The organism is Rhodocyclus tenuis, from assembly GCF_014197755.1.
Classification (GTDB): domain Bacteria; phylum Pseudomonadota; class Gammaproteobacteria; order Burkholderiales; family Rhodocyclaceae; genus Rhodocyclus; species Rhodocyclus tenuis.
In genome coordinates this window covers 167,950-222,669 of sequence record NZ_JACIGE010000003.1, presented here as the reverse complement: position 1 = coordinate 222,669, position 54,720 = coordinate 167,950, and the positions used below count along the sequence as shown (strand labels likewise).

General features: G+C 65.2%; 58 protein-coding genes and 1 pseudogene (2 of these 59 cut by a window edge). 38 read left to right on the top strand and 21 right to left on the bottom strand.

What is annotated here, in order from left to right; translation table 11 throughout:
* Positions 1-395, bottom strand: the 5' portion of a protein-coding gene (locus tag GGD90_RS06150; RefSeq protein ID WP_153115374.1) for a methyl-accepting chemotaxis protein. The gene continues 877 nt to the left of window position 1, outside the view; the window shows 395 of its 1,272 coding nt (coding positions 1-395); it begins with the start codon at positions 393-395; its stop codon lies off the left edge, out of view.
* Positions 396-399: 4 nt separating this feature from the next.
* The gene (locus GGD90_RS06145) at positions 400-765 is read right to left on the bottom strand and encodes a response regulator (RefSeq protein WP_153115373.1); all 366 of its coding nucleotides are present in this window, start codon (positions 763-765) and stop codon (positions 400-402) included.
* Between the two features lie 347 nt (positions 766-1,112).
* Here GGD90_RS06145 and GGD90_RS06140 point away from each other — a divergent pair, with 347 nt between their 5' ends.
* The 14 genes from GGD90_RS06140 (at position 1,113) to GGD90_RS18300 (ending at position 14,374) form a co-directional block, all read left to right on the top strand.
* A complete protein-coding gene (locus GGD90_RS06140) occupies positions 1,113-2,417 on the top strand; it encodes an MATE family efflux transporter (RefSeq protein ID WP_228273639.1) in 1,305 nt (434 codons plus the stop codon).
* A 286-nt stretch (positions 2,418-2,703) separates the two neighbouring features.
* Positions 2,704-3,357 carry a DUF2889 domain-containing protein gene (locus GGD90_RS06135; RefSeq protein WP_153115371.1) on the top strand — a complete coding sequence of 218 codons (654 nt, stop codon included), beginning with the start codon at positions 2,704-2,706 and terminating at the stop codon, positions 3,355-3,357.
* A complete protein-coding gene (sucC, locus tag GGD90_RS06130) occupies positions 3,354-4,514 on the top strand; it encodes an ADP-forming succinate--CoA ligase subunit beta (RefSeq protein WP_153115370.1) in 1,161 nt (386 codons plus the stop codon). Before GGD90_RS06135 ends, sucC begins: the two co-directional genes overlap by 4 nt.
* 11 nt (positions 4,515-4,525) lie before the next feature.
* Positions 4,526-5,419, top strand: a complete 894-nt coding sequence (gene sucD / locus GGD90_RS06125; RefSeq protein WP_153115369.1) for a succinate--CoA ligase subunit alpha — start codon at positions 4,526-4,528, stop codon at positions 5,417-5,419.
* A 204-nt stretch (positions 5,420-5,623) separates the two neighbouring features.
* Complete coding sequence (locus GGD90_RS06120) at positions 5,624-6,325, top strand: TerC family protein (RefSeq protein WP_153115368.1); 702 nt, start codon at positions 5,624-5,626, stop codon at positions 6,323-6,325.
* 330 nt (positions 6,326-6,655) lie between these two features.
* On the top strand, positions 6,656-7,501 hold the full coding sequence (locus GGD90_RS06115; protein ID WP_153115367.1) for a Stp1/IreP family PP2C-type Ser/Thr phosphatase: 846 nt from the start codon (positions 6,656-6,658) through the stop codon (positions 7,499-7,501).
* Complete coding sequence (locus GGD90_RS06110; RefSeq protein ID WP_153115366.1) at positions 7,501-8,220, top strand: FHA domain-containing protein; 720 nt, start codon at positions 7,501-7,503, stop codon at positions 8,218-8,220. The genes GGD90_RS06115 and GGD90_RS06110 overlap by 1 nt, the downstream gene beginning before the upstream one ends.
* A gap of 16 nt (positions 8,221-8,236) precedes the next feature.
* Complete coding sequence (locus GGD90_RS06105; RefSeq protein WP_153115365.1) at positions 8,237-9,004, top strand: MBL fold metallo-hydrolase; 768 nt, start codon at positions 8,237-8,239, stop codon at positions 9,002-9,004.
* A gap of 264 nt (positions 9,005-9,268) precedes the next feature.
* A complete protein-coding gene (locus tag GGD90_RS18305; protein WP_153115364.1) occupies positions 9,269-9,454 on the top strand; it encodes a prepilin-type N-terminal cleavage/methylation domain-containing protein in 186 nt (61 codons plus the stop codon).
* A gap of 21 nt (positions 9,455-9,475) precedes the next feature.
* A complete protein-coding gene (locus GGD90_RS06095; RefSeq protein WP_153115363.1) occupies positions 9,476-9,898 on the top strand; it encodes a hypothetical protein in 423 nt (140 codons plus the stop codon).
* 70 nt (positions 9,899-9,968) lie between these two features.
* Positions 9,969-10,772, top strand: coding sequence for a hypothetical protein (locus tag GGD90_RS06090; protein WP_153115362.1), 804 nt, complete (start codon positions 9,969-9,971; stop codon positions 10,770-10,772).
* A 1-nt stretch (position 10,773) separates the two neighbouring features.
* Positions 10,774-11,628, top strand: coding sequence for a hypothetical protein (locus GGD90_RS06085; RefSeq protein WP_153115361.1), 855 nt, complete (start codon positions 10,774-10,776; stop codon positions 11,626-11,628).
* On the top strand, positions 11,567-12,589 hold the full coding sequence (locus GGD90_RS06080; RefSeq protein ID WP_228273638.1) for an ABC transporter ATP-binding protein: 1,023 nt from the start codon (positions 11,567-11,569) through the stop codon (positions 12,587-12,589). The genes GGD90_RS06085 and GGD90_RS06080 overlap by 62 nt, the downstream gene beginning before the upstream one ends.
* A 15-nt stretch (positions 12,590-12,604) precedes the next feature.
* A complete protein-coding gene (locus GGD90_RS18300) occupies positions 12,605-14,374 on the top strand; it encodes a phosphoethanolamine transferase (protein ID WP_184414977.1) in 1,770 nt (589 codons plus the stop codon).
* Between the two features lie 109 nt (positions 14,375-14,483).
* Here GGD90_RS18300 and GGD90_RS06070 read toward each other — a convergent pair whose 3' ends face one another.
* The 3 genes from GGD90_RS06070 to GGD90_RS06060 form a co-directional block, all read right to left on the bottom strand.
* Positions 14,484-15,005 (bottom strand): SixA phosphatase family protein, encoded by a 522-nt coding sequence (locus tag GGD90_RS06070; RefSeq protein ID WP_153115359.1) that lies wholly within the window; start codon positions 15,003-15,005, stop codon positions 14,484-14,486.
* Positions 15,006-15,093: 88 nt separating this feature from the next.
* A complete protein-coding gene (locus GGD90_RS06065) occupies positions 15,094-16,581 on the bottom strand; it encodes a CYTH and CHAD domain-containing protein (RefSeq protein ID WP_153115358.1) in 1,488 nt (495 codons plus the stop codon).
* Between the two features lie 49 nt (positions 16,582-16,630).
* Positions 16,631-17,323, bottom strand: coding sequence for a Crp/Fnr family transcriptional regulator (locus GGD90_RS06060; RefSeq protein WP_153115357.1), 693 nt, complete (start codon positions 17,321-17,323; stop codon positions 16,631-16,633).
* A gap of 175 nt (positions 17,324-17,498) precedes the next feature.
* Here GGD90_RS06060 and GGD90_RS06055 point away from each other — a divergent pair, with 175 nt between their 5' ends.
* The 11 genes and pseudogenes from GGD90_RS06055 to GGD90_RS06005 form a co-directional block, all read left to right on the top strand.
* Entirely contained in the window at positions 17,499-18,659 is a 1,161-nt protein-coding gene (locus tag GGD90_RS06055) for an efflux RND transporter periplasmic adaptor subunit (protein ID WP_153115356.1), read from the top strand.
* Entirely contained in the window at positions 18,656-19,363 is a 708-nt protein-coding gene (locus tag GGD90_RS06050) for an ABC transporter ATP-binding protein (protein ID WP_153115355.1), read from the top strand. The genes GGD90_RS06055 and GGD90_RS06050 overlap by 4 nt, the downstream gene beginning before the upstream one ends.
* Positions 19,364-19,468: 105 nt before the next feature.
* Entirely contained in the window at positions 19,469-20,623 is a 1,155-nt protein-coding gene (locus tag GGD90_RS06045) for an ABC transporter permease (protein WP_153115354.1), read from the top strand.
* Positions 20,623-21,801, top strand: coding sequence for an ABC transporter permease (locus GGD90_RS06040; RefSeq protein ID WP_153115353.1), 1,179 nt, complete (start codon positions 20,623-20,625; stop codon positions 21,799-21,801). The genes GGD90_RS06045 and GGD90_RS06040 overlap by 1 nt, the downstream gene beginning before the upstream one ends.
* 149 nt (positions 21,802-21,950) lie before the next feature.
* Positions 21,951-23,426 carry an NYN domain-containing protein gene (locus GGD90_RS06035; RefSeq protein ID WP_153115352.1) on the top strand — a complete coding sequence of 492 codons (1,476 nt, stop codon included), beginning with the start codon at positions 21,951-21,953 and terminating at the stop codon, positions 23,424-23,426.
* 243 nt (positions 23,427-23,669) lie between these two features.
* Entirely contained in the window at positions 23,670-24,362 is a 693-nt protein-coding gene (locus GGD90_RS06030) for a DUF4198 domain-containing protein (protein WP_184414975.1), read from the top strand.
* Positions 24,359-24,802: an ABC transporter permease gene (locus GGD90_RS06025; protein WP_153115350.1), complete on the top strand. Its 444-nt coding sequence runs from the start codon at positions 24,359-24,361 to the stop codon at positions 24,800-24,802. The genes GGD90_RS06030 and GGD90_RS06025 overlap by 4 nt, the downstream gene beginning before the upstream one ends.
* A complete protein-coding gene (locus GGD90_RS06020; RefSeq protein WP_153115349.1) occupies positions 24,799-25,782 on the top strand; it encodes a transporter in 984 nt (327 codons plus the stop codon). The genes GGD90_RS06025 and GGD90_RS06020 overlap by 4 nt, the downstream gene beginning before the upstream one ends.
* A 10-nt stretch (positions 25,783-25,792) precedes the next feature.
* Entirely contained in the window at positions 25,793-26,437 is a 645-nt protein-coding gene (locus GGD90_RS06015) for an energy-coupling factor ABC transporter permease (RefSeq protein WP_153115348.1), read from the top strand.
* The gene (locus tag GGD90_RS06010; RefSeq protein WP_221227668.1) at positions 26,422-26,985 is read left to right on the top strand and encodes a hypothetical protein; all 564 of its coding nucleotides are present in this window, start codon (positions 26,422-26,424) and stop codon (positions 26,983-26,985) included. The genes GGD90_RS06015 and GGD90_RS06010 overlap by 16 nt, the downstream gene beginning before the upstream one ends.
* Positions 26,986-27,037: 52 nt before the next feature.
* Positions 27,038-27,766 (top strand): annotated as a pseudogene (locus GGD90_RS06005) (energy-coupling factor ABC transporter ATP-binding protein); the annotation flags it as partial.
* A 119-nt stretch (positions 27,767-27,885) separates the two neighbouring features.
* Here GGD90_RS06005 and panD read toward each other — a convergent pair.
* The 8 genes from panD to hda form a co-directional block, all read right to left on the bottom strand.
* Positions 27,886-28,266, bottom strand: coding sequence for an aspartate 1-decarboxylase (panD, locus tag GGD90_RS06000; protein ID WP_153115346.1), 381 nt, complete (start codon positions 28,264-28,266; stop codon positions 27,886-27,888).
* A 150-nt stretch (positions 28,267-28,416) separates the two neighbouring features.
* Positions 28,417-29,265 (bottom strand): pantoate--beta-alanine ligase, encoded by an 849-nt coding sequence (gene panC / locus GGD90_RS05995; protein WP_153115345.1) that lies wholly within the window; start codon positions 29,263-29,265, stop codon positions 28,417-28,419.
* Between the two features lie 39 nt (positions 29,266-29,304).
* Positions 29,305-30,129 (bottom strand): 3-methyl-2-oxobutanoate hydroxymethyltransferase, encoded by an 825-nt coding sequence (gene panB, locus GGD90_RS05990; protein ID WP_153115344.1) that lies wholly within the window; start codon positions 30,127-30,129, stop codon positions 29,305-29,307.
* A gap of 108 nt (positions 30,130-30,237) precedes the next feature.
* Positions 30,238-30,585 (bottom strand): DMT family protein, encoded by a 348-nt coding sequence (locus GGD90_RS05985; RefSeq protein WP_228273637.1) that lies wholly within the window; start codon positions 30,583-30,585, stop codon positions 30,238-30,240.
* The gene (gene folK, locus GGD90_RS05980) at positions 30,582-31,103 is read right to left on the bottom strand and encodes a 2-amino-4-hydroxy-6-hydroxymethyldihydropteridine diphosphokinase (protein ID WP_153115343.1); all 522 of its coding nucleotides are present in this window, start codon (positions 31,101-31,103) and stop codon (positions 30,582-30,584) included. Before folK ends, GGD90_RS05985 begins: the two co-directional genes overlap by 4 nt.
* 172 nt (positions 31,104-31,275) lie before the next feature.
* Positions 31,276-32,664 carry a polynucleotide adenylyltransferase PcnB gene (gene pcnB, locus GGD90_RS05975; RefSeq protein ID WP_153115342.1) on the bottom strand — a complete coding sequence of 463 codons (1,389 nt, stop codon included), beginning with the start codon at positions 32,662-32,664 and terminating at the stop codon, positions 31,276-31,278.
* A gap of 26 nt (positions 32,665-32,690) precedes the next feature.
* On the bottom strand, positions 32,691-33,392 hold the full coding sequence (locus GGD90_RS05970; protein WP_153115341.1) for a histidinol-phosphatase: 702 nt from the start codon (positions 33,390-33,392) through the stop codon (positions 32,691-32,693).
* Positions 33,393-33,439: 47 nt separating this feature from the next.
* A complete protein-coding gene (gene hda, locus GGD90_RS05965; RefSeq protein ID WP_153115340.1) occupies positions 33,440-34,108 on the bottom strand; it encodes a DnaA regulatory inactivator Hda in 669 nt (222 codons plus the stop codon).
* 318 nt (positions 34,109-34,426) lie between these two features.
* Here hda and purM point away from each other — a divergent pair, with 318 nt between their 5' ends.
* Entirely contained in the window at positions 34,427-35,500 is a 1,074-nt protein-coding gene (purM, locus tag GGD90_RS05960; protein ID WP_153115339.1) for a phosphoribosylformylglycinamidine cyclo-ligase, read from the top strand.
* Positions 35,501-35,576: 76 nt separating this feature from the next.
* Here purM and GGD90_RS05955 read toward each other — a convergent pair whose 3' ends face one another.
* Genes GGD90_RS05955 through mutL form a run of 3 tightly spaced genes read right to left on the bottom strand, consistent with a single transcriptional unit; the run spans position 35,577 to position 38,904 of the window.
* Positions 35,577-35,843 carry a hypothetical protein gene (locus GGD90_RS05955; protein ID WP_153115338.1) on the bottom strand — a complete coding sequence of 89 codons (267 nt, stop codon included), beginning with the start codon at positions 35,841-35,843 and terminating at the stop codon, positions 35,577-35,579.
* Between the two features lie 32 nt (positions 35,844-35,875).
* On the bottom strand, positions 35,876-36,868 hold the full coding sequence (gene miaA, locus GGD90_RS05950) for a tRNA (adenosine(37)-N6)-dimethylallyltransferase MiaA (protein ID WP_153115337.1): 993 nt from the start codon (positions 36,866-36,868) through the stop codon (positions 35,876-35,878).
* Positions 36,865-38,904 carry a DNA mismatch repair endonuclease MutL gene (gene mutL / locus GGD90_RS05945; protein WP_221227676.1) on the bottom strand — a complete coding sequence of 680 codons (2,040 nt, stop codon included), beginning with the start codon at positions 38,902-38,904 and terminating at the stop codon, positions 36,865-36,867. Before mutL ends, miaA begins: the two co-directional genes overlap by 4 nt.
* A 187-nt stretch (positions 38,905-39,091) precedes the next feature.
* On the opposite strand from mutL, the gene GGD90_RS05940 reads away from it, so the two are divergent.
* The 7 genes from GGD90_RS05940 (at position 39,092) to GGD90_RS05910 (ending at position 45,473) form a co-directional block, all read left to right on the top strand.
* Positions 39,092-39,730, top strand: a complete 639-nt coding sequence (locus GGD90_RS05940; protein ID WP_153115335.1) for a DedA family protein — start codon at positions 39,092-39,094, stop codon at positions 39,728-39,730.
* A gap of 11 nt (positions 39,731-39,741) precedes the next feature.
* Positions 39,742-40,470: a hypothetical protein gene (locus tag GGD90_RS05935; protein WP_153115334.1), complete on the top strand. Its 729-nt coding sequence runs from the start codon at positions 39,742-39,744 to the stop codon at positions 40,468-40,470.
* On the top strand, positions 40,467-41,123 hold the full coding sequence (gene purN / locus GGD90_RS05930) for a phosphoribosylglycinamide formyltransferase (RefSeq protein WP_153115333.1): 657 nt from the start codon (positions 40,467-40,469) through the stop codon (positions 41,121-41,123). The genes GGD90_RS05935 and purN overlap by 4 nt, the downstream gene beginning before the upstream one ends.
* A gap of 1 nt (position 41,124) precedes the next feature.
* Complete coding sequence (locus GGD90_RS05925) at positions 41,125-42,132, top strand: DUF3108 domain-containing protein (protein ID WP_153115332.1); 1,008 nt, start codon at positions 41,125-41,127, stop codon at positions 42,130-42,132.
* 10 nt (positions 42,133-42,142) lie between these two features.
* The gene (locus GGD90_RS05920) at positions 42,143-43,399 is read left to right on the top strand and encodes an RsmB/NOP family class I SAM-dependent RNA methyltransferase (RefSeq protein ID WP_153115331.1); all 1,257 of its coding nucleotides are present in this window, start codon (positions 42,143-42,145) and stop codon (positions 43,397-43,399) included.
* A complete protein-coding gene (locus tag GGD90_RS05915) occupies positions 43,396-44,808 on the top strand; it encodes a mechanosensitive ion channel family protein (protein WP_153115330.1) in 1,413 nt (470 codons plus the stop codon). Before GGD90_RS05920 ends, GGD90_RS05915 begins: the two co-directional genes overlap by 4 nt.
* Before the next feature lie 398 nt (positions 44,809-45,206).
* Complete coding sequence (locus GGD90_RS05910) at positions 45,207-45,473, top strand: hypothetical protein (protein WP_153115329.1); 267 nt, start codon at positions 45,207-45,209, stop codon at positions 45,471-45,473.
* Between the two features lie 106 nt (positions 45,474-45,579).
* On the opposite strand, the gene GGD90_RS05905 is transcribed toward GGD90_RS05910, so the two are convergent.
* Positions 45,580-47,025, bottom strand: a complete 1,446-nt coding sequence (locus GGD90_RS05905) for an ATP-binding protein (protein ID WP_153115328.1) — start codon at positions 47,023-47,025, stop codon at positions 45,580-45,582.
* The gene (locus GGD90_RS05900) at positions 47,012-47,722 is read right to left on the bottom strand and encodes a winged helix-turn-helix domain-containing protein (RefSeq protein ID WP_153115327.1); all 711 of its coding nucleotides are present in this window, start codon (positions 47,720-47,722) and stop codon (positions 47,012-47,014) included. Before GGD90_RS05900 ends, GGD90_RS05905 begins: the two co-directional genes overlap by 14 nt.
* Positions 47,723-47,979: 257 nt before the next feature.
* Between GGD90_RS05900 and GGD90_RS05895 the strand changes: the two genes are divergently transcribed.
* Entirely contained in the window at positions 47,980-48,465 is a 486-nt protein-coding gene (locus GGD90_RS05895; protein ID WP_153115326.1) for a disulfide bond formation protein B, read from the top strand.
* A gap of 6 nt (positions 48,466-48,471) precedes the next feature.
* On the opposite strand, the gene dut is transcribed toward GGD90_RS05895, so the two are convergent.
* Together dut and coaBC are read right to left on the bottom strand one after the other, a co-directional pair.
* Positions 48,472-48,921, bottom strand: coding sequence for a dUTP diphosphatase (dut, locus tag GGD90_RS05890; protein WP_153115325.1), 450 nt, complete (start codon positions 48,919-48,921; stop codon positions 48,472-48,474).
* Entirely contained in the window at positions 48,921-50,108 is a 1,188-nt protein-coding gene (coaBC, locus tag GGD90_RS05885; RefSeq protein ID WP_153115324.1) for a bifunctional phosphopantothenoylcysteine decarboxylase/phosphopantothenate--cysteine ligase CoaBC, read from the bottom strand. Before coaBC ends, dut begins: the two co-directional genes overlap by 1 nt.
* A 62-nt stretch (positions 50,109-50,170) precedes the next feature.
* Between coaBC and radC the strand changes: the two genes are divergently transcribed.
* The 3 genes from radC to rpmG all read left to right on the top strand — a co-directional run bounded on the left by radC (position 50,171) and on the right by rpmG (position 51,401).
* Positions 50,171-50,848 carry a RadC family protein gene (gene radC / locus GGD90_RS05880; protein WP_153115323.1) on the top strand — a complete coding sequence of 226 codons (678 nt, stop codon included), beginning with the start codon at positions 50,171-50,173 and terminating at the stop codon, positions 50,846-50,848.
* A 141-nt stretch (positions 50,849-50,989) separates the two neighbouring features.
* Positions 50,990-51,223, top strand: coding sequence for a 50S ribosomal protein L28 (gene rpmB, locus GGD90_RS05875; RefSeq protein ID WP_153115322.1), 234 nt, complete (start codon positions 50,990-50,992; stop codon positions 51,221-51,223).
* A gap of 22 nt (positions 51,224-51,245) precedes the next feature.
* Positions 51,246-51,401 carry a 50S ribosomal protein L33 gene (gene rpmG, locus GGD90_RS05870; RefSeq protein WP_153115321.1) on the top strand — a complete coding sequence of 52 codons (156 nt, stop codon included), beginning with the start codon at positions 51,246-51,248 and terminating at the stop codon, positions 51,399-51,401.
* 145 nt (positions 51,402-51,546) lie between these two features.
* Here the strand turns inward: rpmG and aceK are convergent, their stop codons facing one another.
* Positions 51,547-53,334 carry a bifunctional isocitrate dehydrogenase kinase/phosphatase gene (gene aceK, locus GGD90_RS05865; protein ID WP_153115320.1) on the bottom strand — a complete coding sequence of 596 codons (1,788 nt, stop codon included), beginning with the start codon at positions 53,332-53,334 and terminating at the stop codon, positions 51,547-51,549.
* Positions 53,335-53,724: 390 nt separating this feature from the next.
* On the opposite strand from aceK, the gene icd reads away from it, so the two are divergent.
* Positions 53,725-54,720: the 5' portion of an NADP-dependent isocitrate dehydrogenase gene (gene icd, locus GGD90_RS05860; RefSeq protein ID WP_153115319.1), read on the top strand. The gene runs 237 nt beyond the window's last position; only the first 996 of its 1,233 coding nucleotides appear in the window; its start codon is at positions 53,725-53,727; the stop codon falls past the right edge of the window.

The following is a 54,720-nucleotide window of genomic DNA, read 5'->3' as shown; positions in this document are numbered from 1 at the left end:
GCGATCTGGTAGGCCGCCTGCTCGGTTTCCCTGACGATGTGGCGCAGTTGCTCGCGCAACACGCTGTTGAAGGCACGCACGCTTTCCAGTTCGCGTGCTACCTCGTCGCCGACCGCTTCGATGGCGTAGACCTTGGTGAGCGTCTCCTTGTCGCTGGTTGCCATGCCGAAAACGATGTCGTGGAACAGCGCGTAGGAGACGATGCGCTGCACGAGCAGGGCAACGACGACGGCGAGCATGGCGCCGATGGCCGCGCCGGCCGCATTGCTGAGACCAAGTTGTGGCAGCAGAACGTCGTGGAACCAGTGATGGCCGTAGAAAATACTCAGGCCGACAGCAGCGACGACGGCGCTTGAAACAAGCACCGAGCGGCGAGTGACCTGGCTCAGTTCCATGATGTCACCGGATAACGAGCTTGATCGTGTTGAGCAGCTCGTCGGCGGTTGCCGGTTTGACGATCCAGCCCGAGGCGCCGGCGGCTTTGGCCTCGAGTTTCTTCGCCTGCTGCGACTCGGTGGTGAGGAAGAGAATCGGCAGGAACTTGTAGGCGGGCAGTTTGCGTACTTCGCGGATCAGCTCGATGCCGTTCTTGCCGGGCATGTTGAGGTCGGTGATGAGCAGGTCAACCTTGACCCCGGCAGCGAACTTCTTCAACGCATCCTCGGCATTGGCAGCCTTTTCGGTGGCGTAGCCAGCCTTCGCCAGAATGTTGGAAATGCTCAGCAGAATGGTTGCCGAATCATCAACCAGAAACACGGTCTTCATTGCCAATCCTCTAAATTGTCCATTTTTTCGGACTATATAGCATTTACAGTAGAGGTAAGATGATTTCAGCAGCTTGTCATGCCGCATCCACCGGTCTTGACGGACCCCTTGCTTGCGGCTGTGGGATACCCGGCGACCCTGATGCGTTCCCGGTGCAGGCTATTTGACACGTCATCTTTTTCAGCACAGCGATGGCCCGATCGATGCGTCGAGTCTCGGGCAGCGACAGTTGGCTGCGGCGCTCAGCAAAATCAGTTAGTCTGCAGCCCGGCTCCTCCCGCTGCCCGCCAGCTCCCGTTCCCGTGCTCCTTCACCAGATCCGCCTGCTTGTTGCGCATGCCGTACCGATGCTGATTGCCCAGCTCGCCGGCATGACGATGATGATCATCGATACCGTCCTGCTCGGTCACTACGGCACCGAGGATCTGGCGGCGGTGGCGGTCGGTGGCGGCATCTATATTGCCATCATCTTCGCGTTGGCCGGCGTCGTTCAGGCGGTCGGGCCGGTCGTTGCGCAGCACTTTGGTGCGCGGCGTCTGAGCGAAATAGCGCCGGCTCTGCATCAGGCTTTCTGGTTGTCGCTGTCGCTGATGTTGCCGGGCATCCTGCTGCTGCTGCATCCCGATGCCTTGCTCTCGCTGTCGCCGATCGAGCCGGCAGTCGAGGCGAAGGTGCGTGCCTATCTGCTGATCCTCGCCTGCGGCTTGCCGGCGGTTCTCCTGCACCGCTGCTTCTACGCGTTCTGCAACGCGCTGGGTCAGCCACGGCCGCTGATGCTGATCAGTCTTGGCGCCGCCGGGCTGCATTGTCTGCTCGCCTGGCTGCTGGTCAGCGGACGCTGGGGCGGCGAGCCGCTCGGCGTGCTTGGCTGCGGCATCGCCAATGCCTGCGCCGGCTGGTTCACGCTGCTGTGTGGCCTGGCCTATCTGCGCCTGGCGCCGGCGCTGGGCGTGTACCGTCTGTTCGCGCACTTGCACATGCCAAAATTGTCCGCGCAGCGCGAGTTGCTGCGTCTCGGACTGCCGATGGGTTTTTCGAGTTTTGTCGAAATCTCGGCGTTTACCTTCATCGCGCTGTTCGTCGCGCAACTCGGTGCGGCGGCGGTTGCCGGTCACCGTATCGTCGCCAATCTGGCGGCGATTGCCTACATGTTGCCGCTGGCGCTGGCGATTGCCACGCTGGCGCAGGTGGGGCAGGCGGTCGGCGCGCGCGATGCACGCCGCGCGCGCGTTTCGATCGCCGCCGGCCTGCTGCTCGCCGGCGTGCTGTCGACCCTGCTTGGTCTGGCCTTGTGGCTGCTCGCCGAGCCGCTGGTCTTCGCTTACAGCAGCGACGTACGCGTGCAGGCGACGGCGCTCGGCCTGGTCGGCTGGATGGCGCTCTATCAGGTTTTCGACGCGGTGCAGACGATTGCCGCCTTCGCCTTGCGCGGTTACAAGATCACCTTCGCGCCGATGCTGGTGCATGTCGTTTCCTTCTGGGGCGTCGGTCTGGCCGGCGGCTGGTGGCTGGCTTTCAGGGCAGAAGATCCGCTCGGCGTCGCCGGTTTCTGGATTGCTTCGCTTGCCAGCCTTGTCCTCGCCGCGCTGCTGCTTGGCAGCATGTTGTGGCGTGCCGTGCGCCTGGCCAGGGCGGAGGCGGCGGCTGCCTGAATTCGGCCGCGAGCCGGGTCGGCGGCGCTGGCCAAGCACTTGCCGGGGCGCATGCCGGATGGGCATCTGCCGGCGTTTGCGGCGAAGAAATGCATAATTATGAATTCTTTACGCAAAAAAAATGCCGTGTGCTAGCATCTCGCGCTCGCCGGATTTGCCTGCCTCGCACGATGCGTCCTTGCTGCCAAGGCGCCGTCCCGGTTGCCGCTGATATTGTTTTCGGAACGGGCACTCGCCGCCGCCCTTGTTGTCATCACCGATCAGTCACTCATACCCGACAGATACGATGCCGCTGCCTCCCATTGCCTACGAGCGTACGCGCCAGCATGTGCGTCGCGTCGAGTTGTCGGGCTTCAAGCGCGGCGACGGACACTGGGACATCGAGGCGCGCATCGTCGACGTCAAGGACCACGACTACCACCTGTCGTCGGGGATGCGTCCGCAGGGTGAGCCGGTGCATGACATGAGCGTGCGCGTCACCATCGACCGCAAGATGAGCATCCTCGACGCCGTCGCGTGTTCCGATGCGACGCCGTATCCCGGATTATGCGAGAGCATCGCGCCGCATTACCGGCAACTGGTCGGGCTCAATCTCTTTCACGGTTTTCGCAAGGCGGTCAAGGACCTCTTTGGTGGCGTCCACGGCTGTTCGCACCTGAGCGAACTGCTCATGCACCTGCCGACGGCGGCGCTGCAGACCTTCGCCAGCGACATTCCCGATAACGACGACAGTGCGCACAAGCCCTATCAGCTCGACCGCTGCCATGCGCTCGACGCGCACGCCGAGGCGGTGCGTCGTTACTACCCGCGCTGGTACCGCGCTCCCCTCGCAGAGTCTGCGAGCGAGACGCCCCCTTTTACCAAACCGCTGTCTCCGGACGGTGAATTGAACGCTGGCAGCGCCGGCACCCCAAGCAACCCAGGCAAGGAAAACGCATGAAAATTCACGAATATCAGGGCAAGGAGCTCCTGAAAAAATTCGGCGTCGTCGTCCCCCGCGGGATCTTCTGTGCGACTGTCGATGATGCCGTTGCCGCCGCCGAAACGCTCGGCGGCAAGATCTGGGTGGTGAAAGCCCAGATCCACGCCGGTGGTCGTGGCAAGGGCGGCGGCGTCAAGCTGGCGCGCTCGCTCGCCGAAGTTCGTCAGGTCGCCGGCGAAATCCTTGGCATGCAACTGGTGACGCACCAGACCGGTCCCGAAGGGCAGAAGGTGCGCCGCCTGCTGGTCGAGGAAGGCGCCGACATCCGCAAGGAATACTACGTCGCCGCGCTGACCGACCGCGCCACGCAGAAGGTGGCGATGATGGCATCCTCCGAAGGCGGCATGGACATCGAGGAAGTCGCTCACGCGACGCCGGAAAAGATCATCACGGTCTTCATCGATCCGGCGCTCGGCGTCACCGACGCGCAGGCGCTGCAACTGGCCGATGGCATTGGCGTTCCCGCCGCTTCGCAGGCGCAGGCGATCGACACCTTCCGCAAGCTCTACGCCTGTTACATGGAAACCGACGCCTCGCTCGCCGAGATCAACCCGCTGATCCTCGAAGGTAATGGCACGATCAAGGCGCTCGACGCCAAGTTCAACTTCGATTCGAACGCGCTCTACCGTCACCCGGAAATCGTCGCTTATCGCGACCTCGACGAGGAAGACGCCGACGAGATCGAAGCATCGAAGTTCGGCCTCGCCTACATTTCGCTCGACGGCAACATCGGCTGTCTGGTCAACGGCGCCGGCCTGGCGATGGCGACGATGGACACGATCAAGCTGTTCGGTGCCGAACCCGCCAACTTCCTCGACGTCGGCGGTGGTGCGACGGCCGAGAAAGTCACCGAAGCTTTCAAGATCATGCTCAAGAACCCCAAGGTCAAGGGGATCCTGGTCAACATCTTCGGCGGCATCATGCGCTGCGACACGATTGCCAACGGTGTCGTCACCGCGGCGCGCGAAGTGCACCTCTCCGTTCCCCTGGTGGTGCGCATGAAGGGCACCAATGAGGATATCGGCAAGAAGATCCTCGCCGACTCGGGCTTGCCGATCATCACTGCCGACAGCATGGCCGAAGCCGCGACCAAGATCGTCGCTGCGGTCAAGTAAGGAGAGAACGAATGTCCATCCTGATCAATAAAGACACCAAGGTCATCACCCAGGGAATTACCGGCAAGACCGGCCAGTTCCACACCGAGAAGTGCCAGGAGTACGCCAACGGCAAGAACTGTTTCGTTGCCGGCGTGAATCCGAAGAAGGCCGGCGAATCGATCTTCGGCATTCCGATCTACGGCTCGGTCAAGGAAGCCGCCGCCGAGACCGGTGCTACCGTTTCGGTGATCTACGTGCCGCCCGCCGGCGCTGCCGACGCGATCTGGGAAGCGGTCGAAGCCGACCTCGATCTGGCGATCTGCATCACCGAAGGCATCCCGGTGCGCGACATGCTGATCGTGCGCAACCGCATGAAGGCCAAGGTCGCCGCCGGCGGCAAGGAAACGCTGCTGCTCGGCCCCAACTGCCCCGGCCTGATCACGCCCGACGAAATCAAGATCGGCATCATGCCCGGCCACATCCACCGCAAGGGCCGCATCGGCGTCGTCTCGCGCTCGGGAACGCTGACCTACGAAGCCGTCGGTCAGCTCACCGAAATCGGTCTTGGTCAGTCGTCGGCGGTCGGCATCGGCGGTGATCCGATCAACGGTCTCAAGCACATCGACGTGATGAAGATGTTCAACGACGATCCGGATACCGACGCGGTGATCATGATCGGCGAAATCGGCGGCCCCGACGAAGCCGAAGCCGCGCAGTGGTGCAAGGCCAACATGAAGAAGCCGGTGGTCGGCTTCATCGCCGGCGTCACCGCGCCGGCCGGCAAGCGCATGGGCCACGCCGGCGCGCTGATCTCGGGCGGCGCCGACACTGCCGACGCCAAGCTGGCGGTGATGGAGGAGTGCGGTTTCACGGTGACGCGCAATCCGTCGGAAATGGCGCGCCTGCTGAAGAGCCTGCTCTGATCCGGCGCCGCTCCGGCGGCAATGGCTGACGGACAAGGGCGGACTGAGGTCCGCCCTTTTTTGTCGGGTGCAGTACCGTCTATTGCCGGGGCCGACGGATTGCCGGATGCCCGGCAACGCCGCAGCGCGCTTCCCCTGTAGAATCGCGCCTCAACGAATTTTCATCCACAGCGGCGCTTCGGCGCCGCGCTCTGCGATCGCACCATGCCCGAAATGTTCAGCGCCCCCGGTTTCTGGGCGGCCGTGCTGCAAATCATCCTCATCGATATCGTCCTCTCCGGCGACAACGCGGTGGTGATCGCGCTCGCCTGTCGCAATTTGCCGCCCGAACAGCGCCGGCTCGGCGTGCTCTGGGGCGTCGCCGGTGCCGTCATCCTGCGTATAGCGCTGACCTTCTTCGCGGTCGGCCTGCTCGGCTTTCCCTGGCTGAAGATCGGTGGCGGTCTGTTGCTGCTGTGGATCGGCATCCAGCTGCTGCTGCCCGAAGATGAGGATGGGCACGACATCAAGCCGGCCAGCCATCTGCTCGGAGCCATCCGCACCATCATCGTCGCCGATTTCGTGATGAGCCTCGACAACGTCGTCGGCGTCGCCGCGGCGGCCAAGGGCGAATTCGTCCTGCTGCTGTTCGGGCTGGCGGTGAGCATTCCGCTGATCGTCTGGTCGAGCCAGCTGATCATGAAGCTGATGGAAAAGCACCCGTGGATCGTCATCGGCGGTGCCGGGCTGCTCGGCTGGGTTGCCGGCGAAATGATCGTTGCCGATTCGGTGTGGAAGGAATGGCTGGCGGCAACGGTGCCGCTGGCCGAACACGCCGTCCCCGCTGTCGGCGCCTTGCTGGTGGTCGGCGTCGGCCGCTGGCTGGGCAGCCGGAAAAGCGCGGAAAGCGACGTCAAGCTGCTTTGAGCGTTGCCCCGAGGGGCTGCCGTTCGGACGACTCGCTCCCGGAGATCACTCGCCACCGGTGCGCCCGATCGTCACCCGGCATCAATTTGACGGCCTTCGTTGCCGGCTGCAAAAATACGCGGCAGAGTGCTGACTCTTCTCTTGATTTTTCGCGGGCAAGGTGCGCCTCGTGATGCCTCTCGCCGTCATTGCTGTCGCTGCGCTACGTAATGCCCGCGACTACGCTGCCACCCGGCGCGATAGTGGAAAGGCGTTCGTTCGCCGTTTCGCCAACTCATCACCAATACGCAGTTCCGGCGGCTTTCTCTTGCGCCGCCGTCGAGGGCAATCGTGAGTCTCGCCGAAGCCCTTGAGTTTGCCACGGCGACCGACCGCGGGCGGGTGCGCGAGCACAACGAGGACGCAGTCTTCGCCAATCCGCACCTCGGGCTGGCGATTCTGGCCGATGGCATGGGCGGCTACAACGCCGGCGAAGTCGCCAGCGGCATGGCGACGACGCTGCTCGCCGCCGAACTGGAAGCCGCGCTTGCCGGCCGCTCGCCATCGGCGCCCGCGCACAGCGAACCCTCCGCCAGGCGTTGTCTGCGTTCCTGCGTCGAGTCGGTCAATGCTGCCATCCTTGCCGTGGCCAATAGTCAGAAGCAGTGCGCCGGCATGGGCACGACGCTGGTGGCGGCGCTGTTTTACGACGACCGGGTGGCCGTGGCGCATCTCGGCGATTCGCGTCTCTACCGCTTGCGCGGCGATCAGTTGCTCAGCCTGACTCGCGATCACTCCCCGTTGCAGGAGCAGCTGGATAGCGGTCTGCTGACGCTGGCAGAAGCGCGTCATTCGCAGCAGCGCAATCTGCTGACGCGGGCGCTCGGCGTCGATACCAGCGTTGACGTCGAGATTCACGAGCACGCGGTGGCGCCAGGCGACCTCTACCTTTTGTGCTCGGACGGCCTGACTGAAATGCTCGACGACACGCAGATCGGCCGGGTGTTGCAACTGCACGGCAGTCAGCCTGATCTGGCTGCCCGGCAATTGATTCGTATCGCCAATGACAATGGCGGACACGACAATGTTTCAGTCATACTTGTCGCCGTCAGACGTGGCTTTCCGGCGGCAGCCAACAGCTGGTGGTCGTCGTTTGCGGCCAGATTCAGACAGGACAGGCGAAGGGCAGGACGATAATGGCAAAGCTGATACTGAGCATGGATGGCCTGGTTCTCAAGGAAATCCCGCTCGACAAGGAACGCATGAGCATCGGCCGCAAGCCGCACAACGACATCCAGATCGACAATCTGGCGATCAGCGGCGAGCACGCCGCCGTGGTGACGATCCTCAACGATTCCTTTCTTGAAGACATGAACAGTACCAACGGCACGCTGGTCAATGGCCAGCCGATCAAGAAGCATTTCCTGAAGAACGGTGATGTCATCGAGCTCGGCAAGTACAAGCTCAAGTATCTGGCCGAAGCAGGCGCCGCCGATGCCGCCGATTTTGAGCGTTCGATGTTTACCCGGCCGGCCGCCGCGCGTCGCCCGCCTTCCGCAGCCGACTCGACCGCTGCGCAGCCTCTGCCGCCGCTCAATCCTGGTCTGGCTTCTCCTGCCGGTGCTGCTGCGAGGCAGCCACCGGCCGCAACGCTGCTTGCTGCCGTGAAACTGCTCAATGGCGCCAACGTCGGCCGTGAACTCGAATTGACCAAGGCCTTGACCACGCTCGGCCGGCCTGGCGTGCAGGTGGCGGTCATTTCGCGTCGCCCGCACGCGTATTTCATTGCGCACGCCGAAGGAACACAGTTCCCGCTGGTGAACGGGCGTGCCATCGGTGGTCAGGAGCATCCATTGCGCGACCATGATGTGCTCGAGATCGCCGGCATCCGGATGGAGTTTTTCCTCAAGGCATGAGGCGAGCGGAGCGCGCATGAAAGTCAGGGTTCTCGGCTGCAGCGGTGGCATCGGCGGGGCGCAGTTGCGCACGACATCGCTGCTCGTCGACCACGACATTCTGCTCGATGCCGGTACTGGCGTCTGCGAGCTGTCACTGGCCGAACTGACGGCCATAAACCACGTTTTTCTCACGCATGCGCATCTCGACCACATCGCCGCCTTGCCGCTGATGCTCGATTCGGTGGCCGACCTGCGCAGCCGGCCGCTGACCGTCCATGCCTGCGAAGCGACGCTGGAGAGCTTGCGCCAGCACATCTTCAACGGCGCGATCTGGCCGGATTTCTCGGAAATCCCCAGCCGCGAGCAGCCTTCCTTGCGTTTTCAGCCGGTGGCGGTCGGCGAGACCGTGCAGATCGGCGGGCGTCGCTTTACGCCCGTACCGGCCGATCACAGCGTGCCGGCTGTCGGCTACCACCTCGATTCCGGCGCCGGTAGTCTGGTTTTCACCGGCGACACAACGGTCAACGACGCGTTCTGGCCGGTCGTCAACCGCATTGCCAATCTGCGCTACCTGATCATCGAGACGGCGTTTCCCAGGCACGAGCAGGAACTGGCGACTGTCTCGAAACATCTCTCGCCGGCCACGCTGGCCGACGAGCTCGGCAAGCTCGAACGCGATGCCGAGATTTTCATAACGCACCTCAAGCCCGGGCAGTGCGCATTGACCATGGCCGAAATTGGCGAATGCGCGGGGCGGTTCAAACCGGAGTTTCTCGAGAACAATCAGATTCTCGAGTTCTGACGAGTTCTTGCTTCGCTGCGCCGGATCTGATTGTCCGGCGGGAATGCGCCGCCAGCCCTTCGGCAGCTCTGGGCAGCACGTCCTTCGGACGGCAAGATGGCGTCATGTGACGCAGATTGTCACTTGGCATGACGCAATCCGTCGCCGTTCGCCAGCAACTCGACGGTGGTAGCGGGGTTACAGCATGAATCCTGCATGGCACGGAACTTGATTGCATCAAGTCCAGCGGGTTATCCGTTGTTCCCATCAAAGGAGTTCAAGACCATGAAGAAAAAGCTGCAACAGGGCTTTACCCTGATCGAGCTGATGATCGTCGTCGCGATCATCGGCATCCTGGCCGCAATCGCGATTCCGCAGTTCTCCGAGTACACACGTAAGGGTGAGGACAAGGCGGCGCAGTCGGATACGCGTAATGTGCTTACGCAGTCCGTTGCTGCGTCGACCCAATAATTTTGGATATTGGAGAATCTCATGAAAAAAGTTGTTTATGCATCGATGCTTGCGGTTGGGGCTTTTCTTTCCTTTGGGGCTCAAGCAGTAACGATCTGTGATGCTGCAAAGCTTGGAGGCAAATCTGGCGCCGGTGTGGCTCCTGCATCGGGAACGGCGGGTACGAATTTCATGGTCAGAGCGATCACTCCAAATTGTTCGGCTAATGTGAACATGGACGGGCAAGATGGTACTTCTGGCGCTTGGTTCGCTGTAGGTGCAGCCTCAGTCAAAGGAGCCAACACCTTCGCGGGCCATACCAATGGAGGTGCCGTTTCTCCTTCTGCCAAGTGCGCGGTTCCAGGCGGCTGCACTTTGGGCGAGGCTACGACTGCAATGGGGGTGGCTAATACAGCTGCTCAAAACGCTGGTGGCACTGGCACCGGCACCGGCACCGGTACTTGATAGGTTGCTATGCTCCAAAAGAAGCGCGTCGGTTCGGCGCGCTTTTTCGTTAACGAACGATTGAGGGTCGATGTTCCAGTTCCTGATTTCCTCGTGGCGGGCCGGTCTCCGCGGCCGCTCATTCCTCGGCGTGTTCCTGCTCGGCGTGGCGCTGGTCGGCGTGGCGTATCTGTCTGCCTCGTTCTCGCCGCGCCAGCCGCAGACGGTCGCGCTCGACGTCGGTCTTTCCGGACTGCGCTTCAGTCTGGTGCTGTTCGCCATCCTGCTGGTGCAGGAACTCGTCGGCCGCGAGATCGAGCGCCGAGCGGTGGTGCTGACGCTCAGTTACCCGGTGGCGCGGGCGTTTTATCTGCTGGGGCGATATTTCGGAGTACTCGCCCTTGCCGGCGTGGCAACGCTGATTCTGGCATTGCTGCTCTGGATTGCGGTAATGGCCTCGGGTTTGCACTACGAACAACAGTTCGCCGTTCAACTGGGGCTGCCTTTCTGGCTGGCGGTATTCGGCGTCTGGCTTGATGTTGCTGTGGTTGCGGCGTTCACGCTATGGATCGCCACGCTGTCGACGGTAACGATGCTGCCGCTGGTGCTTGGCGCGTTGTTCGCGATTGCTGCTCGGGCGCTCGGGGCTGTGTTTGAGTACGTCGAAGGAGGAGCCAATGGCCAAGACGCGCTCGCGGCACAGTTTGGCTCGGTTTTGGCGCTAGTGCGCTGGTTGCTGCCCGACCTGTCGCGCCTCGACTGGCGTGGCTGGCCGATGTATGGCCTCGCGCCCGATACGCAAGCGCTGGCGCTGGGCGTCCTGGCTGCGCTGCTCTACGCCGGTGCGATGCTCGGTCTGGCGATCCATGCCTTCTCGCGGCGCGAGTTTTCCTGAGATGTTCGCTTCCCGTTGCGCCGGAATTACGTTCGCGCTGGCGTGTCTGGCCGGCTTCGCCGCGACCCTGCCGGCGCTCTATGCGCGGCCGCGCCTGGCAGTCGCCGTCGAAATGCAGGTCGCGCTGCCGCGCTTCGTGCAGGTGCTGATGGCGGCCGGCGACCGTTATCTGGCCGCCAATCTGGCCGGCTTTCGCGCGCTGGTGGCGTCGACCGAGAACATGGGGCCGGAGAACTACCGCATTCAGGGAATCGTCCAGTCCGACGCCGCCTGGCTCAACCCCGCGCACGAAGACAATTACTACATCGCTTCGGCGATCCTGCCGTGGAACGGCGAGGTTGCTGCGGCGCAAAACGTCCTGCGCGCGGCGACGGCGGCGCGTCCGTTCGACTGGCAGCCGCCGTTCTATCTAGGTTTTAATGCTTTGCATTTCGAGAAGCGGCCTGCCGAGGGGGCGCAGTGGCTACGCGTTGCGGCGGCACATAGCTCTGACGAAATGACGACGATACAGCTGCAGCAGATGGCCGCCAGCTGGGTTGCCACGGGCGAGGATCTCGAGTTTGCCATTCGCATGCATCGGGCGATGGCACGTGATACGCAGCACAAGGCTTTCGCCGCTTTTCTTGAGAAGCGTGCCGAGCGTCTGGAAAACTTGCTAGTGCTGGAACGGGCGGTCGAGCGCTACCGGCAGCGCCAGGGCAGTGTGCCGCAGTCGCCACAGCAGTTGCTTGCTGCGGGAATCTTGCCGGCCTTGCCGCGCGATCCTTTCGGCGGTACTTACGTCATCGACGCCAATGGGCGGTCGCAAGCGATCGAGCCGGGAACGCCCGCAGGGCGGGCGGCAGCAACGAAATGATCGAAGCAGAACGGGCGAACGAGTTGAAATGAATCCGGCCATCCATATCGAGAACTTGCGCAAGACCTACCCCGCCGCTTGGCGCAAGCCGGCCAAGGAGGCCCTGCGAGGCGTCTCGCTGGCAATCGGCGAGGGCGAAACCTTCGGTTTTATCGGCCCCAACGGCGCCGGCAAGAGCACCCTGATCAAGATTCTGATCGGCACTTTGCGGCCTACGGCTGGTGAGGCGCGCTTGTTCGGTCGGCCGGTGAGCGACGCGGCCGCACGCCGAGGGCTCGGATTCGTTCCTGAGAACCCAAGCCTGCAGGAATTCCTGACGCCTTACGAAATCCTGCTCATGGGCTTGCGTCTGCATGGTGCGAAGGTCGGCGACGAGCGCCGGCATTGCCTCGCCTGGCTGGAACGCTTTGGCCTCGGAGCCGTTGCCGACAGTCCCTTGCGCGGCTTTTCCAAGGGAATGATGCAGCGCACGGCTCTGGCGCACGCGCTGGCGGTCAAGCCCCGCCTCCTGATCCTCGACGAGCCTCTGTCCGGCCTCGATCCGGTCGGTCGCAAGGACGTCGTCGACATCCTCGACGAGTATCGCGGCGCCGGTGGCGCGCTGTTTTTCTCCTCGCACGTGCTGCACGACGTGGAGCGCATCGCTGATCGTTTTGGCCTGATCCATCAGGGCGAACTCTTGACGATTCGCTCTCCGCAGGAGATCGCTGCGGACCAAACCGGCCGTTACGTGCTGCGCTACCGTGGCGGCGCGCTGATCGAGGGCAGCCGTGAGGTTCGCGCCGACATTCGGGAGGTCGAAGGCGACTCGTCTGATCTCGCCGGGATGCTTGTACGGATTCATGCTGCCGGCGGCATTCTTCAGGAAGTCAAACCCGCGATGTCGCTTGAAACGGTGTTTTTCCGAACGATCAGCTCTGCTCCGGCGGATGCTTCACCCTTTGCTCGTGAAGATCGCTAATAAATGATAGGAGTTGTGTCTGATCGCGTCGTCAAGTCGGCGACCTTGAAGGGGGGCGTGCTTCTAGCCTTGCTCGCTTTCTCAGTGGTTAGCCCTGATCTGGCATGGTTGGCGGTTCACCGTCCTCCCGAAAATGCAGTTCAGGAAATACTACTGCCCGGGATCGCTACAGTCGGAGTGTTGCTTTCCCTGAGTTCTCGACTCTGGATTGGCGCCTTGCTTCTCGTACCTTGGGCAATCATCGCGCCACTGGAAGCTTATTACGTCCTGGATTTTGGTAAGTCGGTAGATAGCCATCTGCTTGGAATTATTGCAGACTCTAACTTTTCAGAAGCGAGCAATTTCATTTCAGGGGTTGTGGCTTTATTTGTCGCAATCGACCTGATCTTTATATTGGTTGCTGTTGCCGCACCATTTCTGTCGTTTCGTTTGCAGTTGTGCTGGACTGGCAGATCGCGCTATTGGGTGTTGCTGGCCAGCCTATTTGTGCTGGTTCTACCTGAAATAATGAAGTTTCACGGCCCAGTCCGTGCCTTGCCAATCGAAGCGGCACAGGCCGCTGGAAGATCCCCGGGCTCCGCTCTTGCGGATGATGGTTTTCCAGAGGTTTTTGACTATCTTGAGCGGGTATACCCAGCGGGCGTTCCGTCTAGAGCCTATGCCTATGTGCAGCAACGACGAGCCTTGAGAGAGGCGCAGCAGATGCTCTCCGGTTTCGGTTTTCAGGCGTCTCAGGAAAGTCCGGTTGATGTTCGGCAAGTGTACCTTCTTGTCATTGGCGAAACAGGCCGTCCCGACCATCTGCAACTCAATGGTTATGACAGGGAGACAACTCCTCGGTTGGTGTCCCAGGACCGGCTGCTAAGTTTCCGGAATGCCTTTTCTCCGTGGGCTTGGACTCGGATGTCTGTGCCGATCATACTCACCCGAAAGCCCGGCGAAGACAATAATCAGTTTTTTCCGGAGCGTTCTCTCGTTTCGGCATTCCGGGAGGCTGGATTCAGAACTTACTGGTTTTCGACACAGAGCCCGCTCGGTCCGCACGATAGTTCCATCGCGCTACACGCAGCTGAAGCTGACGAGACAAGATATCTCAATGTTGCTGATTATAAAACTGAAGGAGTTTTCGACGGAGCGTTGCTCTCGCCGGTTGACCAGGTTTTGAAGCGGGCGGAGCCGAAGGTTTTGATCGTTTTGCACACACTTGGTGGGCATTTCAATTACGCCGATCGCTATCCGAATGCCTTTGAAAAGTTTTTGCCATCCCTCAAGGGGCTGGATAACGCCGGTTTGCACAATCGAGAAATAAGGAGGGAGTTTAATAACAGTTACGATAACTCTCTCCTCTATTTTGACTATTTCATGTCAAGCTTGATTTCACGTCTCGAGAAGGAAAGCATCGTCTCGTCCATGTTTTATATCGCCGATCACGGCGAGAACTTGTATGACGGCATGTGCGAAAAGGCCGGGCACGGCCGTGGAAACGATTACGACTTTCGCGTTCCTGCGCTCTTCTGGTATTCGAAGGGGTACGAAGAGCTTTTTCCGGACAAGCTCAAGGCTATTGCCTCTCGGGTTGATTCGCCAATTTCAACCACAAATGTATTTCATTCCATTCTGGATGGGGCAAACATCCACTATCCGGGCGAGCGCCTTGAGTCCAGTGTTTTCGGCAAAAACTGGAAGCCCTCTCCTCGGATCACCCAGAACAAGATCGACTTCGATCTTGCGGATCGTGAAGGCGACTGCAAAAGGCTTGTCGCCAAATCGCCTAAAACCGACTGAGTGTGGTTTGGGGCTCCCCCGTCTCCTGGATCTGCCGCGTCGTTCTGTGGCGAGCGTCAGCAGATGCCCAGCGAGGTGATGCTTCCGCTTGAAAAGCGCCATCGCACTTTCAGTTTGGCGGAATCACCGCCCGCAGCACCGTCTGCGTTTCCCCTTGCCGGACCCGGTTCGAGAACCACCACAGCCCACCCTTCTTGACTGACCAGTCGGCTTCCTGGCCGGCGAGCAGCAGGGCGGCGACGCGGCCGAGGGTGGGTTGGTGGCCGACGACGAGGATTGCGCGCTTGCGTTCGCCGCGGTTCGGCACATTTGTGCAGGGCTGCGCGCCGAGGGCGCTGTCGTCGTCAGTCGCGTCGCTGCTCCCGTCCGGCCAGCCAGCCGCCGCCAGCAGGTCTACGACCCCTGCGTCCGGGCGCAGACGCTCGTCGGTGGCGAAGGGGACTCCCAGCGCGCGCGCCGTCTGCTGCGTGCGTAGCGCCGGGCTGACGATGACGCGCAAGGGGTTTGGCGCGTGCGCTTTCAGCCATGCCGCCATCTGTTTCGCCTGCTTCTCGCCGCGAGCGGTGAGCTTGCGCTGCAGGTCGGGGACGCCGTCTTCGGCTTCGGCGTGACGCCAGAGCAGGAGGTCCATTTTCATCTCCGGGCAAAAGCGGCAGTCTAGGCACGGCGTGTTGCGCCGGTTTTTCAGCTTGGCAGACGGCCTGGCGCAATCGTTCCGCTCAGCGCTTCTTCCAAGGTGGCGGCTGGCGGACAAATGCGTCGATGGCGGCGTCTATTTCGCGGCGCATCAGTTCGTCGCGCCCGGCGAGCCAGCCGCGCGCGAGCTGGCTCTGCGCGGCGCGCGGTGCCTGGGCGATCAGCTCGGCGGCGACGGCGAGGTCGTTCATGTGGCCGAGGAGTTCCTGCAGGTCTGCGGCCGAGCGCAGGTAGCGATCGACCTTGCTGCCGGCGAACAGCGGCGCGAAGAACTCGACGGCGTAGCGCAGCCGTTTCAGCGCAATGCGCAGGCGGTGACGTGCCGCGGCGTCGGCGCCCTGTGCGGCGGCGGCCTGGCGGGCGACGCGACGCGCGCTTTTCGTCAGGCAGTCGCGCGCGAAGTCCTTCAGCGTCGGCGTGTTGCTGCCGCTCAGCGCCAGCGTCGCGGCGGTGAATTCGAGCAGCAGGCGCGAGTATTCGGGCGCGGCTAGCGCCGCGCGTGCGGCGCGCCGACTGGCCTTGCGCCGCGCCGAGGCATGCTTCTGCAGACGCGCTGCGGCGGCGCAGTCGGGGAAAGCGGCGAGCAGCGGCGGCAGCGTTTCGGTGGCGAAAACCTCCTGATTGCGTGCTTCGCCAAGCGCGACGGCGAGCGCCCGCCAGCGCGCGTCGAAAGCGGCGAAGGGCTCGGCCGGCAACAGCGGCCGCCAGACGCGCAGCGCCGAACGCAGGCGGCGGATGGCGACGCGCGCCTGATGTACGAATTCCGGTTCGCCGCTGTCGCGCACGCCGCGCTCATTGCCTTGCAGGTGTTCAAGGCAGGAGAGCGCGACCGCGGCAAAGCCGGCAGTGGTGCTCATCCCGGCATCGAGCGCGATGGCGCGCGCCTTGGCCGCCCTGGCTTTCGCTTCGTTTGGCCCGACGAACAGCCGGTAGCCGCGTTCGGCCTTGCTCGCTGACGCCGGATGCAGCGGCAGTGTTTCCTGCAGTGTGCAGGCGAGGGTGAACAGGTCGGCCACTTCGCCGGCGAGCAGTTCGAGTTCGAGCTCGCAGATCGCTTCGCGCCGGCCGTTGGCTGCGATGTGGCCGCGGTCGAAGGCGACCTCGACGCGCGCACCCGGGCGCGGCTCGATAATCCAGGCCAGACGCGTGAAATCGGTGCTGAACGCTGGCCTCAGCGAATCGCGCCAGGCTTCGAGCTGGCGGCGCAACTCGGGCACGTCGACGTGGGTAAAGTCGAATTCGCCGGGCGCGCTCGGCGCCTCCCATTCGTTGCGTTGCGCCAGTCCGCCGACCGAGGGCGCGGCGCCTTTCACCGTCAGCAGGTGCTGCCAGCCGTGGCGGCGGTGGCGCACGGCGATGCGTGCTTTCAGCAGTGCCAGATCGGCGGTGTCGTAATAGGTGTTGGCAAGCCTTTGCTTGCGCGGCGGCGTCGCGGCAAGCAAGGGGTGGCGGAGCAACTGCGCGGCGGCACGCGCCGGCAGTGCGAGCTTGATTTCGGTCTCAATCGGCATGTGGCGGATTGTAACCAAATGTGGGCGGGTGATTCACCTCGCCCGGATGTCAGCCTTCGTAGGCGCGCAGCCCGGCGACATTGCTGATTTCGATGCGCCGGCCGTCGACCCTGATCAGTTCGTGTTGCGACAGCTCCTGCAGGATGCGCGAGAAGTGCTCGTGCGTCAGGTTCAGGCGCGAGGCGATGACGCCTTTTTGTGTCGGCAGCGTCACCGTTGCCGTTTGCGTCTCTTCGGCGGCAACGTCGCGCAGCAGGTAGCCGATGATGCGCTGCCGCGCCGACTGCAGCGAGTAGGCCTCGACGTCGCTGATCACCTGATGCAGGCGCAGCGACAGGCCGGCGATCATCTTGCGCGCCAGCTTCGGGTCGCGTTCCATTTCCTCGAGGATCGCCGCCTTGGCGACGTGCAGCAGCAGCGAGTCGGCGAGCGCCTGCGCATGCACGATGTAGGGGCGATCCATGAACATCACCGCTTCGCCGAAGGTCTGTCCCTGACCGAGTATCTCGACGACCTTCTCGCCGCCCTGCGGCGAGGTGAAGGCGAGCTTGATCTGACCATAGACGACGAGGTGCATGCCGGTCGGCGTGTCGCCCTTGTTGAACAGCATGTCGCCGCGCAGCGCGCTGATGTCGCGCGTGCCGCGCGCCAGCCGCGCGATTTCGTCGGGCTGCAGTCCTTTGAACAATGGCACGTGCGCCAGCAGCGCCTCGATATTGATGGCCGGTCGGTTTGCGTGCATTTGTTTTTGTCTCGAGCGGGACGGTGGAATCGGCATGGTCGCACCGCTGGCGTCGGCCGGCAAGGCGGCGAATCGCCATGCTGCATCAGGCATTTGGCCGCGCGGGCAGGAATGTCGGACGCTGCCGGCGCACGGCGTATAATCCGCCCACCCAGAAACCTAGTGATCGCCGCCCATGCCCGAAACGGATCTTTCCCGGCTGACCATCGACCGCCGACCCGGAACGTCTCCCCGTCGACGCAACTGGAAGCCGTGGGCCATCGGTGCTGCGGTATTGCTGGCGATTGCCTTTGCGGTGACGCACCTCTCCGGCGAAAAGGTCGTCGAGACCGTCAGCGTTACCACCGCCTATCCCTATCAGGCAGCCACCCTGCTCAACGCCGCCGGTTACGTCGTCGCGCAACGCAAGGCCTCGGTTGCCTCGAAGGCCACCGGCCGCCTGGAATGGCTCGGCGTCGTCGAAGGCAGTCGCGTCAAGCAGGGTGACATCATCGCCCGCGTCGAGAATCGCGACATGGTGGCGCAGGTTGATCAGGCCGCCGCCAGCGTCAGCTCGGCGCGTGCCGAGCTGGCCGACGCGCAGCGTGCATTCGACCGTTCGCGCGATCTGGCGGCGAAGAACTACGTCTCGGGATCGGCGCTCGATGCGGCGCAGGCCCGGCTCGACAAGGCGCGCGCCGGCGTCGCCGTCGCCCAGGCCAACCAGCGCGCGGCGCAGGTCTCGGTCGACCAGACGCTGATCCGCGCGCCCTTCGACGGCGTCGTGCTGACCAAGTCGGCTAACGTCGGCGACGTCATCACGCCGTTCTCGTCGGCTTCCGAAAGCAAGGGCGCGGTGGTGACCATGGCCGACATGGAAACGCTGGAAGTCGAGGCCGACGTCTCCGAAGTCAATCTGGCGAAGATCCGCGTCGGCCAGCCCTGCGAGATCCAGCTCGACGCTTTCCCCGAGCAGCGCCTGCGCGGTGTCGTCAGCCGCACCGTGCCGACCGTCGACCGTACCAAGGCGACGGTGCTGGTGAAGGTGCGCTTCGTCGACCGCGATGCCGGCGTGCTGCCGGAAATGAGCGCCAAGGTGGCTTTCCTCGACAAGGAGCCGGCTGCCGACGAACGCCAGCCGCTGATCGCCGTCGCCCAAGAGGCCATCGTCGAACGCGGCGGGCAGAGTTCGCTGTTCGTCGTCGCCGAAGGGCGGCTCAAGCTGGTGGCGGTGCAGACTGGCCGCAAGATCAACGACCTCGTCGTCGTCAGCGGTGTCAAGCCGGGCGATCGCGTCGTGATGAATCCGGCGGCAGGTCTCTCCGACGGCGACCGGGTGCGCGTGGAACAGAAATGAGCGAGCTGCCTGCTTCGCCACTGGTATCGCTGCGCGACATCGTCAAGACCTACCATCGCGGCCAGCAGACCGTGCCGGTGTTGGGTGGCATCACTTTCGACATCGACGCCGGCGAGTTTCTTGCGCTGATGGGGCCGTCGGGCTCGGGCAAGAGCACGTTGCTCAACCTGATCGCCGGCATCGACAGGCCTGATTCCGGACAGCTCGTGATCGGCGGCGTCGACATCGGCGTGCTTGACGAAGCTGAACTCGCCGACTGGCGGGCGCAGAACGTCGGTTTCATCTTCCAGTTCTACAACCTGATGCCGGTGCTGTCGGCGCTGGAAAACGTCGAGCTGCCGCTGCTGTTGAAGGACATGACGCGCCGTGAGCGGCGCGAGCGCGCGCTGCTGGCGCTGGAGATGGTCGGTCTGGCCGACCGCGCCGAGCACGCACCTTCGGAACTCTCCGGCGGTCAGCAGCAGCGCGTCGCCATCGCGCGCGCGCTGATCACCGACCCGACGCTGATCGTCGCCGACGAGCCGACCGGCGACCTTGACCGCGAATCGGCCAACGACATCCTGCACCTGATGCAGCGCCTCAACGACGAGATCGGCAAGACGATCGTCATGGTTACCCACGACAGCCGCGCCGCCGGGCATGCGCACGCGATCATGCATCTGGAGAAGGGCGAACTGTCCGGTCGCGAGGAAGTCCGTGTCTGAGCGCTCCGGCGCCGGATACGCCGCGTCGGCGGCAGCGGGCGCGGCGGCAGTCTTCGCGTGCTGAGCGCCGCCTCGCCCTCTCTTGCCCGCCGCTGATACGCCCGCATGCTGTTCACGCTGATCTTCCGCAACGCCTTCCGCCACCGGCTGCGCACGCTGCTGACGATCACCGGGCTGACCGTCGCCATCCTCGCCTTCGGCCTGCTATCGACGGTGATCAGCGCCTGGTACGCCGGCGCCGAGGGCGCTTCGGGAGCGCGCCTGATCACGCGCAACGCGATTTCGCTGATCTTTCCGCTGCCGCTCAACTACCGCGAGAAGATCCGCCAGATCGACGGCGTGCGCTCGGTCTCGCTCGCCAACTGGTTCGGCGGCGTGTACAAGGAGCCGAAGAACTTCTTCCCGCAGTTCGCCGTCGAGCCGGAAAGCTATCTCGGCATCTACACCGAGTACCGGCTCACCGACGAGGAACGGCGCGAGTTCCTGCACGATCGCAAGGGCTGCATCGTCGGTGCCAAGCTGGCGCGCACCTACGGCTTCAAGGTCGGCGACACGATCACCTTGCAGGGCCGCATCTTCCCGGGCAACTGGGATTTCGTCATCCGCGGCATCTACACCGGGCGCGACGCCAAGACCGACGTTTCGCAGATGCTCTTCCATTGGGACTATCTGAACGAGACGCTCAAGCAGCGCTCGCCCGGGCGGGCCAACGCCGTCGGCGTGTACATCGCCGAAATCGCCGAGCAGGGGCGCGCCGCCGAAATCAGCCGCGCCATCGACGCGCAGTTCAGGAACAGTAACGCCGAAACGCTCACCGAAACCGACCGCGCCTTCCAGCTCGGTTTCGTCTCGCGCACCGAGTCGATCGTCGTCGCCATCCGCATCGTTTCGTATCTGGTCATCTTCATCATCCTCGCGGTGATGGCCAACACCATGGCGATGACCGTGCGCGAGCGTAGCGCCGAATATGCGACCTTGAAGGCGCTCGGTTTCGGACCGGCTTTCCTGGTGTTGCTGATCTACGGCGAATCGCTGGCCATCGCCGCCATCGGCGGCGGCATCGGCATCGCTGCCACCTTTCCGGCGGCGGCGGCGTTCGCCAAGACGCTCGGCAAATTCTTCCCGGTGTTTGAAGTGTCGAACACGACGGTGGCGCTGCAGGTGCTGTGGGCGCTTGCCGTTGGCCTCGTCTCGGCGTTCTTCCCGGCACGCCGGGCGGCGCGCGTGAAGATTGTCGACGGTCTGCGGAGCATCGGCTGATGCAGGTGCCGATCGCCTATTCATTTCGCAACCTGCGCACGCGCCTGATGACCACCGCGCTCACCGCCGGCGGCATGGCGCTGGTGGTCTTCGTCTTCGCCGCCGTGCTCATGCTCGACGAGGGCCTGAAGAAGACACTGGTCGATACCGGCGAGGCCGACAACGTCGTCGTCACCCGCCGTTCGTCGGGCAGCGAGGTGCAGAGCAGCATCGAGCGCGTTCCCGCCGCCATTGTCGAAAGCCTGCCGCAAGTGGCGATGGGCGCCGGCGGCGAGCGGCTGATCTCGAAAGAATCGGTTGTCCTCATCACGCTCAACAAGCGCGGCAGCAAGGGAGAAGTCGCGCTGGCATCGAACGTCATCATTCGCGGCGTCGACGCCATGGGCTTCACGCTGCGGCCGCAGGTGAAAATCGTCGCCGGCCGCATGTTCCGCGCCGGGCAGGCCGAAATCGTCGTCGCCCGCGGCGTCGCCGAGCGCTTCGAGAACGCCGCGCTCGGCGATTCGCTGCGCTTCGGCAGCCGCGAGTGGAAAATCGTCGGCCTGTTCGATGCCGGCCAGTCGGGCTTCGATTCCGAAATCTGGGGTGACGCCGACCAGTTGATGCAGGCATTCCGCCGGCCGGTCTATTCGTCGCTGATCTTTCGCCTGATCGACCCGGCCGCTTTCGAGACCGCCAGGGAGGCAGTCGAGAGCGACCCGCGGCTGATGCTTGAGGCCAAGCGCGAGCGCAATTTCTACGCCGATCAGTCGGAAACCCTGTCCACTTTCATCCGCATCCTCGGCTTGTCGCTGTCGGTGATCTTTTCGGTCGGCGCCATCATCGGCGCGATGATCACCATGTATGCCGCCGTCGCCAACCGCACCGCCGAAATCGGCACGCTGCGCGCGATCGGTTTCCGTCGGCGCAGCATCCTCGTGGCTTTCCTGCTCGAATCACTGTTTCTCTCGCTGCTCGGCGGCGTCGTCGGCATCCTGGCCGCGTCGACGATGCAGTTCCTGACCCTGTCGACGACCAACTTTCAGTCCTTCGCCGAGCTGGCCTTCACCTTCCAGCTGACGCCGCTGATCGTCGTCAAGAGCCTGGTCTTTGCGCTGGTCATGGGCTTCATCGGCGGCGTACTGCCGGCGGCGCGCGCCGCGCGCATGAACATCGTCGACGCGTTGCGCGCGGCCTGATCCGGTCACAGCGCTATACTGCCGCCGTTGACCGCTGCCGCGGGTGCGGCGCTCCGCGCTCTGCAACACGTCTGCTGCTGCGTTTCGCCGGCGCCGATCGTGCCCGGTATGAACTCTTCCCCCTATTCCCTTTTTCCGGAGAACCCCGCATGGCGCTTGCCGATACCCCGAGCATGGCCGTCTTCTGCGACTTCGAGAACGTCGCCATCGGCGTACGTGACGCCAACTACGAGAAGTTCGATATCAAACCGGTGCTTGAACGCCTGCTGCTCAAGGGCGGCATCGTCGTCAAGAAGGCCTACTGCGACTGGGAGCGTTACAAGACCTTCAAGGCAACGATGCACGAAGCCAACTTCGAGCTGATCGAAATCCCGCACGTGCGTCAGTCGGGCAAGAATTCGGCCGACATCCGCATGGTCGTCGACGCGCTCGACCTCTGTTACACCAAGGCGCACGTCGACACCTTCGTCATCATCAGCGGCGACTCGGACTTTTCGCCACTGGTTTCCAAGCTGCGCGAGAACGCCAAGCGCGTCATCGGCGTCGGCGTCAAGCAGTCGTGTTCCGACCTGCTCATTTCCAACTGCGACGAGTTCATCTTCTACGACGATCTGGTCCGCGACAGCCAGCGCGCCGCTCGCCGCGAGCGCGAGCCGGCCGCCAGCAAGCGCCCGTCCGAGGACGACAAGCGCAAGAAGGAAGAGCTTGAGGCGCGCAAGAGCAAGGCGATCGACCTCGCTGTCAGCACCTTCGACGCGCTGGTCGCCGAACGTGGCGACAGCGGCAAGATCTGGGCGTCGCTGCTCAAGGAAGCGATCAAGCGCAGGAAGCCAGACTTCAACGAGACCTACTTCGGCTTCCGCGCCTTCGGCAACTTGCTCGAAGAAGCGCAGGCGCGCGGCCTGCTGGTTGTCGGTCGCGACGAGAAATCGGGCACCTGGGTGCATCGCGGTGCGCGCACCGAGACGCCACTCGAGATGGCACCGGTTGCCGCCGCTACGGGCGATGCCGCCGTCGCCGCCGCCGATGAAGCAACAGCGGCTGCTGTTGCGCCGGCCAACGAGCCGACTGGCGCCGAGCGCCCGGCACGTAGCGCCAACGGCCGTGGCCGCGGTCGCGGTGGACGCAAGGCCGCCAAGCCCGAGCAGGAAACTGCCGTGGGTCCTGAGTCTCCCGTGCCGGCGGTGGCGCCGGTCGAGTCGGCTGTCGAAGCCGTTGCGCCTGCCGCTGTTGCAGCTTCCGCAACAGGCGAAACCGTTGCCGCAAGCTCCCCGGCCGCGCTGACGTCCGCAGAAGCGTCGCCTGCCGGCGAAGCCCGCAATGCCCGTTCCGGTCGCCGCGGTCGCGGCAAGCGCGGCAATGCGGCGAGTGCGCCGTCTGGCGAAGGCGAGACGAAGCTGCTTGCCGACGCGGCCGCACCAGCGCCGGAAGCGGCCGCCATCGTCGCTTCGCCGACTACGGCGACTCCTCCGGCTCATGTGCCTCCCGTGGCGGCGCTGGAAGCTGCCACCGCGCCGGCCGAAAGCCCTGCCGATCCAGCGGCAGCGGCGAGCGCGCCGAAGAAGAAGGCGCCGGCACGTCCGCGCCGGCCGCGCGCGACGAAAGCTACCAAGGACGCTGCCTGATCTGCGTCTGACCGCCCGTGGAGCTTCGCTCCACGGGCACCACGGCTAGCGCCGGGCAGCGTCTTGCCCGGTCAGCCCAGCCTATCTGCGGGTTAACACGGTGGGCAAGCGGCCTCGGCCATCGGCCAGCCGCCGCTTGCCGGGCGATCTGGCAGGCAATTCGTCATTGGCATGCAATCGCTGTTGCGCCGACGCCTGTTGTCGTATGATGTTTTTTTATTTTCTTCATACGTTGGGTGTCTCATGTCTGCACGCCTTGTTGCCGCGCTGGCTTTGCTGTCGCTGCCGGCGCTGGCGCATGACCTCTGGCTGGAAAAGGAAGGCAGTACCTACGCGCTGTATCAGGGGCACCGTCACTCGGCGCATGCCGGCGCCGAGGTCGTTCCCTACGATGCCGGGGCAGTAAAGGCGGCGATCTGCGTCGATGCTGCCGGCAAGGCAAAGCCGCTCGCGCCCGGCAAGGCCTATCCCGCGAAATTCAGCGGCGACTGCGCCACCTTGCTGAGCAGTTTCTCCACCGGCTACTGGAGCAAGACGGCGTGGGAGACGAAAAATCTCCCCAAAACCGGCATCTCCGGCGTCGTCAAAAGCTGGTACTCGGAAGAGTCGCTGAAATACCTCGATCGCTGGAGCGAGGCCGGTTCCCGGCCGGTCGGCAGCGGGCTCGAAATCACGCCGACGAGCAATCCCCTCGGGCTCAAGGCCGGCGACAAGCTGGTCGTCCTGGTGACCGACGCCGGCCAACCGGTCGCCGGTGTTCCGGTCGCCTACGCCGGCGATACGCGCGGCGCCTCGGGCGCCGATGGCCTGGTCGCCATCCGCCTGCGGCAGGGCGGCGTGCAGCTGATCGAAGCCAGCCTTGAGACGCCGCTCGCCGACGGCCGCGCCGATAGCGCGATCCGCACCGCCTCGCTGCAATTCGAGATCGCCCGGTGAGCAGCGTCTTGCGCGCTCTCGCGGCGCTGCTCTGCGCCGCGCTCCTCGCGCCGCCGGTCGCGGCGCATGAGGTGAAGCTGGAAACTCGTGAGCAGGCGGCGACCGTCGTCAGTCTGCGCTACGCCGACGGCGAGCCTTTCGCCTTTGAAGCCTACGAGCTTTATCTGCCGGGCAAGGAGACGCCCGAACAGGTCGGCCGAACCAACGCCGCCGGCGAGCTCGTTTTCCTGTCCGGGCAGCACGCCGAGTGGCGGCTGAAGGCCTTCTCGGCCGACGGCCACGGCGTCGACCAGCGGCTTCAGCTGGCGGTTCCGTCGGTGGAGGCCACCACCACCCCTGCTGCCGAGCCGCCGCGCGTCTTGCTGCTGCTTTCCGGTGCTGGCGTGCTCTTCGGTCTGTTCGGTCTCGTTCAACTCTTCCTGCGGAGAAAAGGAAAATGAAAAACAAGGTATGGGGGATTGCCGCCTTGCTGGCGCTGGCGTCGGGGCCAGCACTGGCGCACCACGGCGTTGCCGGCGTCGGCGTGGCCGGGCTGAAAGGGCCTGGCGCACCGCTCGAATCGGCGGCGTCGACGGTCTTGCCGGAAGGCAAGGCGCTGGCCTACTTCAAGGTCGACGACGCCCGTTACCGGACCTACGACTGGGCGGCACCGAACGCGAAGTACTCGCGCTTCACCATGCTTGGCCTCGGCTACGGCGTCACGCCGTGGTTCTCGCTCTACGCCTTTGTTCCCTACAACGAGAAGATCGACGAGTCCGGTGGCCAGAACTCGCGCGGCGTCGCCGACATGTCGCTGCTGGGCCAGATCGGTTTCAAGTACGACCAGGGTTTCAAACTCATTCCGAAGAACGAGAGCCTTGATGACCTCGAGGACTGGCATTTCTCGGTCTTCGGTGGCGGTACGCTGCCGACCGGCGACGCCAATCACCGCCTCGGCGACGGCAGCATCGATCCGGGCAAGTCGCTCGGTTTCGGCAAGCCCTCGTTCTCGCTCGGGCTGACCGCGAGCAAGATGTTGAGCGACAAGCTGACCCTGAGCTTCGAAGCGTCGGCGCTGCGTTTCCGCGAATACACCTACGACGACGGGCAGCGTGTGCGCTTCGGTGCGGAAAACCGCTTCAATACGGCGATCTCGTACCGTGCGCTGACGCTGCCGGACGAGAAGTTTCGCCTCGACCCAGTGCTCGAACTGCAGTATCTCGGCCTCGGTCGCGATCAGGAAGAGGGCGTCGGCGCGTCGGCGACCGGCGGCCGCATCGTCTATGCCATGCCGGGCGTACGTGCCTACTGGCAGAACATGAGCTTCGCGCTCGGCGTCAAGACGCCGGTGTGGAAACATCTGAACGAAGCCGATCTGCAGCAGGGTGCGGAAGGCCGCGAGAAATATAGAATCATCTTCTCGGCCTCACTGCTCTTCTGATCGGTAACGGATGCACATCCCCGACGGCTTCCTTTCGCCACAGACCTACCTGCCGGCCTACGCGCTCGCTGCCGCTGCCTGGGCGTGGGCGGCGCAGGGCTTGCGCGCGACGCTCGACGAAACGACCGTGCCGCGGCTGGCGATGCTCACCGCGCTGGCCTACGCGCTGGGTCTGATCATGGTGCCGATTCCCGGCGGCACTTCGGGACACGCGCTCGGCGTCGCCATCCTGGCGCTGGTATTCGGCCTGCGCGCCAGCTTCGTCGCCTACAGCCTGGTCCTGCTGCTGCAGTCGCTGCTTTTCGGTGCCGGCGGCATCACCGCGCTGGCAGTCAACGCGCTGGCGATGGGCCTGTGCGGCGCCGCTGCCGCGTTGGGCGCGCGCCGCCTGCTGTGCCGCTTCGGCGATACGGTCTCGGTGGCCGTCGCCGCCTGGCTGTCGGTGGTGGTGCCGGGAGTCATCGTCGCGCTGGTGCTTGGCGTGCAGCCTCTGATCGCGCACCAGCCCGACGGCTCGCCGCTGTTCTTTCCCTTCGGACCGGCAGTGACGCTGCCGGCGGTGCTCATCCCGCATCTGGTCATCGGCGCCGGCGAGGCGGTGCTGACGGTGCTGGTCTTTCGCTACGTTAAGGCGCGCAATTGGCCAACTTGCTGACGCCACGGGGCTGGCTGCTGCTCTATCTCGGCAGTGTGGTCGGCATCACCTTCATCCACGCGCCGCTGGTGCTGGCGGCGCTGCTGCTCGGCGCGCTGGTCTTCGCCGGCAGCCGGCGCTGGCCACTGCTGAAGAAGACTTTGCTCGCGGTACTCGTCTTCAACCTCAGCGTCAGTGTCGGCTACGCGCTGCTCGCGCTGTGGCAGGGCCGCTTCAGCGTCGATTACCTGCTGCTGGTCAATCTGCGCGTGCTGTTGCTCGTCTATCTCGGTTTCTGGTTCGTCGCCGCTGTCGATCTGCTGCCGGCGCTGGCGGGTTTCCCGCTGCTGCGCCTGATCATCACGCTGGCGATCGGGCAGATCAAGACCTTCGAGCGCGTGCTGCGCGATTTCCGCATGGCCTTCCAGAGTCGCAATCTGGTTCGTCCGCGCCTGCGCGACCGGACGCGGAATTCGGCGGCGCAGGCCGAAACCCTGTTCGACAAGTCGCTCGCCGCTGCCGGCGAAACGGCGCTGGCGATGCGCTCGCGCGGAGCCTTCGATGATTGAACTGCGCCACGTCGGCTTCTCCTGGCCCGGCGAAGCGCCGCTGCTCAAGAACATTTCCTTCTCCATTGCGCCCGGCGAGAAGCTCATCCTGCTCGGCGCCAACGGCAGCGGCAAGTCGACGCTGCTCAAGCTGCTCAACGGGCTGATCGAGCCGGACTGCGGCGATTATCTCTGGCGCGGCGAGCCGCTGACACGGGCCCGGCTGCGCGCCCCTGGTCATGCGCGTGAATTCCGCCGTGCCTGCGCGCTGCTCTTTCAGCACCCGGAAGCGATGCTGTTCAACCCGACGGTGCGTGAGGAAATCGCCTACGGTCCGCGCCAGTTGGGGCTGGCCGATATCGACGCGCGCGTCGGGCATTGGGCGCAGCAACTGGCGCTGGAGAGTCTGCTCGACAAGGCGCCCTTCCTGCTCTCCGGCGGGCAGAAGCAGAAGCTGGCGCTGGCCTGCCTCCTCGCCCTCGACCCCGAGGTGCTGTTGCTCGACGAGCCGTCGGCGAGCCTCGATCCTGCGACCGTCGGCTACCTGATCGACCTGCTGCTGCATGCCGGCAAGACGCTGATCGTCGCCACGCACAACCTGTCGCTGGCGGCCGAACTCGGCGAGCGCTGCATCGTGCTCGGTCGCGACGGTGGCGTGCTGTTCGACGGGCCGATCGGTGCGGCGCTTGCCGACATGCCACTACTGGAAAAGGCCGGGCTGGCGCATCGGCACGCACATCGGCATGCGCATCAGCATTCGGCCGTCGAACACGCGCACGTGCATGTGCACGACTGGCAGTAAGGCGTCGCGAACTTCGCTCCCACCTGAGTCGCTGGCGAGAGCAGAGATGCCGTCAGCGGCAGAATCCGGACGTAAAAAAGCCGCGAAAAACGCGGCTTTTTTTATCTGCGGCGGCTTGCTCAGGCGAGCTGGACCGGAATCCGGTGGCCGGTACGCACGATGCGGTTGAGCGCGTCGACGTAGATCAGTTTCGGCTCGTGCGCGGCGAGTTCGTCGTCGGCGAAGGCGGCGAAGCTGGCGATGATCAGGATGTCGCCGGGCGCGGCGCGCCGCGCCGCCGAGCCATTGACCGAGATGACACCCGAGCCGCGTTCGGCGCGGATGGCGTAGGTGGTGAAGCGTTCGCCGTTATTGACGTTCCAGATGTCGATCTGTTCGTTTTCGCGGATGTCGGCGGCGTCGAGCAGATCCTCGTCGATCGCGCACGAACCTTCGTAATGCAGGTCGGCGTGGGTCGTCGTGACGCGGTGCAGCTTCGACTTGAGCATGGTTCTGAACATGTTGCGATCCTCTGCGCGGAGCGGGCGGCGCAAGGGCGCCGCGGGCGAAGCGACGCATTGTAGACCCTCGTCCCGCTCTGTCAATGCCGCCGGGCTTGCGGCCACTGCGCCGCGCCTGCTCCTGGCGCGGTGCAGTTTTTCTCTGGCTGGCTAGGCGTCGGCGCCGGTCGCCGTCGCGCGAATCTCGAGGTTGTCGATCAGTCGCGTCGAACCGAGGCGGCTGGCGGCGAGGACCACCAGCGCTTCGTCGCCCGGCTGCGGCAGCGCCAGATCGGCGCGGCGGCGCAGCGCGATGTAGTCGGTCTGCCAGCCGCGAGCGTCGAGCGCTGCTGCCGTCTGCTGTTCGAGTCGCGCAAAATCGCGTTCGCCGGCGAAAACCGCGTCGCGAACGCTGCACAGCGCCTGATACAGCTGCGGCGCTTCGGCGCGTTCGGCGGCCGACAGGTACTGGTTGCGCGACGACAAAGCCAGACCGTCGTCGGCGCGCAGCGTATCGACGCCGACGATGTCGAGCGGCAGAGCCAGTTGCCCCGCCAGACCGCGCAGGATCGTCAGCTGCTGGTAGTCCTTCTTGCCGAACAGCGCGACGCGCGGCTGCACGATGTTGAAGAGTTTCAGGACGACGGTGGCAACGCCGCGGAAGTGGCCGGGACGGAAAGCGCCTTCGATCTCGTTGGCGATCACTGGCGGATCGACCTGATAGACCTGCGGCTCGGGATAGAGCTCGGCCTCGTCGGGCGCGAAAACGACGCTGACGCCGGCGGCGTCGAGGCGCGCGCAGTCGGCGTCAAGGCTGCGCGGATAACGGTCGAAATCCTCGTTCGGACCGAACTGCAGGCGGTTGACGAAAATACTCGCGACGACGGTGTCGGCGTAGGTACGTGCCGCGCTCATCAGCGCGATATGACCATCGTGCAGGGCGCCCATGGTCGGGACGAAAGCGACGTTCTTGCCGGCCAGCGCAGCGCGCAGTTCGGGGATGGTTTTGATGAGTAGCATGGTCTCGGAGGTGAAGTCCGGCGCGATGCGCGCTGGCGTTCAGTAACAGTGTTCGGGTGCGGGGAAACTGCCGTCGCGGACGGCAGCGACGTAGGCGGCGATGGCGGCGGCGATCGAGGTCTGGCCGGCCATGAAGTCCCTGACGAAGCGAGCCTTGCGCCCGGCCGAGATGCCGAGCATGTCCTGCAGCACGAGCACCTGGCCCGAACAGTCGACGCTGCCGCCGATGCCGATGCTCGGAATCGACAGGCGGCGCGCGGCTTCACTGGCGAGTGCTGCCGGAACTGCCTCGATGACGATCAGCGCGGCACCGGCTTCCTGCTGCGCCAGCGCATCGGCCATGAAGCGGGCGGCGCCGTCAGCATCGCGGCCCTGTATGCGGTAACCGCCAAACTGGTGCACCGACTGCGGCGTCAGGCCGATGTGCGCACACACCGGAATGCCGCGCGTGCTCAGAAACTGCGTCGTCTCGGCCATGTTCACGCCGCCTTCGATCTTCACCATCTGCGCGCCGGCGACCATCAGCGCCGCGGCGTTGCGGAAAGCCTGCTGCGGACTTTCCTGAAAGCTGGCGAACGGCAGGTCGGCGATGATCAGCGGCCGCTGGCTGCCACGCACGACGGCGCCGACGTGATAGACGATGTCGGCCACCGTCACCGGTAGCGTCGAGTCGTGGCCCTGCACGACCATGCCGAGCGAGTCGCCGATGAGCAGCGCGTCGACGCCGGCGGCGTCGCACAGGCCGGCAAAACTGGCGTCGTAACAGGTCAGCATGGCGATCTTCTCGCCGGCGCTGTGCATCCTGGCGAGGTCGACGTGCGTCAGGCGGCGGCGCGGCGCGTCGCCCGGAACATGGACGGACATAGGGTCATTCTCCCCGGTTTGAGGGTTCGCAGGCAGTGCGCATCGGATCGATGCGTGGAACGGTCGCTGGCGCTGCCTGGTCGCGGCAAGGGCAGCGGCAGCACGCAATCATGAGCGGAAGATGAAATAGACGGCGCCAAGGATACACAGAGCCGCCCACAGATAGTCAAGCTTCAGCGGTTGCTGCATGTAGAAGACGACGAAAGGTACGAAGATCGCCAGCGTGATCACTTCCTGCATGATCTTCAGTTGTGCCAGCGACAGTTCGCTGGCACCGATGCGGTTGGCCGGCACCTGCAGCATGTATTCGAACAGCGCAATGCCCCACGACACCAGCGCGGCAATCCACCACGGCCGGTCGGACAGATTTTTCAGGTGCGCGTACCAGGCGAAGGTCATGAAGACGTTTGACGCGGCGAGCAGCAAGCCGGTCTGCCACAGCACCGGCAGTGTCACTCGGCGAGCCTCTCGATGCGCTGGCTGGCGACGGCCGGCAGCCAGGCAGCGGCCAGCCCGCGGCGCGGGATGCGGCTGTCCGGGGCGATTTCGACCAGCGGCTGGATGACGAAAGCGCGCAGGTGCATGCGCGGATGCGGCAGGCTGAGAAGCACGTCGTCGACACAGACCTCGTCGAGGCATAGCTGGTCGACCAGCAGCAGGTCGAGGTCGAGCGTGCGCGGCGCGTTGCGGCCGGCGCGGCGCCGCCCGAAACGCGCTTCGATGGCGAACAGCTCATTGAGCAGCGCGTGCGGCGACAGCGTCGTTGCCAGTTCGGCGACGGCGTTGACGTAGTCGGGCTGGCGCTCATTGCCGACATCGACCGGCGCGCTGCGATAGAGCGACGAGACGCGCAGCAGGCGGCTGTCTGGCAGTTCTGCCAGCGCCGCGGCGGCGGCTTTCAGCTGCGCGGCCGGATCTTCAAGGTTGGCGCCGAGGGCAACGAAGGCGCGGCGGGTCGGTGGTGTGTCGGTCATGTCGGAAAGATGCGGTTCACGGGGCGCCGCCGGCTCTGCGTGCGCAGCGCCTTGGCATTTGCCCTTGACGGTCGGCGGCGGGATGGAGCCTTGGCAGCGCGCAGTTTTTTCGGGAGCGTTTGTGGCGGCAGGAAGCGGCTGCGCCGAGGGTCGGTGCGCTGCGGGCGAGCGCTCAGTACGCTTCGCCCGCGTCGACCGCTGCCGGCGTGGCGGCGTCGCTGCCACCACCAGCCGGCTTGCGTTTGCGCCGCCGGCGTTTCTTCACCTCATCGGCGCGCGGCGGCTGCAGCAGCGCGGCGCGGCTCTCGCCGTCGGCGTCCATGAAGGCTTCCCACCAGCTGACGATTTCGCTGTCGATCTCGCCGGCTTCGCTGCGCAGTTGCAGGAAGTCCCAGGCGGCGCGGAAGCGCTGGTGTTCGAGCAGCGCGTAAGGGCGCTTGCCCGAGCGTTGCTCGAAGCGCGGCTGCAGCGCCCAGATTTCCTTGATGTCGCCGGCGATGCGGCGGGTGATGGCGAGGCTTTCCGCTTGCGTGTCGAGCACTTCGTCCATGGCCACGAACAAGGCCGGAATCGGCCGTTCGCCGGCCGCCTGCAGTTTCTGCCAGCGTGCCACCGTCTGCTGCCAGAGCAGCGTGGCGAAGAGGAATCCCGGCGAGATCGGCTTGCCTTCGCGCACGCGCCGGTCGGTGCTGTCCAGTGCCAGTTCGACGAAGCGCTCGCCCTGTGGTTGTTCGAGGACGACATCGAGCAACGGCAGCAGGCCGTGGTGCAGTCCTTCGTCGCGCAGCTGCGTCAGGCAGCGCAGCGCATGCCCCGAACTGAGCAGCTTGAGCATTTCGTCGAACAGCCGCGATGGCGGCACGTTCTCGATCAGCGGCGCCAGTTCGCGGATCGGCCGCCGCGCCGCCGGGTCGATCGACAGGCCGAGCTTGGCCGCCAGCCGCGCGGCGCGCAGCATGCGCACCGGATCTTCGCGGTAGCGCGTCACCGGGTCGCCGATCATGCGCAGGGTTTTCTGTTCGAGGTCGGCGACGCCGTGGTGGAAGTCGATGATCGTTTCAGCAACCGGGTCGTAATACAGGGCATTGACGGTGAAGTCGCGGCGCGCGGCATCCTCGGCGTGCGTGCCGAAGACGTTGTCGCGCAGCACGCGGCCATGCGCGTCGGTCTGCGTGTCGTCGTCGTGCGGGCCACGGAAGGTGGCGACCTCGATCGTCTCGGCGCCCATCAGCACATGCACGATCTGGAAGCGGCGGCCGATGATGCGCGAGCGGCGGAAGCACTGGCGCACCTGCTCGGGCGTCGCGTTGGTGGCAACGTCGAAGTCCTTGGGCGTGATGTCGGCGAGCAGGTCGCGCACCGCGCCGCCGACGACGTAGGCCTTGTAGCCTTGCTGTTGCAGCGTTTCGACGGTGCGTCGGGCGCCGCTGCTCAGGCGCTCGCGGTGGATGCCGTGGCGCGCGGCCGGAATCAGCGCCGGGCCGTCGTCGGGGCGGGCAGGCGTCGTCGGGGCGGTGGCGGCACGCGGGCCGAAAACACGGTGGATCAGTTTGCGAATCATTTTGGGTCCGGCAGAAAGGGCGAGGCTCAGGGGCGCAGGCTGATCGTCAGCCAGCCCTTGGCCTGTGCCGCCGCCGCCAGGCGTGCGTCGGGATCGACGGCTACCGGGTGGCTCGCCCAGTCAAGCAGCGGCAGGTCGTTGTGCGAATCGCTGTAGAACCAGCTGCGTGCGAAGCTGCCGCGCCACAGGCCGAGCGTTTCCAGCCAGGCGTTGACGCGCGTTACCTTGCCTTCGCGGAAAGAAGGTTCGCCGCGCGGTTTGCCGGTGAAACGGCCATCCTCCTGCGCCGGGATCGTTCCGATCAGGTGCGGGATGCCGAACTCTCGGGCGATCGGCCCGGTGACGAAACTGTTGGTGGCGGTGACGATGGCGCACAGCGCGCCGCGTTCGCGATGCGCGCGCACCAGCGCGCGGGCGCGCTCGCCGATCAGCGGCAGGATGCGCGTCGCCATGAATTCGCGGTGCCAGGCGTCGAGTTGCGCGCGTTCATGGCGCGCCAGCGGACGCAGCTGGAAGTCGAGGAACTCGAAGATGTCGAGCGTGCCGTCGACGTATTGCTGGTAGAAATCACGATTCTTCGCGGCGTGCAGTTCGCCGTCGATGACGCCGCGGCCGATCAGGAATTGTGCCCACTCGAAGTCGCTGTCGCCGGAAAGCAGCGTGTTGTCGAGGTCGAAGAGCGCGAGTTCGCGGCCATCGAGGGGAGGTAGCGTCAGGTCTGATGTCATGCGTTTGGGCGGTATTGGACTTTGGCTGGGGGCGGATGGCGGGCAGTTCACGCTTCGGGCGTGTTGTGCAGCACCTCGCGCAGCAGCGGCAGGGTGATCGGGCGCTGGTGTTCGAGCGAGTAACGGTCAAGCGCAACGAGGATCGCTGCAAGGCTGCGCATGTCGCGCGGCGCGCGCGCCAGCAGGTAGGGAAACCCCTCGGGCGGCAGGCGCAGGCCGCGCGCGGCGGCTTGCGCCGCCAGTGCGGCGATTTTTTCGGCGTCGCTCAGTGCATGCACGCGAAAAACCAGTCCCGAGCCGAGGCGCGTGCGCAGGTCTTCGCGCAAGGCGAGGCGCAGCGGCGGTTCGTTGCCGGCGGCGAGCAGGGCACCACCGCTGGCGCGCAACCTGTTGAATGCATTGAATAATGCGATCTGTCCGTCGGCGTCGAGCGCTTCCACATTGTCGACCGCCAGACGGCCGCCGCTGCGTGTATCGTCTTCGGCCAGCGTGCGCAAGGCTGGATCGCTGGCGGCGTCGAAGTACGGTGCTGCGATGGCGCGCAGCAGGTGCGTCTTGCCGGCGCCGCCATCACCCCACAGGTAGAGGCAGGTTTCCTCGTTGGCCGGCAGCAGCCAGCGGCGCAGGCCGGCGAGTACCTCGCCGTTGCTGCCGGCGACGAAATTGTCGAGGCTCGGCGCGGCATCCGGCAGCAGATCGAGGATGAGTTGACGCATCAGGGCGCAGGCGGCAGGTTGTTCGGGCGGGAGGGTCGTTCGGCAGCGAGGATTTCAGGAACGGCGGATCAAACAAGGCGGCTCGGCAGCGGCGGGGCCTTCGGCCCGGTGAGTCTCGTCGCGCGCGGGTGGCGCCTGCGCTGCCCGGTGTTGCACGCGGCACTACCATGACGGCGGATGAAGGTCCGGCGGCCGTTCGGCGCGTCGCCGACATTTCGGATAAAATCGCGGCTTTTCAAGCTTGCCGCTTTTATCAACCGGGCGGCGTGTGCGGCAGCATTCTATCACTCGCCGGCCCTGCTCGGGACGCTTCCCAAGATGACCCAGGAATTCAACTCCACCCCGCCCGCGGGCTCCCTCTCCTACCGTGACGCCGGCGTCGATATCGATGCCGGTGACGCCCTCGTCGAGCGCATCAAGCCGCTGGCGAAGAAGACGATGCGCGAGGGCGTGCTCGCCGGCATCGGCGGCTTCGGTGCGCTGTTCGAGGTGCCCAAGCGCTACCGCGAGCCGGTGCTCGTTTCCGGCACCGACGGCGTCGGCACCAAGCTGCGCCTCGCCTTCGAGCTCAACCGCCACGACACGGTCGGCATCGACCTCGTCGCCATGAGCGTGAACGACATCCTCGTGCAGGGCGCCGAGCCGCTGTTCTTCCTCGACTACTTCGCCTGCGGCAAGCTCGACGTGGCGACCGCGGCGGCGGTTGTCGGCGGTATCGCGCGTGGCTGCGAAGACGCCGGCTGTGCGCTGATCGGCGGCGAAACCGCTGAAATGCCCGGTATGTACCCGGCCGGCGAATACGACCTCGCCGGTTTTGCCGTCGGCGCCGTCGAAAAATCCGAAATCATCAGCGGCGCCGGCATCGTTGCCGGTGATGTCGTCATCGGCCTGCCGTCTTCCGGCGCGCACTCGAACGGCTATTCGCTGGTGCGCAAGATCATCGAGCGCTCGCATTCCGAGCTCGACGCGCCTTTCGACGAAGTCGACGGCAAGTCGCGCACGCTCGCCGACGCGGTGATGGCGCCGACGCGCATCTACGTCAAGCCGCTGCTGGCGCTGCTGCGCGCGCTGCCGGTCAAGGGCATGGCGCACATCACCGGCGGCGGCCTCACCGAAAACGTGCCGCGCGTGCTGCCCGACGCCGTCAAGGCAGTGATCGATTCGGCCAAATGGCAACGGCCGAAGCTGTTCGACTGGCTGCAGCGCGAAGGGCAGGTTGCCGATTCCGAGATGCACCGCGTCTTCAACTGCGGCATCGGCATGGTCGTCATCGTCAGCCCGGACAACGTCGCTGAAGCGCTGCGCCTGCTCGTCGAGGCCGGTCAGCCGGCGTACGAGATCGGTGTCGTCGAGGCGCGTGCCGCAGGTGAAGCGGCGACGATCGTCGTCTGACCCGGTCGGAACCGACGAAAAAGGCGGCGCGAGCCGCCTTTTTTATTGCCCGTCACGAGCGCGGTGCAGTCGCAGCTCAGTCGTGCCGTTCCGGGAACGACGGCGTCAGACCCTCGAACAGGGCGCGGAAAGCCTCGCGCATCTGCTGCTCGCTACAGCCCATGAGCAGGCCGTCGTCGAAGGCGTCCTGCGCCAGTTGCTGCAGCTCGTTGAAGTTCTCGTTGAGCAGGCGGATCTTTTCGACACAGGCGATGACGCTGCCGTCGGGACGGTGCCAGGTTTTCGGCGGCTCGCCGCCAGCCGGCTTGCTGCCGGCGCTGTTTCCGGGGATGTTTTCGCTCATGGGGCTCCTTTCCTGTGCCGGGCGGCGGGCGCTCAGTGCGCGGCCGCGCCTTCGAGAAACTGTGCGACGCGTTCGCCGACGCGAACTTCCACGTCGGCGGCGAGGCAGTCGACCATTTCCGGGCGCAAGGTGTTGTTCATCCAGGTGAGTTGTCGTTTGGCCAGCTGGCGCGTGGCGGCGCTGCCGCGCGCGACCAGTTCGCTGCGCGGGAACTGCCCGTCCTGCGCTTCCCAGACCTGACGATAGCCGACGCAGCGCATCGACGGCAGATCGGCGTGCAGGCGGTAGCGCTGGCGCAGCGCGGCGACTTCGTCCTCGAGGCCGGCGGCGAGCATCGCCGTGAAGCGCGCGCCGATGCGTTCGGCGAGCACGCTGCGCAGCGCCGGCAGCAGACCGAGCGCGAGAAAGCGGGCGGCGGGCGCCACCGCGGCTTCGCGCGCCAGCAGCGCCGACATCGGCTCGCCGGTCAGCCGGCAGATTTCGAGTGCGCGCTGGATGCGCTGCGAGTCCTTGGGCGCCAGCCGCGCCGCCGTTGCCGGGTCGAGTGCTGCGAGTTCGGCGTGCAGCGCCGGCCAGCCGCGCGCGGCGGCGTCTTGATCGATGGCCGCACGCAGGTCGGCGTCGGCCTGCGGCAGTTCGGCCAGACCGCCAAGTAGCGCGCGAAAGTAAAGCATGGTGCCGCCAACGAGCAGCGGCACGTGGCCGCGCGCGGCGATGTCGGCGATCAGTGCGCGTGCGTCGGCAACGAAGCGCGCGGCCGAATACGCTTCCTCGGGTGAGATCAGGTCGACCAGATGGTGCGGAAAAGCGGCGAGCGTCGCTCCGTCGGGCTTGGCCGTGCCGATGTTCATGTCGCGGAAGACCAGCGCCGAGTCGACGCTGACGATTTCGAGCGGGAAGCGTTGCGCCAGCGCGATCGCCAGCGCCGTCTTACCGCTCGCCGTCGGCCCCATCAGCAGGATCGCCGGCGGCAGCGCCGCGGTGTCTGGCGCTGCCGAGTGCGCCGGAGCGTGTGCCGTGCTCATCGGCCGCGCAGGAAGAGCTTGTCGAGTTCGGCGAGCGACAGCTGCGTCCAAGTCGGCCGACCGTGGTTGCATTCGCCGCCGCGCTCGGTGGCTTCCATCTGACGCAGCAGGGCGTTCATTTCCGGCAGCGCTAGCTGGCGATGCGCGCGCACCGCGCCGTGGCAGGCCATCGTCGCCAGCAGTTCGTTGCGCCGCGCGGCCGATAGCTGGCTGACGCCGTGCTCGCGCAGTTCGCCGAGCAGCGCCCGCGCCAATGCCGTCGGGTCGGCGCCGGCAAGCAGTGCCGGCACGCCGCGCACGGCGAGTTGCGTCGGCCCGAGCGGCGCGATGTCGAAGCCGAGTGCGGCCAGCGCGTCGGCGTGTTCCTCGGCGGCAGCGACGTCGAACGCGTCGGCGGCAAAGACAGCGGCGATGAGCAGCGCCTGCGTCGCCGGCGGCCGGCCGTCAAACGCCGCTTTCAGCCGTTCGTAGAGGATGCGCTCGTGCGCCGCGTGCATGTCGACGAGTACCAGCCCGTTGGCGTTCTGCGCCAGCAGATAGATACCGTGTACCTGACCGATGGCAAAGCCGAGCGGCGGCGCCGCGTCGCCGACCGAGGGGACGGCAGCGCGGGGCGAAGACACGTCAGCCGGCGAGGCGGCGGTAACGCCTGGTGTGGCCTGGGCGTCGCCTTCCTCTGTGCCGGCTGCGCTGCGCGCGCTGGCCGCGAAGGCGAGATAGGCGGCAGTCGCCGGCTCCTTGGCGCGCGGCGTGTGGCCGTCGCCAGCGCGGAAGAAATTCGCCGTGCCGGAATCGGGTGCAGCTTCGTTCCCGGCAGCCGGGTGTGGCCTGAGCGCTGGCGTGTAGCCGCCGCTGGCGTAGGACGGCAGCTTGCCGAGACCGTAATCGCTGCTGCCGGCGTGTCCGCCACGCGTGACGGCAGCGGCTTGCGGGCGGGAAAAGCCGGCGCCGAAACCTTCGCTGCCCGTCGTGCCCGCAGTCTCGCTGGCATCCGCGCTCGTCGTCTCGCCGCCAAGCAGATGCGCCGGCGTCGCCGCCAGCGCGCGCTGCACGGCGTGGAAAGCGAATTGGTGCACGCTGCGCGCGTCGCGAAAGCGCACTTCGGTTTTTGCCGGATGCACGTTCACGTCGACCGCCGCCGGGTCGATGTCGATGAACACGCAGTAGGCCGGCTGCCGGCTGCCGTGCAGCTGGTCGCGATAGGCTTCGCGCAGCGCGTGCGCCAGCAGCTTGTCGCGCACGAAGCGGCCATTGACGTAGCAGTACTGCGCGTCGGCGCGCGTGCGCGCCTGTGCCGGCAGGCCGACGCGACCGCTCAGTCGCAGGCCGCCGGCCGCCGCCTCGAGCGCACGCGATTCGCCGAGAAAGTCTTCGCCGAGCAGCGCCGCGGCGCGACCGGCAGCATCGCTCGCCGGCAGATGCAGGCCGCTACGGCCGTTGTGCGACAGTGTGAAGGCGACCTGCGGATGCGCCAGCGCGATGCGGCGAACGGCTTCGGCGCAGTGCGCGTATTCGGTCGCTTCGGCCTTGAGGAATTTCCGCCGCGCCGGCGTGTTGCGGTAGAGCTCGCGCACTTCGATCATGGTGCCGGCGGCGAGCGCCGCGGGCTCGGGTTCGCTGGCGGTTTCGTCGCGCGCGCGCAGGCGCCAGGCGTGTGCCGCGTCGCGCTGCCGGCTGCTGATGGCGAGATCGGACACGGCGGCGATCGACGCCAGCGCCTCACCACGGAAGCCGAGCGTGCCGACGCGTTCGAGGTCGTCGAGCGAGGCGATCTTCGAGGTGGCGTGCCGCGTCAGCGCCAGCGCCAGTTCGTCGCGCGCGATGCCGCAGCCGTTGTCGATGACGCGGATCAGGTCGACGCCGCCGCCTTCGAGCTGCACGGTGAGCGTCGTGGCGCCGGCGTCGAGCGCGTTTTCGAGCAATTCCTTGAGCGCCGACGACGGCCGTTCGACCACCTCGCCGGCGGCGATCTGGCTGATCAGCAGGTCGGGCAGGCGCTGGATCTGCCTTCGCCCCGGCGTCGACGCCGGGGCCATGGTTTCGGCCTGGGGAAGGGTTTCGGGCAAATCGGACATGGTGCGATTATCGCCGATGTCGCCAGCCGGCACTAATCAGCGGCTGCTGCCTGAGCCAATCGCATATTCGGTTAGAATCGGCCGGCCGCGTTTGCCGCGGCGGGCGGGCCGCGGCCATCGGCGGTGTTGGCACGGAAACTCCTGGCTGATGGAATATCTCGCCACCTTTGTCGATATCGTCCTGCATCTCGACCGTCATCTCGAACTCTTGGTGCAGCAGTACGGCATGTGGATCTACGCGATCCTCTTCGCCGTCATCTTCAGCGAGACCGGTTTTGTCGTCACGCCCTTCCTGCCCGGCGATTCGCTGCTCTTCGTCGCCGGCGCGCTGGCAGCGCTCGGCGGCATGGACATCGGCCTGCTGATGATCGTGCTGACGCTGGCGGCGATCTTCGGCAACACGCTCAACTACCAGATCGGCCGCTATCTCGGGCCGCGCGTTTTCCACTGGGAAAGCTCGCGCTTTTTCAACCGCGCCGCGCTTGAGCGAACGCACGCCTTCTACGAGAAGCATGGCGGCAAGACGCTGGTGCTGTCGCGCTTCCTGCCGCTGCTGCGCACTTTTGCGCCCTTCGTCGCCGGCATCGGCGCCATGCACTGGGGACGTTTCCAGATATTCAACATCGTCGGTGCGCTGGCCTGGGTGGGGTCGCTGACCCTCGTCGGCTACTGGTTCGGCAACCTGCCGTGGATCCGCCAGAATCTGACGCTGGTCATTGTCGGCATCATCGGCGTTTCGCTGCTGCCGGCCTTGTTCGCCTGGCTTTCGCAGCGGCGCGCGGTCTGAGCGGAAACGCCATGCTCGCTGGACGCGCCGCAGTCACCGTTTGCGCGCTGCTGGCGGTCTTGCTGGTGGCCGCTTGCGCGACCAAGGTCGGTCGCGATGGCAGCCGTACGGTCGAGGTGCATCCGCGTTACATCGCCAAGACCGACATCGACCGCAGCCTCGACGCCAGCCGGCGCGAAGTGGTTTACGGCCTGCGTCGCCTGACCGAAAAGCTCTACAAACGCAATCCGCGCGAATGGCGCAAGGCCAGCCAGCCGAGCCTCGAGGCGGCGGTCGATCGGCTGTTCTCCGGGCGCGGCGGCCTTGCCGAACTCGAGGGCCGGCAGGAAGGCGCCGCGGCGATGCTCGCCTTCAGCGCCGACTACAACGGCGACCGCGTGCTGGCACTTGTCGCCGGTCTGCTCGGCATGGTCGATGCCGCTTTCGAGCACAAGGACGATTTCTACGTGTTCGACGACCTCGATGCGCAGAAGCTTTACAATTGCGCCCGCAATATCGAGATCGCGCTGTGGAAACTGTCCTCGGCGCGCGCCGCCGATGGTGAGCCTTTCCTGCTCGCCAATGATCTGGATCCGCGCCATCCGAACCTCAGCTTCGAGCGCGAGTTTGGTCGCCTGATCGGCGTCCTCGATCTCCTTTCCGGCATCATCGCCGACAAGAACGGCCGCGCCCTGTCGCGGTTCACGCAAAGCGTCGCCACCGCGGTCTTCCTGCCGGTGGGGGCATTGGGCTTCAGATGAAATCGATCGTCATCCTCATTTCCGGGCGCGGCAGCAACATGACGGCGCTGCTCGACGCCGTTGCCAGCGGCGAGTTGCCGCTGCGCGTCGCCGCCGTCATCAGCAATCGTGCCGACGCCGGCGGACTGGCTGTCGCTGCCGCCGCAGGCGTGCCGACCTGCGTGCTCGAACATCGCGGTTTCGCCAGCCGTGCCGACTTTGACGCGGCGCTGGCAGAGCGGATCGACGCGTTCGCGCCCGATCTCGTCGTCCTCGCCGGCTTCCTGCGCATTCTCGGCGACGACTTCGTCAATCACTTTGCCGGCCGCCTGCTCAACATTCACCCTTCGCTGCTGCCGGCTTTCCCGGGTCTTGATACGCACCGCCGGGCGCTCGCCGAGGGCGTGCGCGTGCATGGCTGCACGGTGCATTTCGTGACGCCGGCGCTCGACCACGGACCGATCATCGTGCAGGCGGCGGTGCCGGTCGTCGATGGCGACGACGAGGACAGCCTCGCGGCGCGTGTCCTTGCCGCCGAGCATCGCGTCTACCCGCTGGCCGTGCGCTGGTGGGCCGAGGGCCGCCTGCATCTGGAGAGCGGACGCGTGCGCGTCGATTCGTCGCCGGCTGATGTGCCGCCGACGCTGATCGTGCCGGCCGCCGCGCGCACATGAAATGCCACTGGCGCTGATCGCCGCCTTCGTCGCCTCACTCGGCGCGCACGCGCTGGCGCTGTTCCTGCCCGATGTCGATCTGTCGACGGCGCCGTCGCCGCCGACGCTGGTCGCGGAAATCGAACCCGTCGCGGCACCGGCGCGCGTTGCCCCGCCAGCGCGCAGCACACCACGCAAGCGCCACTCGCCGGCAAAGCCCGCTGTGCCAACGCCTGCGGCGCCCTTGCCGGCCGGCGTCGCGCAGCTGACTGCTGCCGCCGGTGAAGCCGCGGCGCCAGTGGCAACCGAAGAGAGTCATGATGGCGCTGCCAGTGTGCCGGGCGATGACGCGAGTACGTCGTCGCAGGGGGCTGAGGCCACCGCCGATGCGGTCGCCAATCGCCTGCCGGCCGAAGGAACGATCTCTTATCGCGTCTATCGCGGCACGCGCGGGCTTGAAGTCGGTCATTCGACGCATACCTGGCGGATCGCCGACGGCGCCTATCGCATCAGCGCGCTGACCGAAACCAGCGGCTTGGCGGCCTTTTTCAAACCGCTGCAGATCGCGCTGGAAAGCCGCGGCCTGTTCGACGCTGCCGGCTATCATCCCGAGTCTTTCGCCGTCCGGCGCAACGGCGCCGAGACGCGCGAGCGCGCCGATTTCGACTGGTCGGCAGGAACCGTGCGCGTCGGCGACCGGCCGGCCGAAGCACTGGCAGACGGCGCGCAGGACCTGCTGTCTTTCCATTACCAGCTCGCCTTCCTGCCGCAGCTGGCGGGCGTCAATGTCATGCCGATCGCCACCGGCAAGAAGTTCGAGCGCTACCGTCTTGAGGCGGTCGGCGACGAAGAGATCGAGACGCCGGCCGGCCGTTTTCAGACGCTGCACGTGCGCGCGCCGGGCGACAATACGACCGATCTGTGGCTGGCGCGCGAGCGCTGGCTGCTGCCGGTTAAAATCCGCTATACCGACCGTCACGGCGACAGCTTTGAAGAGCTGGCCGACGTGATCCACACCAGTTCCGACTAGAAGCCCACCGATGCCCATTTCTCCTGCTGTCTTTGCCCGTGCCGAAGCCGTTCTCGGCGAACTGCTGCGCTTTGCCGCGCCTGCTGACGCGACGCTGTCGCAGTATTTCCGTCGCCATGGCGAACTCGGCCGCGCCGATCGCGCCTTCGTCGCCGAGACGACTTTTGCCGTCCTACGCCGGCGGCGTTCGCTGACTGCTCGCTGCGGCGACGACGTCACCTCGCGCCGCCTGCTGCTCGCTTCGCTGGCCTGTGTGCAGGGACTCAACCGGCGTGAGCTTGAATCGCTGCTGCGCGAATCGGAAACGAAGTGGCTGGCCGAAGCCAAGGCGGTGAAGCTTGCCGACCTGCCGCCTCCGGTGCGCTGCGACCTGCCCGACTGGCTGTACGAGATGCTCGTCGCGCAGATGGGCGAGGCGGCGGCCGAAGCGCTGGCCGAAGCGAGCAAGCATTCGGCGCCGCTCGACCTGCGCGTCAATCCGCTCAAAGCCGAGCGCGAGGCGGTACTGGCGCGGCTGGCCGAAGACGGCATTGCCGGCGTGGCAACGCCTTTCTCGCCGCTCGGCATCCGCCTCGCCGGCAAGCCGGCGCTGGCCAGACACCCTTTGTTTCTCGACGGCAGCGTCGAGGTGCAGGACGAGGGCAGCCAGCTGCTCGGCTATCTGGTGCAGCCGAAGCGCGGCGAGATGGTCGCCGATTTCTGTGCCGGTGCCGGCGGCAAGACCCTGCTGCTCGGCGCGCTGATGCGCTCGCAGGGCCGTCTCTACGCCTTCGACGTTTCGGCACCGCGTCTGGCGGCGTTGAAGCCGCGTCTGGCGCGCTCGGGACTGTCGAACGTGCATCCGGTGCGTATCGAATCCGAACGCGACGCGCGCGTGCGCCGGCTGGCCGGCAAGCTCGATCGTGTGCTGGTCGACGCGCCGTGCTCGGGCCTCGGCACGCTGCGCCGCAACCCCGACCTGAAGTGGCGGCAGACGGCGAAAGCGATCGCTGAACTGGCGGTGAAGCAGGCGTCGATCCTCGCCGCGGCATCGACGCTGGTGAAACCCGGTGGTCGTCTCGTCTATGCGACCTGCAGCCCGCTGGCGGCGGAAAACGACGTCATCGTCGACGCCTTCCTCGCCGCGCATCCCGAGTTTGTTCCGCTCAACGCCGGCGAGGTGCTGCGCGCGCAGGGTATTGCCATCGAGGCCGGCGAACGCTTGCGCCTGTCGCCGCTGGAGCAGGGCGTCGACGGCTTCTTCGCGGCGGTGCTGGAACGTCGATGAACGAGCGCGAGCTTTTTTCGCTGCTGCGCGGCATCTGGCGCGAGCTGCAGGAGCCCGATGCCTGGTGGCAATTCGTCGCGCTGTTTGCCAGCCTGGCCATCGCCTGGTGGCTGACGCGGCTGCTGCGCCAGTATTCGCGCGACGCCAGCGGCGAGCGCAGCGCACTGCGCGAGTTCGGCGAGAGCGGTCTGCGCCGCGTTTCCTTCCCTCTGCTGGCTCTCGCGCTGGTGTTGCTGGCGCGTGCCGCGCTGCAGCCTTGGTGGGGACACGTCGGCATGATCGATCTGGCGGTGCCGCTGCTGCTCTCGCTGGCCGTGGTGCGCGTCACCGTCTATGTGCTGCGGCGGGCTTTTGCGCCGAGCGGCTGGCTGGCCGCTTCCGAGCGCTTCTTCGCCCTCACCGTCTGGTTGTGTCTGGCGCTCTACATCACCGGGCTGTCCGATCCGCTGATCGACATGCTCGAACAGGTGACGTTCAGCGTCGGCAAGCAGCGGCTGGATCTGTGGGTGGTCCTGCACGCTGCCGTTACCGTGCTGGCGACGCTGCTCATCGCGCTGTGGGCCGCCGGTTTTGTCGAGCAGCGTCTGCTGCGCGCGCAGGATATGGACTCGAACGTGCGTGTTCTCTTCGCGCGTCTCGCCAAGTCGCTGCTGTCGCTGGTCGCGCTGCTGTTCAGCCTGTCGCTGGTCGGCATCGACATCACTGCGCTGTCGGTGTTCGGCGGCGCGCTTGCCGTCGGCCTCGGCTTCGGTCTGCAGAAGATCGCCAGCAATTACGTCAGCGGCTTCATCATTCTGCTCGACCGCTCGATCCGCATCGGCAACGTCATCGCCGTAGACGCGACAACTTCCGGTGTCGTCACCCAGATCACCACGCGCTATACGGTCGTCAATACGCAGACGGGCTCGGAGGTGATCATTCCGAACGAGTATCTGGTCAGCAACATCATCCAGAACCGCTCGTTCACCGACTCGCGCGTGCGCGTCGCCGTACAGGTGCAGATCGCCTACGACGCCGATATCGATCTGGCGATGCAGCTAATGACCGAGGTGGCGAATGCGCAGTCGCGCACGCTCGCTGATCCGCCAGCGCGTGTGCTGCTGACGCAGTTCGCCGACAGCGGTCTGAATCTTGAACTGGGCTTCTGGATCGGCGATCCGGAAGCGGGGTCGGCGAACATCCGCTCCGACGTCAGTGTTGCCGTATTGCGGGCTTTTCGCGCACACGGCATCGAGATTCCCTTCCCGCAGCGCGAAGTGCGTTTGCTCGGTCAGCCGGTGGTCTGTGCGGCAACGAGCTTGGAGGCGAGCGCTGCGCCGTCGCCAGCCGCCACGGCCGAGCTTTCTGCGACTCCCCCGGCAGCGCCTGCGGCGCCGGTCAAGCCGCCGCCATCGCCAACGCCGAAATAGCGGCGGGCATCCGGCACCGCTGCCGCGCTGGCGTGGCGAACAGGCGAAAAAAATCCCGCAAACTCTGGTGTTTGCGGGATTCAAGCCGTGTCGGGGGCGACTTGGCATCAGGGAGGTTCAACAATTACCGCTAGCGCTGCTACGTGTACGGCTTTGATCTTAGACGCCTTCACCCGGCCAGTCTGTTGTGCTTGCGCATCTCTTTTGTGACGGCGCGTGTCGCGGAGGCGAAAAAAATCCCGCGAGCATTCGCTTCACGGGATTCAAATCCCGTCGGGGGACGGGAATCAGGGAGGGTCAAACATTGCCAGCGCGGGGGACGCCGAGACAACGCCTGCATTCTAAGCGTGCGAGGGCTTCACGTATGTTGCATGTTTTTGGCTTTTTTGTGACGGCATGTGCTCGAATATGTCGTTTTTGGTTTTTTGAAGTTTGTGGCTTTTTCCTCGCGAGTGCTCGCGACGAAAGCCGGGCTTTTGCAAAAGAGGGCGAAAAAAATCCCGCGGTTGATTCGCCGCGGGATTCAAAACCCATCAGGGGGATGGGCTATCAGGGAGGTTCAAACAATTGCCAGCGAGGGGGCGCTGAAGCAATGGAAGAATTGTACTGCCGGGCTGCTGGCTGCTTCTGTTGTGCTTTTGGGGCGCTTCGGTGACGGGCTGTAACGGCAAGGCTTTGCTCGGCTTCGCGCGGGCGCGGGCCCAGGCGCAGGCGCAGGCGCAGGCGCAGGCGCAGGCGGCTCATTGCGCCGTCCGCGCGCCTGCTTATGCCTCAGTTATTGATGCCGGACTGCGTTACCGGCCAGCTCAAGGTGAAGCGTGCCCCCCCGAGCGGCGCTTCGTCCGCCGATGCCAAGCCATGGTGCTGCTCAAGCACCTGCCGGGCGATCGCCAGCCCCAGTCCGTAGCCACCGGTCGAGCGGTCGCGCGAGCTGTCGAGACGGGTGAATGCCGAGAAGACGCGTTCGCGTTCTTCGGGCGGAATGCCGCAGCCATCGTCGTCGACGTGGATGGCGATGCGGTCGTCGATCAGTTCGGCACTGACTTCGATACGCGAGCGCGCGTACTTGATGGCGTTGCGCAGCAGGTTGGTGATCGCGTAAGGCATGCTCTTGCGGTCGAGTTCGACCTGCAGGCCTTCCGGCACGGCGCGCGTGTCGACCGTCAGGTCGAGGCGGCGGCCGAGGATGCGCATTGATTCGACTTCTTCTTCCAGCCAGGGCGAGAACTCGACCGGCGACAGGTGCAGTTCCGGCGGTTCGCGTTCAAAACGCGCGTAGGTGAGGCTGGAGTCGATCAGGCCGTCGAGTTCGTCGAGGTCGTCTTCCATCATCCGGCGCAGGCGGTCGCGTTCGCTGCTCTCGTCGGTTTCGGAGATCATTTCCAACTCGAAACGCATACGCGCGATCGGTGTGCGCAATTCATGCGAGATGGCGCTCGACAATTCCTTCTGTGTGGCGATCAGTCGCTGGATGCGTTCGGCCATGCCGTCGAAGGTTTCGGCGAGCAGATCGAAAGCGCTGCTGCGGATGCGTGGCGCGCGTGCGTCGAGCTGCCCGTCGCCGAGGGCGCGTGCGGTCTGGCGCATCGCTTCCAGATCGCGCCAGAACGGGCGCACGAAGAACCACACGGCGATGGCCAGCACGACGCCGATCACCGTCCATGTCAGCAGCCGGATGCGCAGTTCCATCGACAGGCTGCCGTGGTATTCGGCATTGGCGCGTGGCGACAGCGGGCCGACCACCAGAACCTGCGAGGTTTCCTTGAGCCGGTGGTAGAGGATGTCGCCATCGGGCGAAACCGCCATGTCGCCGGAGTCGAGGCGTTCGGCCTGTTTCTGTTCAAGCCGGAGCGTCCAGCGTTCGACAATGTCGAGGCGGTAAGCGAACTTCTCGTCGATCGCCTTGACCGCGGTCGGCCATTCGGCGCGCGGATGGCGGAACAGTTCGTCCTCGATCAGAACGATGGTGCCGCGCATGAAGCGGCTCATGTAGTCTTCGGTGACGCCGCGGATGGCCGTCGAGATGACGAAATCGGCGAACAGCGCGATGACGATGAACGAACTGGCGGCGAGCAGGTAGACGTTGAAGAACAGCTTCGACAGGCTGTAATGCCCACGCCACGGTGCCGGCTTGTAGCGGCCGAAGATCGCCAGCAGCTTGTGGCCGCCGCCGTTGCTCGCGCGGCCCGCGCTGCTGCCGTTGCTATTGCCAGTCATGCTTGCTGAACAGATAGCCCTTGCCGCGTACCGTCTTGATTCGCTTGGGGTTGTCCGGGTCGTCGCCGAGTTTCTTGCGCAAGCGGGAAATGCGCGCGTCGATCGAGCGGTCGAGGCCGTCGAAACCGATGCCGCGCAATTGCTGCAGCAGGTCGTCGCGCGACAGGATGTTGCCGGCGTGCTGCGCCAGCAGCCAGAGGAGATCGAACTCGGCGGTAGTCAGTTCGATGACCTCGTCGCCGAGGTGTGCGGTGCGCGTTTCCTGGCTGATGCGGAAGCGGCCGAAAGCCAGCTCGGCGTCGGCATCGCTCTGCATCGTGCCGCCGCTGGTGGTCGGTGTGCGCCGCAGCAGGGCCTTGATGCGAGCGAGCAGCAGTCGCGGCTGCGCCGGTTTGGCAATGTAGTCGTCGGCGCCAAGTTCGAGACCGAGAATCTGGTCGAAATCCTCGTCGCGGGCGGTGAGCATGACGATGACGCCGCTGTAATGCGGGCGAATCATGCGGCAGACCTCGAAGCCGTCCTTGCCCGGCAACATCACGTCGAGCACGACGAGATCGGGCCGCTCGCCGAGGATGCGCGCTTCGGCGGTGTCGCCGCGCGACTCGATGCTGACCTCGAAATCGTTCTTGCGCAGATACTCTGCGGTCAGGTCGGCCAGGCGTTCATCGTCTTCAACGAGCAGGATGCGTGTTTTCATCGCGTCATGATAGCCCGAGCGCGCCGAAGAATGAACCTTCTCGCACGGCTACGCGCGCTGCCGCCGCGCAGTGCCCCGGCTTCCCGCGCCGGATGGCAGCGAGCAGGCGTTTGGTGTCGGCCACTGCTTGCCTTTAGAATCATTCGCCTCATCCCGGCGCTGGCCGGTTTTCGGGAGTGGTACAGCATGAACAGCGGCAAAACGCGAGACGGCATGCCGGGGAAAAAACGCCGCGTTGCGGGTGCTGGGTTTGGCGCATGCGCCTGAGTGCACGTGCGAACTTCGGCGTGATCGCCATCAGTGCCGCCGGGGCGGCTGTCGGCGGCTGGGCGCTCGGCGAGTTGCTGCGGCTGAATGCCTGCCATCTGTGCATTTTCCAGCGCCTGCTCTGCCTGCTGCTGGCAATCGTCGCGCTGGCCGGCGTGCTGCTGCCGTCGGCGCGTCGGCTGTTGGGATCGTTCGCCGCGCTGACCGCCGCCGGCGGCCTGGCGACGGCGCTCTACCAGAGCTGGCAGCAGTACGCGCCTGACCCGGCGAACGAATGCGCTTTCGGCGAGCCGACGCTGATCGAAAGGCTGGTCGACTGGTTCGGCATGCAGTGGCCGTCGCTGTTCATGGTGACGGGTTTCTGCTCAAGCAAGGAGTGGGTTTTCCTCGGACTGTCGATGGCCAACTGGGCGGCTTTCCTGTTTGCCGGCCTTCTTGCGCTGTCCTTGCGACTGGTGCTCAGCCGTCCGCGCTGAGCGCTTTCAGCGCCGTCCGGTGCTGCCGAAACCACCGGCGCCGCGCTCGCTGGCGGCAAACTCGTCGACCACCCGGAATTGCGCCTGCACGACCGGAACGATGACCAGCTGCGCCAGCCGCTCGAGCGGATTGAGCGTAAAGCTCGCACTGCCGCGGTTCCAAGTCGACACCATGATCTCGCCCTGGTAGTCCGAATCGATCAGCCCGACCAGATTGCCGAGGACGATGCCGTGTTTGTGGCCGAGTCCCGAACGCGGCAGGATCAGTGCGGCGTAGCCGGGGTCGGCAATGTGCAGCGCGATGCCGGTCGGCACCAGATGCGTTTCTCCGGGATTGATCTCTAGCGGCGCCGGAATGCAGGCGCGCAGGTCAAGGCCGGCGGCGCCGGCAGTCGCGTAATGCGGTGGCGATTCCTGCAGACGCGGGTCGAGCAGGCGGATGTCGATGGCTTGCATCAGCGGGGCTCCAGCAAATTGGCAATGCGCGCGACGATCTGCCGCGCCAGTTCGATTTTCGGCGCTACCGGTAGCGGGTGCCGGCCCTCATCGTCGAACAGTGTCAGCGTCGCCTGATCGCTGCCCAGAGACTCCTGCACCAGATTGCCGACGATCAGCGGGATCCCCTTGCGTTGACGTTTGGCTTCGGCGTTCTCGCCCAGTTGCTCGCTCTCGGCGGCGAAGCCGACACAAAACGGCGGTTTCGCCAGCGCTGCCACTTCGGCGAGGATGTCCGGGTTTTCGACCAGCTTGATCGCCGGTGGCGAGCCCTTTTTCTTGATCTTCTGCATCGACATCGTTTCCGGCCGGTAGTCGGCAACCGCAGCGACGCCGATGAAAACGTCACAGTGCGCGGCATGGCGCATCACCTCCTCGCGCATCTCCAGCGCGCTGCTGGTCTCGATGCGCACGACGCGATGCGGCCGTTGCAGATGTACCGGCCCGGAAACGAGCGTGACTTCGGCGCCGGCTTCGCGGCAGGCACGCGCCAGGGCGTAACCCATGCGTCCCGACGACAGATTGGTGATGCCGCGGACCGGGTCAATGGCTTCGAAAGTCGGTCCGGCGGTGAGCAGGACGCGCCTGCCGGCGAGCGGTTTGGGCTGGAAGTGATCGATCAGTTCGGTGACGATTTCGTCTGGTTCGATCATTCGCCCGAGGCCGTTTTCGCCGCAGGCCTGATCGCCGGAGCCGGGGCCGAGAATGCTGATACCGTCGTGCTTGAGCAGGGCGATGTTGCGCTGCGTCGCCGGGTTGTCCCACATCTGCCGGTTCATCGCCGGCGCCACCAGCATGGCGCAGTTGCGCGCCAGCGACAGGGTGGTCAGCAGGTCGCCGGCCATGCCGTGGGCGACCTTGGCGAGAAAGTCGGCCGACGCCGGCGCGATCAGGATGGCGTCGGCCTCGCGCGAGAGATCGATGTGCGCCATGTTGTTGGCGACGCGCGCATCCCATTGGTCGGTGTAAACCGGCCGCCCGGACAGCGCCTGGAAGGTCACCGAGCTGACGAAACGCGTCGCCGCCTCGGTCATCGCCACCTGCACCGAAGCGCCCTGGCGGATGAGCAGGCGGACGAGTTCTGCCGCCTTGTAGGCAGCAATGCCGCCGGTGACACCGAGCACGATGCGCTTGCCGCTTAATTCCATATGCGTTTTTCCTGGGGCGTGAATAGAATGGCGAAGGCGATAATTCTACTGGGGAATCCGTCGTGGCGATCAGTGACTGGCCGGTCGGCGAACGTCCGCGTGAGCGGCTCCTGGCGCAGGGGGCGGCGGCCTTGTCGGACGCCGAACTGCTCGCCATCTTCCTGCGCGTCGGCGTTCGCGGCAAGAGCGCCGTCGATCTGGCGCGCGAACTGATCGAACGTTTCGGCAGTCTGGCGCGGCTCTTTGCGGCGACGCAGGACGAACTCGCCAAGGTCTCCGGCATGGGGCCGGCCAAGTACGTGCAATTGCAGGCCGTGCTCGAAATGGCCAAGCGCTCGCTCAATGCCGAGTTGCGCGCAGCCACCGTCTTTTCTTCGCCGGGCGCTGTGCGCGACTATCTGCGCCTGCGTCTTGCCGGCTTGCAGCACGAGGTGTTCTTCGCGCTGTGGGTCGATGCGCAGAATCGCCTCATCAGCGCCGAAGAGCTGTTCCGCGGCACGCTGACGCAGACCTCGGTGTACCCGCGCGAGGTCGTCAAGATCGCGCTGGCGCATAACGCTGCGGCGGTGATCCTCGCGCACAACCATCCGTCCGGCGTCGCCGAGCCCTCGCGCGCCGACGAGGCGCTGACGCACGAGCTGAAGCAGGCGCTGGCGCTCATTGATGTGCGCGTGCTTGATCATTTCATCGTCGCCGGAACGGCTTTGCCGCTATCCTTCGCCGAACGCGGCCTGCTCTGAGCGATGTCCGCCGACGCCGCCGCGCCGGACGTCGCAAGTTCTCTCCGCTCAGGCACTTTTCCCAAAAAGGGCTTGAGTCTTCCGGGGGCTTTACGATAGAATCGCCGGCTTTCTTATCCCGCATCAATTGGAGCGACAATCATGGCGCGTGTTTGCCAGGTAACGGGCAAGGGCCCGATGGTTGGGAACAATGTGTCCCATGCCAACAACAGAACGAAGCGCCGCTTCCTCCCGAATCTGCAATATCGCCGTTTCTGGGTCGAAAGCGAGAATCGCTGGGTGCGTCTGCGCGTGTCGGCAGCTGCGCTGCGCACGATCGACAAGAACGGCATCGACGAGACGCTCGCAGATCTGCGCGCTCGCGGCGAAATCTGAACGCCACTGAGGAGCCTCGACCATGCGTGAAAAGATCAAGCTCGAATCGACCGCCGGCACCGGTCATTTCTACACGACGACCAAGAACAAGCGCACCAAGCCCGAAAAGCTGGAGATCAAGAAGTACGATCCGAAGGCGCGCAAGCACGTGACCTACAAGGAAACCAAGCTCAAATAATCCCGGGCTGTTCCTGACAGGCTTGAAAAAAATCCCGCTGCGGCGGGATTTTTTTCGTCGGTGACTCGCTGTCGCGGCGCTGCGGCTTGTCGGCGGCGTGCCGGTCGCTGCATCGCAGCGCCGGCGCTCGCGGCCGGGTGCTGCTTCAAGCCGGACGGCCGTTGCGCCGGGTATTGGCGGTTCGCCGCGCCGCGAAAACGCGGCAGAAACGGATCGATTCCGGGTAGGGAAAGAAGTCCTCGACGTGCCCCTCGCGGATGCGTCGCTGCTTTTCCTTCCAGAAGGCCGGGCTGAGCAGATCGCGGTGCCGCTTGAGAAAGGCCGTGCGTACGCGCGGATCGCCGAGCAGGAAGGCGGCGAATTCCTCAGGGAAGACATCGTTCTTCGCCACCGAGTACCAGGGCTCACCGGACATCTCCATTTCCGGATACGGCGCCTCGGGAATGTCGCGGAAGTTGCAGTCGGTCATGTACTCGATTTCGTCGTAGTCGTAGAAGACGACGCGACCGTAGCGGGTGACGCCGAAGTTCTTCCACAGCATGTCGCCGGGGAAGATGTTGGCGCTGGCCAGTTCGCGGATCGAGTTGCCGTATTCGAGGACGACGTCGTCGATCTGCTCGGGTATGGCGCGATCAAGGTAGATGTTGAGCGGCACCATGCGCCGCTCGATGTAGACGTGCTTGATGATGATGTCGTCGCCTTCCTCGTCGATCATCGACGGCGCCAGCGTGCGCAACTCTTCGAGCAGTTCGGCCGAGAAGCGCTTCTTCGGCAGCGCCACGTGCGAGAACTCGAGCGTATCGGCCATGCGGCCGACGCGGTCCACCTGCTTCACCAGCAGGTACTTGGCCTGCACCGTCGCGCGGTCGGTGTCCTTGCTGCTGCCGAAGACGTCCTTGATTACCTTGAAGACGTAGGGGTAGGACTGCAGCGTGAACACCAGCATGACCAGCCCGCGAATGCCGTGGGCAATGATGAACTGGTCTTCCGAGTGGCGCAGGTGCTGCATCAGGTCGCGGAAGAACAGGATCTTGCCCTGCTTGCCGAGGCCGAGCATGGTGTAGATCTCGGAACGCGGCTTGGTCGGCATGATGTTGCGCAGGAACTTGACGTAGGCCGACGGCACCTCCATGTCGACCATGAAATAGGCGCGCGACAGCGAGAAGAGCAGGCCGATGCGCCAGGCGTCGAGCAGGATGGTGTCGATGATCAGTTCGCCGCGCTCGGTGTGCAGGACCGGCACGGCGAACGGATATTCCTGGTGGCCGTTGACCGCGGTGCCGATGATGTAGGCCGCCTTGTTGCGGTAGAAGGCCGAATAGAGCACCTGGATCTGTGCGTTGGCCTCGGCCTTTGGCCAATCGCCGAAATGGCGCTTCAGCGCGCGCATCAGGTAGCTGATGTCGCGCTCAAGGTTCTCGAAGGGCAGCGTCCAGTCGAAGTCGAGGATGATGCGGCGGATGGCGTTGCGCAGGCCATGCTGCATCGGGTAGTAGCTGGAGTAGGTCGGCGGATCGGAGTCGATGTACTCGGTCGACGCCGCCGGCCGGGCGAAGATGTAGTCGTTGTTGTAATAGCTGCGATCGAGCAGCTTGCCGCATACCGAGTTGAAGAAGGTTTCGGCAAGTTCCGGCTGCTTGTGGTTGATCAGGTGGCCGATGTAGTAGAACTTCAGTTGCTGCCAGCCGTCGTCATCGAGCGTTTCGCCGCCGAGGATTTCGCGCAATTGCCCGAGCGTCTCGTGCACCCGGTCGTCGTAGGAGCGGATGCGCTCGCGCACGCCGTGCTGCGCGCCTTTCCAGTCGGCCGCCTCATAGAGCCCCTTGGCTTCGCGCGCATACTCGCGGATCAGCCGGTAGTGACGGTTGAAGCCGTCGATCATCACCGCGGCCATGCAGTGGGCAAGCGGGTTGTGGAGCTTGGCGATATCCATGCGGGCGGGCTTTGCTGAGGGAAGTCGCCGCTGATTGTAGCATCGCTGCTTATCGCCTCCGGGCAAGCCGGGGGCGCTCGTGGCAAGCGCCGTCCGGCGTCGCTGTCGGGCCGTCGTGGCCTGGCGAAAAGCGCCCCGGCGCTGGCGAAGCGCGCGTTTTGGCGCCATAATCCGGGCCGTCGAAGCCATCCTTCGCTTCGCTCCGTCGTTGCGCTGCCGGTGCTTACCCGTAGCGGCATTCACCGCAACTTTTGGCCCCGTTTTTCTGTCGGAGAGGATCGTGGGCGCTTTCCCCGCTATCTTTTGCTGCAGCTTTCCTGCGCTCGCCGGCCGGGCAAGTCTGCGGTACACATCGACAACCTGACACAATCAACCTCGCATGGAGTCGGAATGAGCGTTAGTTCCCAGATCAAGGTCCCGCAGGGCGGGCAGAAAATCGTTCCCGGGCAGCCCACCCCGGACAACCCCATCATTCCGTTCATCGAAGGCGACGGTATCGGCGTGGACATCACGCCGGTGATGATCAAGGTCGTCGATGCCGCGGTGAGCAAGGCCTACGCCGGCAAGCGCCAGATCCACTGGATGGAGGTTTACGCCGGCGAGAAGTCGACGCGCCTCTACGGTGCCGACCAATGGCTGCCGGCCGAGACCTTCGCCGCGCTCAAGGAATACTCGGTGTCGATCAAGGGGCCGATGACGACGCCGGTCGGCGGCGGCATCCGCTCGCTCAACGTCGCGCTGCGCCAGGAACTCGACCTCTACCAATGTGTGCGCCCGGTACGCTACTTCAAGGGCGTGCCGTCGCCGCTGAAGGATCCGTCGAAGACCGACATGGTCATCTACCGCGAGAACACCGAAGACATCTACGCCGGTATCGAATGGCAGGCGGGCTCGGACGCCTGCAGGAAGGTGATCGACTTCCTGCAGAACGAGATGGGCGTGCGCAAGATCCGTTTCCCGGAAACTTCGGGAATCGGCATCAAGCCGGTGTCGCGCGAAGGCACCGAACGTCTGGTGCGCGCCGCGATCAAGTACGCCATCGCCAACAAGCGCCGCTCGGTGACGATCGTGCACAAGGGCAACATCATGAAGTACACCGAAGGTGGCTTCCGTGACTGGGCCTACGCGCTCGCCAAGAACGAATTCGGCGGCGTCGAGATCGACGGCGGCCCGTGGCTCAAGCTGCCCAACGGCATCATCATCAAGGACGCCATCGCCGACGCCTTCCTGCAGCAGATACTGTTGCGTCCGGGCGAGTACGACGTGATCGCAACGCTCAACCTGAACGGCGACTACGTTTCCGACGCGCTCGCCGCGCAGGTCGGCGGCATCGGCATCGCGCCGGGAGCCAACATCTCCGACCAGTACGCGTGTTTCGAAGCGACG

What these genes read in the sequence shown, in the direction of transcription:
- GGD90_RS06060 (WP_153115357.1), bottom strand. Translation starts at nt 17,323, where the DNA reads ATGCACGCAAACCGACCGGCCATCAATATCGAGGCGCTGCTGGCGCAC.
- rpmB (WP_153115322.1), top strand. Translation starts at nt 50,990, where the DNA reads ATGGCGCGTGTTTGCCAGGTAACGGGCAAGGGCCCGATGGTTGGGAAC.
- purM (WP_153115339.1), top strand. Translation starts at nt 34,427, where the DNA reads ATGACCCAGGAATTCAACTCCACCCCGCCCGCGGGCTCCCTCTCCTAC.
- GGD90_RS06055 (WP_153115356.1), top strand. Translation starts at nt 17,499, where the DNA reads ATGCCCGAAACGGATCTTTCCCGGCTGACCATCGACCGCCGACCCGGA.
- panB (WP_153115344.1), bottom strand. Translation starts at nt 30,129, where the DNA reads ATGTCCGTCCATGTTCCGGGCGACGCGCCGCGCCGCCGCCTGACGCAC.
- GGD90_RS05895 (WP_153115326.1), top strand. Translation starts at nt 47,980, where the DNA reads ATGCGCCTGAGTGCACGTGCGAACTTCGGCGTGATCGCCATCAGTGCC.
- folK (WP_153115343.1), bottom strand. Translation starts at nt 31,103, where the DNA reads ATGACCGACACACCACCGACCCGCCGCGCCTTCGTTGCCCTCGGCGCC.
- GGD90_RS18305 (WP_153115364.1), top strand. Translation starts at nt 9,269, where the DNA reads ATGAAGAAAAAGCTGCAACAGGGCTTTACCCTGATCGAGCTGATGATC.
- GGD90_RS06095 (WP_153115363.1), top strand. Translation starts at nt 9,476, where the DNA reads ATGAAAAAAGTTGTTTATGCATCGATGCTTGCGGTTGGGGCTTTTCTT.
- GGD90_RS06110 (WP_153115366.1), top strand. Translation starts at nt 7,501, where the DNA reads ATGGCAAAGCTGATACTGAGCATGGATGGCCTGGTTCTCAAGGAAATC.
- panD (WP_153115346.1), bottom strand. Translation starts at nt 28,266, where the DNA reads ATGTTCAGAACCATGCTCAAGTCGAAGCTGCACCGCGTCACGACGACC.
- sucC (WP_153115370.1), top strand. Translation starts at nt 3,354, where the DNA reads ATGAAAATTCACGAATATCAGGGCAAGGAGCTCCTGAAAAAATTCGGC.
- GGD90_RS06045 (WP_153115354.1), top strand. Translation starts at nt 19,469, where the DNA reads ATGCTGTTCACGCTGATCTTCCGCAACGCCTTCCGCCACCGGCTGCGC.
- GGD90_RS05940 (WP_153115335.1), top strand. Translation starts at nt 39,092, where the DNA reads ATGGAATATCTCGCCACCTTTGTCGATATCGTCCTGCATCTCGACCGT.
- GGD90_RS05900 (WP_153115327.1), bottom strand. Translation starts at nt 47,722, where the DNA reads ATGAAAACACGCATCCTGCTCGTTGAAGACGATGAACGCCTGGCCGAC.
- GGD90_RS06120 (WP_153115368.1), top strand. Translation starts at nt 5,624, where the DNA reads ATGCCCGAAATGTTCAGCGCCCCCGGTTTCTGGGCGGCCGTGCTGCAA.
- GGD90_RS06040 (WP_153115353.1), top strand. Translation starts at nt 20,623, where the DNA reads ATGCAGGTGCCGATCGCCTATTCATTTCGCAACCTGCGCACGCGCCTG.
- GGD90_RS06030 (WP_184414975.1), top strand. Translation starts at nt 23,670, where the DNA reads ATGTCTGCACGCCTTGTTGCCGCGCTGGCTTTGCTGTCGCTGCCGGCG.
- GGD90_RS06085 (WP_153115361.1), top strand. Translation starts at nt 10,774, where the DNA reads ATGTTCGCTTCCCGTTGCGCCGGAATTACGTTCGCGCTGGCGTGTCTG.
- GGD90_RS05955 (WP_153115338.1), bottom strand. Translation starts at nt 35,843, where the DNA reads ATGAGCGAAAACATCCCCGGAAACAGCGCCGGCAGCAAGCCGGCTGGC.
- GGD90_RS06015 (WP_153115348.1), top strand. Translation starts at nt 25,793, where the DNA reads ATGCACATCCCCGACGGCTTCCTTTCGCCACAGACCTACCTGCCGGCC.
- coaBC (WP_153115324.1), bottom strand. Translation starts at nt 50,108, where the DNA reads ATGGAATTAAGCGGCAAGCGCATCGTGCTCGGTGTCACCGGCGGCATT.
- GGD90_RS06070 (WP_153115359.1), bottom strand. Translation starts at nt 15,005, where the DNA reads ATGGACCTCCTGCTCTGGCGTCACGCCGAAGCCGAAGACGGCGTCCCC.
- aceK (WP_153115320.1), bottom strand. Translation starts at nt 53,334, where the DNA reads ATGGATATCGCCAAGCTCCACAACCCGCTTGCCCACTGCATGGCCGCG.
- sucD (WP_153115369.1), top strand. Translation starts at nt 4,526, where the DNA reads ATGTCCATCCTGATCAATAAAGACACCAAGGTCATCACCCAGGGAATT.
- miaA (WP_153115337.1), bottom strand. Translation starts at nt 36,868, where the DNA reads ATGAGCACGGCACACGCTCCGGCGCACTCGGCAGCGCCAGACACCGCG.
- GGD90_RS05925 (WP_153115332.1), top strand. Translation starts at nt 41,125, where the DNA reads ATGCCACTGGCGCTGATCGCCGCCTTCGTCGCCTCACTCGGCGCGCAC.
- GGD90_RS06140 (WP_228273639.1), top strand. Translation starts at nt 1,113, where the DNA reads ATGCTGATTGCCCAGCTCGCCGGCATGACGATGATGATCATCGATACC.
- GGD90_RS06145 (WP_153115373.1), bottom strand. Translation starts at nt 765, where the DNA reads ATGAAGACCGTGTTTCTGGTTGATGATTCGGCAACCATTCTGCTGAGC.
- dut (WP_153115325.1), bottom strand. Translation starts at nt 48,921, where the DNA reads ATGCAAGCCATCGACATCCGCCTGCTCGACCCGCGTCTGCAGGAATCG.
- GGD90_RS05935 (WP_153115334.1), top strand. Translation starts at nt 39,742, where the DNA reads ATGCTCGCTGGACGCGCCGCAGTCACCGTTTGCGCGCTGCTGGCGGTC.
- GGD90_RS05915 (WP_153115330.1), top strand. Translation starts at nt 43,396, where the DNA reads ATGAACGAGCGCGAGCTTTTTTCGCTGCTGCGCGGCATCTGGCGCGAG.
- GGD90_RS05920 (WP_153115331.1), top strand. Translation starts at nt 42,143, where the DNA reads ATGCCCATTTCTCCTGCTGTCTTTGCCCGTGCCGAAGCCGTTCTCGGC.
- GGD90_RS06050 (WP_153115355.1), top strand. Translation starts at nt 18,656, where the DNA reads ATGAGCGAGCTGCCTGCTTCGCCACTGGTATCGCTGCGCGACATCGTC.
- GGD90_RS06090 (WP_153115362.1), top strand. Translation starts at nt 9,969, where the DNA reads ATGTTCCAGTTCCTGATTTCCTCGTGGCGGGCCGGTCTCCGCGGCCGC.
- rpmG (WP_153115321.1), top strand. Translation starts at nt 51,246, where the DNA reads ATGCGTGAAAAGATCAAGCTCGAATCGACCGCCGGCACCGGTCATTTC.
- GGD90_RS06105 (WP_153115365.1), top strand. Translation starts at nt 8,237, where the DNA reads ATGAAAGTCAGGGTTCTCGGCTGCAGCGGTGGCATCGGCGGGGCGCAG.
- pcnB (WP_153115342.1), bottom strand. Translation starts at nt 32,664, where the DNA reads ATGATTCGCAAACTGATCCACCGTGTTTTCGGCCCGCGTGCCGCCACC.
- GGD90_RS06065 (WP_153115358.1), bottom strand. Translation starts at nt 16,581, where the DNA reads ATGCCGATTGAGACCGAAATCAAGCTCGCACTGCCGGCGCGTGCCGCC.
- GGD90_RS06080 (WP_228273638.1), top strand. Translation starts at nt 11,567, where the DNA reads ATGGGCGGTCGCAAGCGATCGAGCCGGGAACGCCCGCAGGGCGGGCGG.
- GGD90_RS06020 (WP_153115349.1), top strand. Translation starts at nt 24,799, where the DNA reads ATGAAAAACAAGGTATGGGGGATTGCCGCCTTGCTGGCGCTGGCGTCG.
- mutL (WP_221227676.1), bottom strand. Translation starts at nt 38,904, where the DNA reads ATGGCCCCGGCGTCGACGCCGGGGCGAAGGCAGATCCAGCGCCTGCCC.
- hda (WP_153115340.1), bottom strand. Translation starts at nt 34,108, where the DNA reads ATGCGTCAACTCATCCTCGATCTGCTGCCGGATGCCGCGCCGAGCCTC.
- GGD90_RS05970 (WP_153115341.1), bottom strand. Translation starts at nt 33,392, where the DNA reads ATGACATCAGACCTGACGCTACCTCCCCTCGATGGCCGCGAACTCGCG.
- GGD90_RS06035 (WP_153115352.1), top strand. Translation starts at nt 21,951, where the DNA reads ATGGCGCTTGCCGATACCCCGAGCATGGCCGTCTTCTGCGACTTCGAG.
- GGD90_RS05905 (WP_153115328.1), bottom strand. Translation starts at nt 47,025, where the DNA reads ATGACTGGCAATAGCAACGGCAGCAGCGCGGGCCGCGCGAGCAACGGC.
- panC (WP_153115345.1), bottom strand. Translation starts at nt 29,265, where the DNA reads ATGCTACTCATCAAAACCATCCCCGAACTGCGCGCTGCGCTGGCCGGC.
- GGD90_RS06135 (WP_153115371.1), top strand. Translation starts at nt 2,704, where the DNA reads ATGCCGCTGCCTCCCATTGCCTACGAGCGTACGCGCCAGCATGTGCGT.
- purN (WP_153115333.1), top strand. Translation starts at nt 40,467, where the DNA reads ATGAAATCGATCGTCATCCTCATTTCCGGGCGCGGCAGCAACATGACG.